Below are 57,671 nucleotides of genomic sequence, written 5' to 3'. Positions count from 1 at the left end.
CCGCGGAACTGAACCAGGGATCACGTGTCTCGGACCGGATCGTGGGCATACCCGATCACGGCACCTACCTGCTGCACCTGCGGTACGCCAACGGGACGGGCGGCGACGGGCTCCATCAGGCACGGACGGTGGACGTCGGCACCGGCAGCGGTGCCTCGCACACCCTCACTCTGCCCGCCACGGACAGCTGGGACAGCTGGCAGTCGGCGTCCGTGCCCGTGGAGTTGACGGCGGGCACCGACGAGATCACCCTGTCCTGTCCGGAGGCCACCAGCTGTCACGTCAACGTCGACACCCTCGCCCTGAGCCGGCAGGGTGAGCCCGCCCCCGCACCCCATCTCGCCCTGGGCGGCTACCGGCGCAGCCTGGACGGACTCAACGGCGACAGCGATCCCACCCCCTGGACCACGCCCGGACTCCTGCACCGCGACGGCTGGTACCTGCTCGACGACACACCCTCCGCGGTCTACGACACCGCCACCGAGAAGGCCTCCGCGCGCCCCGCGCACGGCGGCCGGCCCTACCAGGACGGCTACTTCTTCGGCTTCGGACACGACTACCAGCAGGGCCTGTCCGACCTCGCCACCCTGACCGGACCGTCGCAGCTGCTGCCTCGCTGGGCCTACGGCGTCTGGTACTCCGAGTACATCGACCACACCGCGAGCGACTACGAGAACACCATCCTGCCCGCGTTCCGTGCCGCCGGCGTACCCCTGGACGTGCTGGTCACGGACACGGACTTCAAGTCGCCCAACACGTGGAGCGGCTGGAACTTCGACCCGGCCAAGTTCCCCGATCCCAAGGCGTTCTTCGACTGGTCGGCCGGCCAAGGGCTGTACAACACCTTGAACGTGCATCCGAGCATCCTCGGATCCGACCCGCAGTTCGCGGCGGCCCAGAGCACGGCCAAGGGCAAGCTGCGCAAGGGCGGTTGTGCGGCCGGCCCGGACTGCTACGTCTTCGACTTCGGTGATCCCGACCAGCTGAAGGCCTACCTCGACCTGCACCGGCCGATGGACCGGGCCGGCAACGACTTCTGGTGGCTCGACTGGTGCTGCGACGCCTCGCGCTCCTCGCAGGCGGGCGTCACCCCGGACGCGTGGATCAACCAGAAGTACGCCGACCTCACCGCGGAGACCGGCAGCCGGGGCTTCGTCCTCTCCCGCGCCTACGGATCCCTGCAAGCCGGCGGATACAGCGGAGGAGTCGGCCTGCCCACGGGTCCCTGGGCCGACAAGCGGAGCACCCTGCACTTCTCCGGTGACACGACGTCGAACTGGGGCACGCTGCGCGCCGAGATCGGCTACACGCCCGGGGAGTCCGCCGCCACCGGCCTGGCCGCCGTCAGCCATGACATCGGCGGTCACAACGACCCGTACGGCATCCCCGGTTCGGAGACGTACACCTCCGACGGCCAGACCCACCGCACCACCAGACTGCCCGACGACCTGTACGCCCGGTGGGTGCAGTTCGGCACCTTCCAGCCCATCGACCGCCTGCACAGCAACCACAGCGACCGTCTTCCGTGGCAGTACGGCTCCGAAGCCCGGCAGTCGGCCGAGAAGTTCCTGCGGTTGCGCGAGTCCCTGGTGCCCTACACGTACACCCTGGCCCAGGAGGCCAACGCCACCGGCACCCCGATCGTGCGGCCGCTGTACCTTCAGTACCCGGAGGAGGACGACGCCTACGCCAAGGCGGACAGCGAGTACCTCTACGGTCCGGACATGCTGGTCGCCCCCGTCACCTCCCCCGGCACCAGCACCACCACGTCGGTGTGGTTCCCGCCGGGCCGGTGGACGGACTACTTCACCGGACAGACCTACACCGCGCCCGCGGGCGGCGCGACCCATGACGTCACGACCACACTGGACACCATGCCGGTCTTCGTCCGCGCGGGCGGGATCGTCGCCACCCGGTCCGACGACGTCCCCCACGACGCGCGGAGTCCGCTGGACAAGATCAGCGTCACGGTGGCCTCGGGAGCGTCGGGTGCCTTCTCCCTCTACGAGGACGACGGCATCAGCTCCGTCGCCGGACGCGCGGCGACCACCCGGATCCGCTACACCGAGCACAAGGACGCACATGTGCTGCGGATCGGGCCCGCCAAGGGGACGTTCCAGGGACAGGCCGGCCGCCGCACCTGGACCGTGTCCTTCCTCGGGGTGGAACAACCCCCGCGGCAGGTCGTCGCGGGCAGTGCACAGTTGTCGAAGTCGGCATGGCACTGGGACGCCGACCGTCATGTCCTGCGGATCAGCATGTCCTCGCACAGCATCCGCGGCGCCATGACCATCGGGTACCGGTAGCGGCCCGGCAAAGCCGAAGGGGTCCCGCGCGGCCGCCGTCGCGCGGGACCCTGCGCCGTCACCAGAGCCAGGACCTGACCTTGTCGGGCCGGCCGAACCGGGGCAGCGCCGCCGGCTCCTTCACTCACCGAGTGACGTCCAGCTCTGTGTACATCCCGGCCGCGTAGTGGCCCCGGACATTGCACAGCAGCTCATAGCGGCCCGGCCGCAGCGTCACCGTGGTCCAGGCCGCCGCACCGGGGGCGATGCCGTCTCCAGTACCGCTGCCGCAGGTGCGCGACGCCTCACCGAGGCTGCCTGCTTCCGATACCCGGCCGTCGGAGCCGACGGCACGTCCACCGACGGCCTGGCCCGCCGGCAGCGGCAACACGATCATCTCGTGCGCGAGAGTTCCCGCGTTGACAACCCGTATGGTCACCTTTCCCGCGGGGATCGTCGTGGGGCGGGCCACCATGCGCATCATGCCCATGCCGTACCAGCCGGGCCGGCCGTCGGCCGGCGCGGACCGGTTCGGGCCGCTCATCATGCGTCCCATGTCCCACACGGTCACATCGACGGCGCTGCCGTGCGCGGCCGGCGCACTGCATCGTGCGCTCTGTCCTCGCCAGGAGGCCGGTCCCGTCCGGTGGAAGGCGCCGGACCCGGCCATCAGACCGGTCGTGGCGACACCCAGCACCAGGGCCGCGGCACCAATGGCGATCGCCGACCGCACTCCTCGCCGGCGGTGCGCGTTCACCGGTGCTCCCGAAGCAGCGCGAGCCGTCGTTTGTACTCGTCCTCCTCGATCTCCCCGCGTGCGAACCGCTCGGCAAGCACGTTCTCGGCCCGTCGCTCCTGCCACCCGCCCTCACCGGACGGTGGAGGGGGGCCGGACTGCTGCTGACGCGCACCGGTGAGGTAGCGCACAAGTGCGACGAGCCCGACGATCAGGACGGCCCAGAAGAGCACCATGAAAACCGCCATGACGATCCAGCCGCCCCAGCCCCATCCGTCTCCGTACCACATCATGCCGATCACTTCCCTCGGCTGAATGCTCCAGTGCCACCAGGATGGATCAGTGAGACCTCGGCCGGTCTGGGCCACAGTTCCCGGATGTAGGGCCGGAAGACCCAACGGCCCACCCGGCTCCGCCGCCCACAGCCGTACGGAGGACCTTCGCAGGGCACGATGTTCCGCCCAGGCGTCCACCACCCTGGATCGTCGCCGTCACTTCGCGGCCGCCGTCGCCGGCGGCCGCCTCTCCTGACCGGCGCTGCCGCCGAATACCCCGGGAACGCGGGGCGGTGGTCACTCCTTGCCCCGGACCACCGCGACGGAGCAGTGCGCGTGATGCAGCAGGGCCTGGCTGACCGAGCCGAGCAGCAGCCCGGTGAAGCCACCGCGTCCCCGTGCGCCGGCCACGACGAGCTGCGCGTCATGACTCGCCTCGATCAGCGCCGGGCGGATCCGGGAGCGCGCCAGACGCCGCTCCACCGTGACCTGCGGGTAGCGCGTCAGCCACGGGGCCATGGTCTCGTCCAGCAGCCGTTGCTCCTCCTCGCGGAGCCGGTCGATGTCCACCACCATGTTCAGCGGGTCGGCCGGCCCCTCGTAGGCCCGTTCGCTCCAGGTGTTCCACACATGCAGGGCCAGCAGACCCGCGCCTCGCACCGATGCTTCGGCGAAGGCGAACTCGACAGCTCGTTCGCCCGCCGGGGAGCCGTCCACCGCCAGCAGGACGGGACCGTTCGGGTTCGGTGTGTCCCGCACCACCAGCACCGGGCAGTGGCCGTACGCGGCCAGATGCACGGCGGTGGAACCGAGGAGCAGGCTGCCGAACGCGCCGAGACCGCGGCTGCCCACCACGACGAGCGAAGCGGTGCGCGACTCGATCTCCAGCACCATCAGCGGCTCGCCGACCGTGACCTCGCGCGTGATGTCCACCTGCGGCGCGACCTCGCGTGCCCGCCGCTCGGCCTCGGCCAGCGTGCCGTCCACCAGCTCGCGCACCCCCGCCCTGGCGGGATTCCAGGGCGCTCCGCCAGGTGGTGGATGGATCGAGGGCCACCCAAAGGCGTGCACCAGCCGCAGGCCGACCCCGCTCAGCGCCGCCTCGCGTGCCGCCGTCCCGACCGCGTCCAGGCTGGACGGTGAGCCGTCGACTCCCACCACGACCGGTTTCGTCATGCCGTGCCTCCTCACTGTGACGACTTCGCGCCGGTCTGCCCGGCTCTCGTCCATCCTCCGCCGCCCTGCCGGGCGGCGCAGCGGCTCCCAGATCCGGCCCCCGTCCTCAGACTGGAGACCGCACGCGGCGGCGCACCGGTCAGCCCCTCCCCGAGCAGGACCGAGACGGCGGCCGGTATGTCGTACCCCGTCGGCCGGCCCCGGGAAGACCCATGGGCCGACCGGGCCGGCCCGGCGCCGAGGCGGGACCGGGGCCGCCGTGGCCGCACTCTGCCTGATCGCTCCGGCCGCCGGGACGCCGGGCTGCCGGGCTGCCGGGCTGCCGGGCTGCCGGGCTGCCGGGCTGCCGGGCTGCCGGGCTGCCTGCGGTACGACTGTGGCCGGCCCGGAGCCCGCGGTCATGGCACGAACACGAGCACACCGATCCGCACGACGGCCAACCCCACCGCACCGGTGCCGTACACGCCCCCCGGATGGCGGCACAGCCGCGGCCGCCTCGCCGACAGCCGACAGCCGAAAGGACCACCGACCCGGAGGCGGGCGAACCGGGTCCCTCCTCGGCCGGGACAGACGCGGGTGCTCAGTCCTCCACGCCCTGTCGCACACGCCGTGACGGGGCGAACTCGTACAGGTCCAGGACGGCGGGCGGGTCGGCGAGTCCGGGGCCTCCGGCCGCGACCCAGTCGGCGATGTCGGACGTCGCGTCGGGGTCGTTGACCAGTCCGAGCCAGACGGGTCGTCCGCCTGCGGCCCGGCCGGCGGAGGACGGCTGGACGACGATGACATTCGCCTGCGCACAGGAGTCCAGGCAGTTCACGGCCCGGACCCGGGCGAGTGCGCTCAGTTCGGACTTGAGCGTGGCGAGCTGGGCGGCGTGATCGACACCGGGGATCTTGTCGGTGCCGCAGCAGCAGCCCCGGCACACGGTGACCGTGCACCGGGGCTCGCCCTGCGAAGCGGGTACCCTGCGGCGGCTCATTCGGCGGCCCGCCGCCAGGCCGCTTCACGCAACAGGCGCAGTCCGTTGAGACCGACGATGACCGTGGAACCCTCGTGACCGGCCACGCCGAGGGGCAGCGGCAGGGTGCCGATCAGGTCCCAGGCGACCAGGCCGGCGATGAAGAGGCCCGCGATCACCAGGTTCTGCACGACCAGCCCGCGGGCCCGCCGGGACAGCGCGATCACGGACGGGACCGTACGGAGTTCGTCGCGCACGATCACCGCGTCGGCGGTCTCCAGCGCGAGGTCGGAGCCCGCCCGGCCCATGGCGACGCCGGTGTGCGCGGCGGCCAGGGCGGGCGCGTCGTTGACTCCGTCGCCGACGACCAGCACCTTGCGGCCGCTGTCTTCCAGTTCCCGTACGGCGGCCACCTTGTCCTCGGGCAGCAGTCCGGCCCGCACGTCATCGATACCGACCCCGGCGGCGAGGCGCGCCGCGGCCCGCGGGTTGTCTCCGGTCAGGAGAAGGGGTGGCGATCCCACGAGAGCGGTCAGCGCGGAAACGGTGGCGTCCGCGTCGGCACGCAGCCGGTCGGCGATGCCCAGCAGCCCGGCCGGAACGCCGTCGACGGTGACCACGACGGCGGTCCGGCCGCCGTCCTCCAGTTCGGCGGCGACCACCGCGGCCCTCGCGGATCGCGGGTCCCCGGCCCCGGCCCGCGCCCCGGCGAGCAGCCGTGCCGGTGCCCCGACGGAGATCTTCCGGCCACCGGCGGTCGCGGTGACCCCGACGCCGGGTGTGGAGGTGAAGTCCTCCGCGACCGGCAGGGCGAGGCCCTTGGCCCGGGCCGCCTCGACCACGGCGCGGGCCAGCGGGTGCTCGCTCGGGTGCTCGGCCGCGACGGCGAACGCCAGCAACTCTCTCTCGTCCAGCCCGGATCCGGCGAGCGGGCGGATGTCGGTGACGTGTGGGGTGCCCTCGGTCAGCGTGCCCGTCTTGTCCAGCGCGACCGCGTCGACCTCGCCGAGCCGCTCCATGACCACCGCGGACTTGACCAGCACGCCGTGGCGTCCGGCGTTGGCGATCGCGGACAGCAGCGGAGGCATGGTGGCGAGGACGACCGCGCACGGCGAGGCGACGATCATGAAGGTCATCGCGCGCAGCAGGGAGCCGGTCAGCGCGGCGCCGAAGGCGAGCGGGACGAGGAAGACGGCGAGGGTCGCGGCGACCATGCCGAGCGAGTAGCGCTGTTCGACCTTCTCGATGAACAGCTGGGTGGGCGCCTTGGTCTCGGACGCCTCCTCCACCATGCGCACGATCCGGGCGATCACCGAGTCGGAGGCGTCCCGCTCGACCCGGACGCGCAGCGCCCCGGTGCCGTTGAGGGTGCCCGCGAAGACCTCGTCGCCCATCGTCTTGGTGACCGGCAGCGGTTCGCCGGTGATGGTCGCCTGGTCCACGGCGCTCGCGCCGTCCAGTACGCGGCCGTCCGCGCCGACCCGCTCACCGGGCCGCACGAGGATCGTGTCGCCGACGGTCAGCGCCTCGGCGGTGACCGTTTCCTCGTCCCCGGTCGCCGTCAGCCGCGTCGCCGTGGCCGGTGCCAGATCGAGCAGACCGCGTACCGAGTCGGCGGTGCGGGCGGTGGCCAGCGCCTCCAGGGCGCCGGAGGTCGCGAAGATGACGATCAGCAGCGCGCCGTCCGTGACCTGCCCGATGGCCGCCGCGCCGAGGGCGGCCACCACCATCAGCAGGTCGACGTCGAGGGTCCTGTCCCGCAGCGCCTGGAGCCCGGCCCAGCCCGGTTCCCAGCCGCCGGCCGCATAGGTCAGCGCGTACAGCGGGCCCCAGGCCCAGGCCGGGGCGCCGGTCAGCTGAAGGGGCAACGCCACCAGGAAGAACACCAGAGCGGCGAGAGCCCAACGGGCCTCGGGCAACGCGAGGACGCGGGTCCTGCGGGGCGTGGTGCGCTCTCGCGCGGGCGTGTCCTGGCCGCGGGTCGGCGGGGCGAGGGTGGAGGAGGTCATCGGAGCGGAAGTCCTTCACGACGGGCGGTACGGCGAGGCTGCGGGCACCGTATGCCTCGGCTCCGCACCCCCACCGTACAGGACTACATGAAGACCCATTCATGCGTTCATGTCTACGGGTCCGTAGGATGAAGCCCATGGGCCATGGAGCTGACGCCGAGAACACCACCGCCGCCACCGTGCGCGAGCGACTGGAGACCGTCGGCGCCACCGACGTGGCCACCACACTCCAGGCGCTCGCCACCCCGTCCCGGCTGCGCATCCTGGCCCGCCTCCAGGAAGGCCCGTGCGCGGCGACCGAACTCGCCGACGCCGTCGGCATGGAACAGTCCGCCTGCTCCCACCAGTTGCGCCTGCTGCGCAACCTCGGCCTCGTCACCGGCGAGCGCCGCGGCCGCTCGGTCATCTACGCCCTCTACGACAACCACGTCGCCGAACTGCTGGAGCAGGCCCTCCACCACGTCGAGCACCTGCGCCTCGGCCTGCGGGATGCCCCGGCCACCGCGGAGGTGGCCGGGGCCCGCTGAGCCTCACACGGACACTGCCACCACGGCACAGCGAGAAGGGGGCTGAGGAGCATCCGTGCCAGAGCGTGCGCCGAGCGTTCGTCGGCCCTGGCGGGCAGCTGACGGGGTGTCGGTCACGGGGCCGGTGTGAAGCTGTTTCACGGCGTGGAGCGCTCGGCACCGCTCCGGCGGGCTCGGGTGCGGTGGTGTGCGACGAGCCCCCTGACTCCTGCGGAAAAGAACCCCCCTTGCGCCCGGGAAGCTGTCGCGCAGGAGGGGACTTCCCGATGCCCTCTTCGCCCTGCCTCCCGCGCCGTGGTCGCCACCCATCTCTGCCCGGCGACCCCGCGGTCGTCCCGGACGCGACCTGGCGCCGCCTGCTGCGCGCCGGCGCGGCAGGCGCCGGCTACGGCGGCCGCATGGTCCTCGGCGCCGATCTGATGCGGCTCCCCGTGAAGCGCAGGAAATGAACGGCCGCCCCCGAGAGAACTGCTCACGGGCTGCTCGGAGAAGCCTGTGGCCGTGTGGCCATGGTGGTCAAGATGTCGGGCGATCCCTCACCGGCGGTGGACGCTGACGGCATAGCCGCCGCCGTCGTAAGGGGCCGCGTCCCAGGTGGCGAAGCGGTCCACCAGGGTGAGGCCGGCCGCGGCGCAGCACTCGTCATACTCCGGCAGGGTGATGCCGGGCGGCACCGGCAGGTGGGCCTCGTCCAGGCCGAAGCCCGCGACCATCAGACCGCCCGGGCGCAGGGCCGCGGCCAGGCGCTTGACCACCGTGGCCTCAGTGCCGGCAGCGAGCAGCGGGAAAACGTTGCCCGCAGCGACCACGAGATCGAAGTCCGCCGCGAGGCCGAGCGGGGCCGGCTCGAACTCGGCCAGATCGACCTGGAACCACGGCAGGCCCGGCGCCTGCTCCTGCGCCACTGCGAGCATCGACGCATCAAGATCCACCCCGACACACTCATACCCGAGTTCCGCAAGCCGGATCATGACCCGCCCGGTCCCGCACCCGGCGTCCAGCACCTGCGCTCCGGCAGGCACAAGCGCTGCGCAGAACCGCGCCTCACCGTGCACGTCCTTCCCGCTACGGGCCAGAGCCGCGAACCGCGCGGCGTAGCCCTGCCCGGACATCCCCCCGGTCAACTCCTGCCAACGACTCATGTCGAGAACTATAGGTCGACCGCGTGCCCCCGCATCCGGCCAGGCCAGGCAGGGTGTCCACGCTCGGGCACCAAGACGGAAGGGACTGGGATCGAGCACCGGGGAATCTTGCTGCCGACGAACGGCCTGGACAAGGACGCTGAGATCCTCGCCCTGCGCCACCGGATCACCGTGCTGGACCGCCGACCCGGCGAGGAGCAAGTGCGGTTCATCCCGAGCGACCGGGCGTTCCCGGCAGCACTGCTGCACCGACTGCCGCACATCCGGCGAGTCGCGTCCGTCACGTACTCGATGAACCGCGACAGGACCCGATACATACGTCCGTGGAGCCGGCCGGTCCGTTCACGGCCCGCCGGCTCCACGTCCGGTCACTCCTCGGCGGCGGCGAGGGCGGCCAGTTCGCGGTCGACTGCGAGCTGGTGCGCCTCGGCGTCCTCACGCGCCTTCTTCGGGCTCCAGCGACCTGCCATCACGAAGACGAAGGGCAGGAAGAGCACCTGGCCGCCGACGCAGATCCACCACCAGGTGCGCCACTCGCCGGGCCCGTCCTTCGACGCCTTCTGGACCTTGGCGCCGTACTCCCGCAGCAGCTTCAGCTGCGGCGCCGCCTTCTGCACGACGCCGAGGTTCTCCGCGCCGACCTCCCGGACGGCGCGGGCGCCCAGCGCGGGTGGCACGGTGGCAGGGGTGTACTTGTTCAGCTCGGCGAAGAGCTCCGGGTGCGCGTTGACGATGGCCAGTGCGGGCGCCGCCTGCGCCGAGGCGACCTTGACCTCGGCGCCGTGCTCCACCAGCGGGGTCACGGAGGTGACCAGCACCGGGATGAAGGCCGCGGAGACGGCGACCACGATGCGCACCGTCCAGCCCCACACTGCCAGGCCCGCCGCGGTCGCCGCGGGGTTGTGCCTCTCCACGGTCTCGGTGAAGCTCGCCATCCAGGGCGCGTAGGCGATGCCGCTGAAGACTCCGATGCCGATGAACAGCCAGGCGAAGGTGTAGTAGTCGGTCGTCAGGTGGGTGGCGCGGGTGGCGAAGATCGCGGTCGTCACGACGGAGCCGACCCCGCCGACGATCATGAAGGGCTTGCGCACCTTCAGCCGGTCCGAGAACAGGCCGACCAGGACCAGGGCGATGGCGTTCGCCCCCCAGTACCAGTTGGCCAGCGCGTTGGTGCGCTGCTCGCTGTAGCCGAAAGTGGTCGCGAAGTAGACGACGAAGTTGCCGACGGCCGCGTAGTACAGCAGCAGGAACACGGCGATGGCGAAGGCCGACCCCAGCACGTCCAGGCGCATCATCTGCCGCCACTCGCCGCGGCGCACCGCCTCGGTGTCCAGCCCCTTGGCGCGCGCCTCGACCAGCGCCCGGTCCCGCAGCGACACCATGATCTGGTCGCGCAGCGCCGGGGACAGCTCGCGCAGCGCGAAGATCGCGGCGGCGAAGACGACGAACCCGGCGAGCCCCGAATAGCGCAGTTCGTCCTGCCAGGTGGCGCTGTCGAGGGTGTTGCTGGTGACGGTGGTGACCACCAGAGAACCGATGACCGGGCCCATCGTCCAGTACCCCATCGCGGTGGCCCGGCCCAGCTGCGGGGAGAAGTCCCTGATCAGCGCGGGGGTGGCCACCAGCACGATGCCCTCAATGAAGCTGACGAGCGCGAAGAGCACCAGATAGGTGGTCTTGTTCGCCGCGTTCGGCAGCCCGAAGAAGACCAGCAGGGCGGCGATCAACAGCCCGTAGACCACCAGATTCGCCCGGCCCCAGCGGTCCGCCAGACCGGCCACGAGCGAGGCGAAGGCCCCGATCGCGTTGCCGATCACCGAGACCCAGACGAAGTAGCGGTACGTCATGTCGAAGTGCGTGATGATCGACGTCGCCACCGCGTACTGGATGTACAGCATGTAGTACAGGACGACGGTGGTGACGACCACGATCGCGAGATACGCCATACGGCGACCGGTGGGCGGGTAGTCCGCCAGGTCTCGGCGGTACAGCCGGGCCAGCAGGCCGCGGGCGCCCGCGGCGGGCACATCGGGCGCGGGTCTGTCGGCGTCGAACGTCGTCGGAGTGGCGGACATACGGCTCCTCCTGGGGATACCTGGAAACCGGGGGGTTGCGTCGGTGCGACGGGGGCGCGGTGCGGCCCGGCTCCGAGAGCGTGGCCAGAGGCTAGTACCGACTAGTCGGTACGCCTAGGGGTCTGCACAAAGTCGTCCCCTGGTTCATCACCCGGCGTCGACCGGCCCGGCGGGCCCCGTCGACGGGGAGGAGCTCCGGCGGTGTCAGAAGGCAGCGCAGGTCAGCGCGGGTGCTAGGTTCGAATCCGTAGCGGTCCAGGCCTGCTTCACCGCTGCCGGCCTCGGGTCAGGTGGTCGATCAGCGGCCCGGCATGATCGATCATCGAGACTCGCGCTCAGTACGTCCTCGCGGAATTCCGGCAGCACTGCAACGGGCACCGGCCGTACGATCGCTGGACGCCACCGGGCAACGCTCCGTCGTCCACGAGCCGAACGGCCCAGAACTCCTCCGCACGCGCACCTCGGCGGAGCCGTCAACGAGTACCAGTACGCCGCATGAGCTGCGGCGATGAGCATGCGAGCTTCCCAGAGTCGCTGCCGGGCGTACTCAGTCGCTCAGTGCGGAGGCGAGTTCTGCGGTGGCCCGGACGAGTTCGGTGTCCGGTTCGATGAGCAGTCGCTGGATGGTGCCGCGGTTGGCGCGCACGGCTTGGCGGGCTTCGCGTTCCCACCCCACGTAGTTGTCGCGACGGTGCAGCAGTTTCGGGTAGGCCGCGGCCGTCTTCTCCCACTGCCGGGCGTCGGCGATGTTCTTCAGCAGCTGGACGATCTCCACGCGGCAGGTGACGTGAGGGAGCCGGGCGAGTTCCCACAGGAACGGGACCGTGGCGGCGGTTGCCTGTTCCACGACGAAGCCGTACTGGCAGATGCGCTCGCGCAATTCACCGATCGCGGTCCGTGCCGTAGCCGCGTCACCCCAGGCGATGCTGTTGAGCAGCAACGGGATGGCTGTGGCAGGGCCGCGGGAGTCCTTGATCTCATGCCAGGGCACCTGCCCCACGTTCCTGAGTGGCGTTGCCATTTCCGCTCCTGATACAGGCGTCGGATGCTGGGGGCTTGTCGGTTCCATAGAAGCGTCGCGCATCATGCCGGGACTTCTCACGACAGTCGCGTCAGGGCCGGGGGGAGGCCGGCAGCAGGGCCCAGACGGTCTTGCCCGCCGGGGAGTGCCGCACCCACCCCCACTCCTCGGACACGGCCTCGACGATGCACAGGCCGCGGCCGTTCTCCTCCAAGGAGTCGGTGGCACGGCGGCATACGGGCGGGCGGTCGCTCGGGTCGGTGACGGCGCACATCAGACGGCCGGCTTCGAGACAGAGCGCCAGCCACACATCGGCCTCGCCGTCCGGGGCCTGGGGTACGGCGTGCGTCACCGCGTTGGCGGCCAGTTCGGTGACGACGGCGACGGCGTCGTCGCTCAAGTGGTCGAGCGACCAGTGGCACAGGGTGCGGTGGGTGAAGGTCCGCGCCTGCGCGAAGCCCTGCCTGCTGCCGGTGATGCGCACGGCGGCGGAGCTGGGTGCACCGCGCAGCGGTTCAGGCTCCCGGCGGACCTCGTGACTCAGGGAGCCGGGGAGCGCCGCGTCGGCGAAGGGACCGGTCCCAGCGGTCCAACCTGCCCGTGGCGCAGACCTGCCGGGAATGCGAGGCGCTTGGTGCACAGGTAATGACACGGGGTCTCCCTGATGCGACGTCAGGACAGGGCGTCGACACCGTGGTTGACGCCACGGCTATTATCCACTCCGTCAGCGTCGTTGTGCAATTTCACGGGAAATTGCGCGAAGGATGGCCGAACGCAGGAGTGTGGGGCTGCGGTGCCGCCCGGCCCGAGCGGGCGGTCGCGTACACGCGCGGCAGAACGTCAGCAAGGAGAGTGCGGTGCCATCAGTGCCAAACGGAGTCCAGGCGAGTTCATTGGCGGCCTGCTGGATCAAAAGCCGGCACAGCAATGCCGAGGGCAACTGCGTCGAGGTGGCCCCCCTGGGCGACGGGGGAATCGCCATCCGCAACTCCCGTGACCCCGACGGGCCCGCCCTTGTCTACACACCGGCGGAACTGGCCGCCTTCCTGGCCGGCGCGAAGGAGGGGGAGTTCGACCACCTGGTGTGAAGCGGAGGCGGGCATCTCCACTTCGGCCGACACATCCGGCAGGGGCCGGCGGGATGCGATAATGGCCTGTGTCTTCTGCCGGTCGACAGGGAGTCAGGATGTCCGCCGAGTCACCCCGCGCCTCCCGCCTCGAACCCTATCTGAGCCGGACCGAGCCCGCCCCCACTCTGCTGAAGATGCTGGTGGGCGTGCAACTGACGGGCATCCGCGAGGACGCCGGCTTCGCACAGGAACAGGCGGCGCGCGCCCTGGGGTTCAGCCCGGCGAAACTGTCGCGCATCGAGGCGGGCAAGGGTCGCAAGCCTCCCACGGAAAGCGATGTCCGTGCGCTGCTCGAGCTGTACAAGGCCGACGACTACGAGGCGTCGGTCCTGCTCAAGCTGCTACAGCGGGCCGGTGAGCCGGGATGGTGGCAGCGCTACGACAAGCGGCTGATGCCCGAGTGGTTCGACCGGCTGGTGGGACTGCAGGAGGCGGCCGCCGCCATCCGAACCTTCGAAATCCAGTACGTGCCGGGGCTGCTGCAGACGGCGTCCTACACCCGGGCGGTGGTGGAGCGCGGGCTGCCGACGGCGCCGGCCGGCGAGGTGCAGCGCCGTGTGGAGCTGCGCATGCGCCGACGGGAGCTGCTGCATCGCGCGGACGCCCCTCAACTGTGGGCGATCATAGACGAGTCGGTCCTGCTGCGCGTCCTGGGCAGCCGTGAGGTGATGCGCGAACAGCTGGAGTACCTCGTCGAGATGGCCGGGCTGCCCCATGTGACCGTGCAGATCGTGCCGCTGGACCTGACGAACGCCTCCGCGCCGGCCATCCCCGTCACCTACCTGCGCTTCGGCGGACTCGACCTGCCCGACATCGTCTACCTGGAGCACATCAAGAGCGCGAATTTCCTGGAGGACCGCGACGAGACGGAGGAATACCGGGTGGCCCTGGACCGGCTGGCCGACGAGGCCCTCAACCCTCGCGAGTCCCTGGCCCTGCTGCGCGACACGCTGGAACAGCGCTACCCGGCCCTGTGACTCCGCGTCAGGTCCGACGACAGCGGCCCGGCGATCCTCACGCGGAGTCGCGCCGTTTTTCTACCGGATGCGTCCGACGCCGCCGAACTCGATCCACTCCTGGGTGAGCTGACGGGGCACCACTTCGGAATCCGGTCGCCAGGTGGACACCTCCACCAGCCCCGGTTCGAGGACGTCCATGCCCTCGAACCACTCCGCGACGTCGTTCTCCTGGCGTACCCGGCCCCAGTGCCCCTGGGTCGCCTGGTCCATGAAGTCGGTGACGAAGTCCCGTACCTCGGCGTCCTCGCTGACCAGCTGGCACATCACCATGAAGCTGCCGGGCACGAGCGGCTGGGCCACCCGGCGGACCACGGCGAGCGGCCCGTCGCTCTCACTGTCCGGGATGCAGTGGAACACCGAGTTGAACAGCACGGCCACCGGCTGCGAGAAGTCGATCAGGCGCTTCGTGTCGGGGTGGGAGAAGATCGCGTCGGTGTCCCGCATGTCGGCGTGGATGACCGCGGTGCGCTCGTTCTGCTCCAGCAGGGCGCGGCCGTGCACCAGGACCATCGGGTCGTTGTCGACGTACACCACCCGGGAAGACGGGTCGACCTGCTGCGCCACCTGGTGCACGTTGTCCTGGGTGGGCAGCCCGGATCCGTGGTCGAGGAACTGCCGGATGCCGTACTCGGACGCCAGCGTCCTGACCACCCGCTGCAAGAAGCGCCGGTTGTTCAGCGCCAGAGCGCGGGTGCTGGGCACGACCTTGTCCAGTTCCTCACAGGCTGCCCGGTCGGCCGCGTAGTTGTCCTTGCCGCCCAGGTAGTGGTCGTACATGCGCGCGGCCGTCGGCACCGTGGCATCGATCGACGTGGACAGTCGCTTTCCAGGTTGCATGATTCCCCCAGCTCCCAGCCGCGCCAACCGGACTGGCCCGACAGTCAACTCATCCTAGGCAAAGGGTATTTGGCGATGCCACCCCGATCGAGGGATACGGAGCCGCCCGAGGCGCCACCGAGTACCGCCCACTCGGCCGGACCGCTACGTCGTAGCGGGTGGCGCCACCGGCGACACGGACCAGACGCGGACCGCTCCCCAGGACCCGGGACGCGGCCGTCACCCCGAGCCGGTCACGGACCAGGTGCTCGCACCCGGCCCGCCGGCCCGTCAACCACGTCAGGCAGAAAAGTACCTGGCTGATGACGCCTGCGCCGACGCCGCGCCTGCGCTCGATCCTGCCGACCGCAGGAGCTCGTGTACCGGCTCTGAACTGCGCCGATTCACAGAATGCATGCTCGTGACGTGGGACGAGACCGGTTGTCGACGGTCATGCGACGCTTCACCCCGAACGTCACGTCATGGGCCATGGGGACGCTGACGGTCGCGATCATCGTGGCCATGAGGACGGTGAGAGGGGCGGCGGGTCCCGGTGACTGCACAATGGGGTCCGTGGCCACTGCTCCGCTCGCTCGTCATGTGCTCCGCGCCAGGGACCTCGCGGACGCCCGCTACTCCGAGGCGCTCACGGTGTCCGACATGGCCGCGGCCGCCGCGTTGTCCCCGGCCCACTTCAGCCGCTGCTTCAAGGCCGCGTTCGGGGAGTCACCGCACCAGTACCTGCTGACCCGACGACTGGAGCGGGCCGCCGCGCTGCTGCTTGCCACTGACTGGACGGTGGCCGCGATCGGCGTCGCCGTCGGTGTGCGGAGCATCGGTTCGTTCACGACGAGTTTCCGCAGGATGTACGGGATGACCCCGCAGGTGTACCGGGACGCGCACCCTCCCGCCGCACGGCATGTGCGCATTCCCCGCTGTGTGGCGATGGCCTATGGACGGCCGCGGAACCGCACGTTTCGAGAAGACACAGGGTCGCCGGATTGCTTAGCGTCGGATGCAGGCAACGGACCAGGGAGCGGCCATGACAACGATCAAGATCGCCAATGCGCAGTTCTGGGTGCACGACCAGGACCAAGCGCTTGACTTCTACACGCGGAAGCTCGGCTGGGAGGTCCGGGCGGACGTGACGATGGAGGCATGGAGCTTCCGGTGGCTGTGCGTCGCCCCGCCCGGCGGGGACGGTCCGGCGCTGGTGCTGATGCCGGTACCGGGGCAGCCGATGCTGGACGCGGCGAGCAGTGCCCAGCTGTCGGATCTGGTGGCCAAGGGCGCGGGCGGCACGCTGTTCCTGGAGACCGACGACTGCAAGGCCGCGTACGACGAGCTGTCCGCCCGTGGTGTCGCGTTCAACGACCCGCCCACGTTGCAGCCGTACGGGATCGACACATCGTTCCGGGACCCGTCGGGCAACAACATCCGGCTCACGCAGGTGCTGGAGTTCGATCCGGAACGGCACTGACTCACATCCGCAGGGCGTGCTGCCTGACCGGACGCGCGACGTACTGCCACGACCTCGACCGTGAAGGTGCGCGGGACGTCCGCGCGGCGGGCGAGGGCGACAACGCCGACCTGGGCTTCCTCGCGTCGGCACCGGGCGACGGCCTGGTGGATGCGATCAAGGGCGGCTCCGGTCTTGCGGCGGCGGGCGGCCGGCGTATGCCGGGCCCGGTGGGTGACGTAGTGACCGCCGAGGTCGAGCTCGGCGGTCCAGCTGCGGGAGCCGGCGTGGAACCGGGTGAAGGGCAAAGCGCGGCGGCCGTCGGGGACGTGGGTGGGGAACAGCGCCGGGCGAGCGCGTTCGGCAGCGGCCCGGCCATTGGTGGCCACGCTGGTGCGGACCGCCTTCGAACAACCCGCCGCCGACGGCGTCCGGGCCCGGATGAGGCACGTGCTCGACGCCCTGGAGGCGAAGCTCCCCGACGTCGCCGAGCATCACGATGCCGCGCAGGCTGACGTGCCGGCGTTCACCGTCCTTCCGCGCGAGATCTGGCGACAGGAGCTGCGGATCGAGGTCACGCGTGCCGGGCGACGCAGGCGACACCATGTCGCCGACGTCCGACTGGACCACGGGACTTCGTCGAATGCCGCATCCGCAACAGCGCGCTGATGAAGCGTCACACAAAGGCAACTGCGAGCTGTAACCTGTCGTCACACCAGGTGCCAACCATCAGTGAACGCTACTCGGGGGACAGCAGGATGGCCTTGCAGGTGCAGCTCACCGGCGGCCGGCCGAAGGAGCACCTACTATCCGACGAACCGCGTCGGCTCTCCCTGTTCCAGCTCTTCGGACTTGCCGCCGGGGGGACGATCGGCTCCGGCTGGCTGCTGGGCGCGGTCGACGCCGACCACAAGGCCGGTAACTACGCCCCGTGGGCCTGGCTGATCGGCGGACTGGTGATGCTGGTCGTGGCCGGTGTCATGGTGGAGTTGGGCACGGCTGCACCGAAAACCGGAGGGCTCATCTTCCTTCCGCTGCAAAGCAGTGGGCCGCTCGTGGCGATCGTGGCCGCGGCGGGGCTGTGGATCTTCTACGCGATAAACGCGGCCAGCGAGTCCGTGGCGATGACCAAGGGGCTCTCGTCCACACTGCCCACGCCCCTGATAGGGGCCGGGACCACCCTGACCCCCTGGGGCTGGGTCTGCTCGCTGACGTTGATGGCGGTGATCTCGGCGACCAATCTGCTCGTCCCGCGGCTGGTGCGCATCGGCAACTCCTGGCTGACCGTGCTGAAGGTTGCCGTCCCGCTGCTCACCATCGCCCTGTTCATCGCATCCGGATTCGATCACCACCACGGGGGCGGGGCGCGGGACGGGACCAGTGGCGCCGGAGGGTACGGTGCGGTCCTGGCCGCCGTGGTGGACAGCGGGGTGATCTACGCCTACGTCGGGTTCCAGGGCCCCCTGGACTTCGCCGGAAACGTCAAGACCCAGGGCCGGCTGACCGAGTCCGCCCGGTTGCGTTGGGCGGTCTACGGCACCATCGTCGGGACAACCGTGCTCTACACCCTCCTCCAGATCGTCTTCAGCTCTCGCCAGGGGCAGTGGGATCCGGGCCACCCGGACTCCCCCTACACCCAGTTCGCCTTCGCCTCCTCGGTGGCCTGGCTCGGGTGGTGTCTGCGGATCAACTCGGTACTCTCCCCCATGGGCGCCGGGCTGGTCTTCACCCATGCCCTGACCCGCGAGGTCGCCGCGCTCGGCCGCGCCCATCTCACCCACCGCGGCCTTCAGACCATGCGCACGACCACCCTGCGCGGCAGGGACGTCTACTGGCTGGTGCTGGCGGTGGACTTCGCCGTCGGAGTGGTCGCGCTGCTCGCGATGGGCGGGCGATGGCACACCCTGGTCGCCGCCGACGGGGTGCTGACCCTCGTCGTGTACGCCGTTCCCGGCGTAGCCCTGGTCTCCTTGCGCGACAAACTGCCGCCGGTCTCCCGGAGCCGCAACCAGGCCCGCCGGCACGCTGCCTGGGTCAGCTTCGTCCTCATTACGTTGATCCTGTACGGAGCCGGGTGGACAGTCCTGTGGCACGGGATGGCAGTGCTCGCCGTCGGCTGCGTGCTGCTGCTCGGATTCCCGGTCCTGGCCAGGCAGTTCCCCACGCTGGGACGGTTCTACGACGCCCGGGAGCATGTGACGCGCTTCCGCCGGCTGGGCTCCGACCCGGCCGCCCAAGCTGCGGCCTGCCTTCTCGGCATGTTGGCGCTGCTGCTGGTCTGCACCCTGTTCGGCAACCCCGAGCCCGCAACCCCACACCGTCTCGCGTTCTATCTGTGGGGCGGGGGTGTGGCGGCCATGGCTCTGGCGGCGTTCTGCGGCATGGTGTGGGCCTCGAAGCGCCATATCGGGGAGGTGGAGCCGCTGCTGCCGCCACCGACCTCCCAGCTCCGCGAACGGGAGCAGGGGCGTTCCCGGGAGCCGCAGCCGTAGCTGCGCACAAAGGGCTACCGCACGGACTCCACGACCTGCTCGGCCTCTTCCTCGAAGCCCTTGCTCTCCAACAGTCCCACTGCTTCCTGGCAGCGCACCGCGTCCGCCCACCGGCCGACCGTTCCGCGGTAGAGCAGAAGCCGGCGCCGCCCGTCCATCCCGCTGGCACGCAACTGCTCGGTGATCGCCACCACGTCCGCGGGGGTGATCCGCTGCTCGTTCTCCAGACAGCGTTCCAGCAGGTCCCAGGCCTTCTCCTCGCCCCAGGCCCGATCCGTCCCGTTGCCGTAGAGGCGGACGGCCGTGTCGGCGATGACACCCCCCATCGGCACCCCGGCCAGCTCGGGGTCGGAGGGATCCGACAACTCCTTGCAGGCCAGGTCCGCAGCGATCCTGCCGCGATTGCCCTGCCCCTGCTGCGCCGTGACGTAGTCGGCGAACACCCCGGGGTCGACACTCCTGCTCAGCAGTCCGGCGGTGAGCCGGCGGGCGACGGTCCGCGCGACCCGGTACACGTCCCGGGCACGCTCGATCCTTGCCTGTAGTCGCACCAGCTCGCCACCGCCTCGGCCGCCGATGTGCTCCGCCGCGGCTATCCGCAGCAGACGCCAGCACTCCGGGTCGGCGTCGATGAGTTTCAACTCTTTCACGAGAGTGTCGATTTCGGCTGGGGAGCGCGGTCCGGCGGCGCATGCCACGCCACGGGCCACGACTTTGGCATACAGGTCGCCCCTGGTCCTCGCCACGGTCTCGAACTTCTGCCAGCGGCTGATGATCTCGGCGAGATCATGCAGCTCCTCGCGTGCCGCAGCCTGATTCAGGACCGCCTCGCAACGCTCCGGGTCGCTCTCGGCCAACTCCCGGCAGACCGCGGCCACGTTGTGGTACCGCAACCGCTTGCCGACATGCTCGATGAGGGAGTCCGGGCTGTGTTCCGAGCCCGAGATCAGCTTGGCGACGGCATCCCTGGTGGGCCCCACCAGATCCGTGTCGCCCAGCCGCCTGTCGATCCAGTTCTCCAGTACCGGCTCGACCGGGCTGAGCATGCGCAGGGCCGCGACCAGGTCGTTGAGCCCGGCGGGCGTCGTCGTGTCGGACTGCCGCGCACCGGAGGTGTTGATCCTCTGCACCGCCCGTCCCAGCAGGCCCTCCGCCGCCTCTGCGCACCCTGCGTCCCTCAGCCCGAGATACAGCAGTGCCGTGTCGAGCAGGGGCCGCTTCTCGCTGAACGTGTTCAGCGTGGCGTGGACAAGATCCTGCTTGCCCCGGTCGCGCAGTTCCCGGACGAACCGGGCCACATCCAGCGCCGTACGCTGACGAGCCACGTCGTGCACGATGCCCTTGCTCAGCGCGGAGGGCCGGTACTCGGCAATCTCGGGTTCCGGCTGCTGCCGCTCCCGCTCCCCGGTCGCGCCCGGAGAGGCGACGCCGTCGATCTCCGACTGACGGCACGCCAGGTCCGCCGCATCGCCGATGCTTCGCCACAGTGCCGCCGTCGCCAGTACGTTCACCGCGTCGTAGAAGTGGAACTTGGCTGCTGCTTCAATGAGTTGTTCGGTCGACCGCTGGATTGCGAAGGCGTGCAGTACCCGGATCGCGACGGCGGGCCGAGGCGGCTCGCCGTTGCTCTCGTTGCCCTTCCGAAGGGCCTGCACGCGCGCCGCGACTTCTTCGGTGCTACTCCGGGTCACCCAGGAGTATCGGACGCTCCACGTCGGATCGTCGTCCGGCCAGCCCTCGGCTCCGGTTCGAGCCCTACTCATGCGTGACGCTCAAGCTGCCCGACGCTCCATCCGGCTGAAGTACCTGGCGAAGGTATCCGGAGAACGGTAGGCCTCGTTCGCCCGTATATCGATGTGCTCCGCCAGCTTCAGGCTGTCGTCATCCCCTCTGCCGCACAGGGCGAAGACGATGTCGGCGGTGGTGCACTCGTCCTTCAGCAGGTACGGGATCCGCGCGTCCGGGTCCCCCCTCAACCAGTCGATCCAGCCGTGCTGATCAGTGGGGAGCGACGGATCCACACGCCGGTCGGCGGCCATCCGGTTGGTGAAGATCTGAGTTCCGTCGGGAGCGTCCCTGAGCACCATCCGCGGCTGCGGATGCCCTGCGGTGCACTCCTGCATCTCGGCCTTGATGGCCTCCCGGAGCAAGCCGAAGGTGAGCTGGTCCTTACGGTCCCGAGTGCCTCGCGAAAGGACGTTGAGCAAGTGTCCGCTGAACGGGGTGCACTGGTCGAAAGGTGCCGGGAGACCGGGACACCCCTCGGCGGAGACGAGCGGACCGGCGAGCGCGGCATCCTGGCCGAGAGCACTGAGGACGCAGGTGCCCTCGAACTGGCCGCCCATCACACCCGGCAGCTTCGGCTCCTCGTCGGCCGGGCCCAGGTCGCGCAGCCCGTGTGAGTGGCAGCAGTCGGCGATGAGTACCTTCAGCCCAGCCGCGGCCTTGCGCATGGCGCGGTACACGTACCAGCTGTTCAACCACGTCCACGGAGCCCGGTCCTGGGACGTGCCCACCGAGAAGTGCACCTGGTCTCCGGCGGGGATGTCGCCCCAGCGGGCTCCGTGGCCGACGTAGACGACGAGCAGGGTGTCCGAAGGGCGGGTCTCGGCGGCGGTCTCCTCCAGTGCGCGCATCACCCCGTCGATCGTCCCTGCCTCGTCCGGGCCGAGCACCCGGCAGCTGTCCGCGCCCCAGAGCTTGTCGCCTGCGAGAACCTCTCTGTACATACGTCCGCTCGCGGCGATTGTGGGCCAGCCGGGGACGTTCGATCCCGGCTGGTACTCCCCAGGTGCGATCACCAGTGCGCGTGAAGCCATCTCAGCCGTTCATCCCTTCGGATCCCCCAGGCAGGCCCTCGTCCTGAGCGTCTGCCGAAGCGTCAGTGGATGATGGCGGCAGGGGCCTTACCTCGACCTCGGCCTGCGGCGGATCCAACCGGCCGGCCCGCCACCGCTCGACGGCCCGCTTGGTCGCCTCCAGGGCCGCGCCGAGGGACTCTTCGGTGAGCTTGGAGACAGCAGCCACCAGCAGGATCTCGACGATGCCGCCGGTCAGTACCCACCCCTGGTCGACCTCCTCGCGGCGCCATTCCAGACCGGTCGCCGCCTCGAGTTCGCCCCGTATCTGCTCCGGATCGTCCAATCCGAGTAACGCGCCCCTCACGGACACCGACATCACCGCTGCCACTTGCCGCCCCCAGGTCACCGACTTGCGTTGCCCGCCCCCATCCTGCCCAGGATATCGGGCCTCACGGACCAAGCACAGAGGCTCAGGACGCCGACGGCGCAGCCGCCGCCGGCGCAAGGAGCAGCGTCCCAGGTGGCGAAGCGGTCGACGAGGGTGAGGCCGGCCGCGACGCAGCAGTCGTCGTACTCCGGCAGGGTGATGCCGGGCGGCACGGGCAGACGGGCTTCGCCGAGGCCGAAGCCGGCGACCATCAGGCCTGGCCTAGGTGCCGGGCGCGAGCAGGGGGAAGACATCGCCTGCGTCCGGTGGGCAGGCGGAGACCGGTTCACGCTCGACTGCGTCACCCGGCTTGCGGGGTGCTCCTCAGGGGGCGCAGGGCGGCTGCGCCGGCCCGCACCATCGCGGACACCGGTGCCCCCGCCCATTGCACGAGGTCACGCGGGAAGCCGGTGTCGAGCTCGATGGTCACCCGCACGTACCGGGTGTGCACCTGAGTGACTTTGACGGGACGCGGTACGACAGCGTCCGGTCCGCGCCGCAGTGCGGCCCGGTAGGTGTCCTTCCGCTGGCTCATGTCTCGTCCTGCCGCTTGATGAGTTCGTCTGCGAGGTCCATGTACGCGGAGCCTTTGACCTCCACCGGACTTCCGAACGACTGGGCGTACAGGTCGAGCCGCGGAATATGGGTGTACAGCACGTCGAATCCCCGCTCGCTGAGAGCTTCGCGGGCGTCCGCGTCGGGACCGGTACGGGTGGCCTCGGCACGATTCGTCCGGTTCAGCAGGACGGTGGCGCGGGCCGGCTGGACGCGCAAGGACTGTACGTCGCCCATCTCGCCACCGATGGGCGCCATGCGATCCAGCTCGATGGGAGCCGGAGTCACCGGCACGATCCACTCGTCTGCATACCTCATGATGCTGCGGGCGATGTGCGCGTGGTCCTCCATCTGCGGAGCGTCGAACACGACGGCCTGCCGATCACCCAGGAAGTCGTCCACGCGCCGGTGCACATCGCCCACCGGAAGAGCGACCACAGGAAACGGGAAGCCACCTGCCAATTCGCTCCAGCGCAGGGCGGAGGAGGCAGGGTCACCGTCGACCAGCAGCGGCGAGACACCCGACTCGTCTCCGGTCGGCGGTGGATGACAGGGTGAACGCCAGTTCGCCGGTCGCGGGCTGACGTGACACGGCGCCGGCCCCGGTGACCAACGAGGCGGGCAGCCGGGCAGGTCGATCTGCGCCCTGGAGAATATCGGAGCGCTCAGCGCGAACACCGGCGTACCCGGGGTCTCGGGGGCCGGCGTTGAGCTGCCGACAGGCGCGTTGTCACAACGGGTTGACTCGGGCCGGTTCCCCGGCCCGAGTATGAACGCGACAGCCCGGTCGGCCGGGCTCAGTGCGCGTCCGTGGCCCGACGCCCCAGGGGCGTCGGGCAGTGAGCGATCAGGTCAGGACGAGCTCCAGTACGGTGACGGAGAGCGGCGGCAGAGTGCTGGTGAAGGACGCCGCCGCGCCGGTGAGGGTGCTCCTCCTCGGCACCAGCGCATCGGGATCCGTCAGCGTGTTGGTGGTGGTGCGCGAGGGGCCGGTCAGGACCGTCGCGGTGGCCCGCCTCCTGACGCCCTTGACCAGCCCCTTCAGTTCGACCGGCACGTTCGCCTTCTCCGTCCCGCAGTTGACCACCGCGAGGTAGAGGCGGTTGCCGGAGCGGGTGGCCACGGTGGCGAGACCGGGCAGCGCACGAGCGGTGGCCGGCAGCACCGTGTTGCCGAGCCTGCTCGTCAGCATGTGCTGTGCCCAGTAGCTGGGCGACGCGTAGCTGGTGAGGTTGTCGTAGGCGATCAGGTTGGTCGCCCAGACGTTGTTCTTGACGTGCGAGAAGAGCGGTGCGTAGCACTCCATGAGGACCTGGTCCGAGTTGCGGATCAGCCCGGCCAGCCAAGCGGCGTCGCCGAGCGCCGCGTTGAGGTCGGGTGTGGGGCGGCCCTCCTGCGCGGCCCACTCCCCGACGAACACCTTCGTCGAATCGCGGTCTCGGGTGTCGTACTTGTGGGTGGAGGCCTGGGCGGCGGATGGCGCCAGGTAGTAGTGCTCGTCGATCAGGTCCGGCGTGCGGCTCGTCACGGACGTCGTGGCGATCAGCTTCAGATGCGGGTACTTCGCCTTGATCGCGTCGTAGAAGGCCGCGAACCGCTCGTCGTACGACCCCGAGGAATCGAACCAGTCCTCGTTGCCTATCTCCACGTACTCCAGCGGGAACGGCTCCGGATGTCCGTCGGCGGCACGTCGTGCGCCCCAGGTGCTGGTGACGGAACCGGTGACGTACTCGATCTCGTCGAGTGCCTCCTGGACGAACGGCTTCAGCGCGTCATCGGTGACGTGTTCGCCCCTGAGCGAGTAGCCGGCGTAGACGGCGAGGACCGGCTGGGCCTTCATGTCCTCTGCCCACTCCAGGTATTCGAGGAGTCCGAGGCCGTCCGTCGACCAGTAGCCCCAGGCGTCGTCCATGTGGCCGGGGCGCTCCCAGACCGGGCCGATGGTGTTCTTCCAGTCGAAGCGTGTCGCGACGGTGTTGCCCTCGAGGAAGTTCCCGCCGGGGAAGCGCAGGAACTTCGGCTTCAGAGCGACCAGTTTGTCCATCAGGTCGATGCGCAGGCCGTTGGGCCGATTGTTGTGGGTGGGCGGGAAGAGGGACACATGCTGGAGCCACAGGGTCTCACCCGCCGCGGAGGGGTCGGCCGTGGTGACGGTCAGCCTTGCGTCCCCGACCACGGGGGTGCGCGAACCGGTGCGCAAGGTCAGCTCGAACGGTCGGCCGTGGAAGGCGGTGCCGATGTGGGGCACATGGGCGGACGCGTACACCGTCGCGCCGTCCGCCGACTCCATGGTCACCGTGAGCGGGCCGATGCGTCGCGACGCCTTGGCGAACAGCCGGGCGGTGTAGGAGGTTCCGGGCCGCACCGGTATGCCCCAGAAGCCGTCGTTGGCGACACCGGCCCGGCTTCCGGCGCCCGTGCCGCTCGGCAGTGCGACCTTGAGGGAACGGTTGAGCGCGTCGTTGAGCGGGTTGGCGGTGTCGAGTGCGAGGGTCGTTCCGCCGACGGCGGACCAGTGGACGGGCGTGGTGTCGCTCGCCGCCATCGAGCGGTTCTGCACCAGTTCCGCATAGATGCCGCCCTCGCCGGAGTGGTTGATGTCCTCGAACATCAGGCCGGGAAGGATGGGGGACACGGCGTGCGCGGGGTTGGCGACATCTACGCTCAGCAACGGCGTCGTGGTCTCCACCGGGACCCCGGCCAGCGCCGCGACCTGCTCGGAGGTGAGGACGGACGGGAACATCCATACGTCGTCGATCAGACCGTGCCACTGGTCGACATGCCCACCGCCGTAGAGCGCACGGCCGATGGCGGTGTCACCGCTGCCGGCCCAGCCCGCGGTGTAGGCGGTCTCCCCCTCCAGCACGCCGTTGACGTAGAGGCGAATGACGCCGGCGGTCGGATCGCTGACGCCGGCCAGATGGGTCCAGGTGTCGATGGTGGGCGCTGAAGCGGCGGCCGCCACCGCGGCACTCTGAGTGGCGTCCGAGTCCAGCCGGGCGAAGGCGAAGGTGCCGGTGTCGTCGCGCAGCCCCAGGTAGAAGGAGCTGACGACCCTGCCGTCGATACTGACGGCGGTCTGGTAGCCGCCGAGTTGAGCGAGGTTGACCCAGACGCCCACCGAGAACGCCTTGGAGGTGTCGAGGACCGGCCCGGACGCCGCGGCGTTGCCGCCTGCCGCGAGGCTCAGACTGCGGGCGCCGACCTTGCCGGTGTCCCAGCCGGCCGCGCCCTGGAGCGTCGCGATGCGACCGTTGCCGGAAGAGTCGGCGGCGGAGGTGCCGAAGCCTTCGTCGAAGGTCCAGTGGGCCGCTGCGGCGGGGAGGTCCGCGGCAGCAGCGTTCGCAGTGGTGCCGGCGGGTTCGGCGGCCCCGGCGGGAGTGGCGGCGGCGAAGGTCCCGGCGAGGGAGGCCGCGCCCAGGGCGGTGAGGACGGTTCTGCGGGGCACTCCGGCTTCTGAAGGCATGCGGCTCATTCCTTGTCGACAGACCGTTGCGTTGCGTACCGGCCGGAGTAGGGCAGCCTGCCGAAGCCGTGACCTCGTTCGAAATGCCGTACGTCGATCGGTACTTCGAGCAGCAGGGATCTTAGGGTGTCGGCGAGGCCCGTCAACACCCCTTGTACGGCAGTGCTTCCCGGACCTGGTCCGCGCCGTGGCGCCAAGGGGGCCTCGCCGCCGCCCGTGAACCACCGCCGACCCGAGCCGCTCCATCACCTCGGCCACTCACACCCACGCTCGGCCGAGCAGGTCACCACCTGGACGTTCTGTTGCCCCACTCGACCAGGGCATGCGGCAGGTCGAGTGCCGCGGCTCCGTTGCCGGGCTCGTCCCTCGTCGAGTTCGGCAACGGGGCCGCGCGAGGGCCGGTGCCGGGCTGAGGGAACGCCGCTCGTCGGCGGCGGCGGTCCAGGTCGCGAGGTCGGTGGCGTGGCTGCCGGTGTAGGCCGCCCCCTGGTCGCTGGGGTCCATGTTCCGCTCCGAGATGAGGTAATCCGGCAAGTGGCCGAGCGCCGACGTGACCTTGTCCTCGACGTTCGTCACGTGCGCCTGCCAGTTGGCCAGGTGGGTCGTGCAGGTGTCGTCGGCGGAGCCGGGGTTGCTCCAGCCGCCGCTGCCGTCTGCCCCGACGGTGGTGTCGCGGACGTACTCGTGCCAGGACAGCGCGTCGGGCTCGGGGGCCGCGTCCGCCGCGAAGGCGGCGATGTGGTCGGCGGAGGTTCCGTCGGCGCGGGAGAGGACCGGGCCGACGAACCTGTGGTCGAGGTCAGGGTACTGGGACCATGCACGGCCGACTCGCGGCCGGGCTCCATCAGCTCCTGTGGAGACCGGTGCCCGCGTTCAGCAGCACGGACAGCGTCCGCCGGGCCGCGGTTTCCCTGGTCACGCCCACGCCCAGGACGCTCGTCTCGATCACAATCACGCGACGCCGGGCGTCAGCCGCGCCTCGCCGTCAGGCCGGCGGGACCGCGTGGCCCGCAGCCGTGAGCCAGCGCCGCCCGGCGTCCAGGTGCGCGGCCGCCCGCGGAAGGCCGCCGAGAAGCTCGGACAGTGTCGCCAGGGCCGCGCCCAGAGCGGCGGTGGGGACGCCGCGGGCGTGGAGGAACTCCGCGCCGAAGGAGAGATAGTCGGTGAGGACCTGCGGATCGTCGACGTAGTTTGCGGCGGCTACGACGTCCGGGAGACGGCCGAGATCCTCCAGAACGGCCTCGGCGTGCTCCGCGCCCGGGTCGCGCAGCCGCGGGTACCGCTCCAGCAGGTGGGCCAGCAGCCGCCGCAGCAGTTCGGGCCGCTGCCGGACGATCCGGACGTACTCGTCGTCGGCGAGGTGCTCCAGGGGCGCCGCTTCCCGTGGGGTCTGCGGCCACCGCACGGCGAGCATCTCGGCGGCGGCGGCCGGGTCGGGCGCGTACAGGTCGGCTCCGAGCGTGCGGGCCCAGACGCCTCCGGGTCCAAAGCCCGTGCCGCCCACGAGCACCGGCGTCCCGGCGCGCCGGCAGCACTCGACGAGGTGGTGTGCGGCAGGCAGGCGGACCGGGATCATGCACGACAGGCCCACCAGCTCGGGCCCCTGCCGGTGGATGTGGGACACCAGGGGCGGGGCGAGGACGTTGGCGCCCAGGAACGTCACGTCGAAGCCGCGCAGCCGCAGCACCTCGGCGGCGATCCGTGCGGGCAGGGTATGGCGCTCCCCCTCGATGCATGCGAACAGGACACGGCGGGCCGGGGCGGAGTCCCGGGGCCGCAGCTCGGCGGCCGCGGCGGCCACGGCGCTCACCACGCGCTCGCTCACATGGGTGGCGGCGTGCTCCTGCGCCACGCTCCACTCCGTGGACACCCACCGAGCGCCGACAGCGGCCTGTGCCGGGGCGATCAGACGGAGCAGAACGTCCTCCGCCGCGACCCCGTCCCGCAGCAGGCCCAGGGCGAGCGCGGTGGCCCCGGTCTCGTCGGCGTGGGCAAGGTGGTCGTCGAAGGCGGCACGGACCCCCGGCGCGACGGCGGACGCGCCGGTCACCGCGTGCCTCCGGCGGCGCCGGACGAACCGGGCGAGGGGGGCGACGACTGGAGCGCCAGCACCGCGATGTCGTCGTGGGCACGTCCGGCCAGCCACTCGGCGACGCGCAGGTCGATCCGCTCGGCGACCGCACCCGCGGGCATCCCCGCGCAGCCCACCAGGTCGTGCGCGAGCCGCTCCTCCCCGTACTCCTCGGCCCCGGTGGGGCCGCCCCGTGCCTCGGTGACCCCGTCGCTGTACAGCAGGATGAGCTCGTCGCGCGCCAGGCGGACCCCGGCCTGGCCGAATTCCGCGTCGGGCAGAGCCCCGACCAGCATCCCGCCCACGTCCACAGCCTCCACGGTGCCGTCACGGCGCAGTACCAGCGGCGGCAGATGCCCGCCACCGGCGAGTACGACGTCCAGGGTGCCCTGGACGCCCGGGCGGACCGTGCCCATGACCAGGCTGGCGAACCGGTCCGAGTCCGCCTCGAGCAGCGACTGGTTGAGCACGTCGAGCACCCGGAGTGGCCGGGACTCGACGAGGGCCAGGGTCCGCAGGCTCTGACGGACGTGACCGGTGAGCACGGCCGCCTCGACGCCCTTGCCGCAGACGTCCCCCAGGGCGAACTCCACGCCCCCGCCACCGTCCCGCGCGGGCTCCACCTGGTAGAAGTCGCCGCCGAAGCCCAGTGCGTCCGGGGCGGGACGGTAGGCGGCGCCCAGCCGCACCCCCGGCGCCTCGGGCAGCGGCGCCGGGTCGAGGCCCGACTGGAGCACGGCCGCGGTATGGGCCTGCTGGGCGTAGAGGACGGCGGTCGACAGGGCCGTACCGGCCCGGAAGGCGAAGTCGCGCACCAGGGCGGCGTCCGCGCCGGGCCGGCCCCCGGCCCGGGCCGGACGGACGAGAACCAGGGCCCCCGCCGGGGCCCCGCTGCCCGGCAGTGCCGTGACGAGCGACTCCCCTCCCTTGCCCGGATCCGGGGGCGCCGCCCGGCCGAGCGCGCCGAGCCCGCCCGGCCGGCAGGGGGCGGGCCGCGGCGACAGCCCCGTCAGGGCCCTTCCCAGTTGCGGCACACGCTCGAGGGATGACGCCGGCAACGTGCCCGACTCCACGGCCGCGCCCGGCGCGGCGCAACGGTGCCAGTCCGCGTGGCCCCCGCGCGGCGGCAGTACGAGCAGCGCGGCGTCCGCCAAGGCCGGCACGGCGAGTTCCACCACGCTCCGGGCGGTGCGGCCGTGGTGCAGGGAGGCCCCCAGCCGTCGGCCCGCCTCGCTCAGGAACGCCGCCCGGAACCGCTCGGCTCGTAGCTCGGCCCCGCACCGGCGGACCCCGGTCTCGTCACTGACGACCCACACCGAGCAGTCCTGCACCGTGCTCCTGCGGCCGGTCAGCCGCCGACCGAGGAATTCGGCATCGAAGCGCGCCGCGGAGGCGACGATCGCCTGCCCCAGGGGTCCGGCTGCTGCGGGGTCCGGCGTCGTCCCCGGCCGCAGGCCGGGAAAGTAGACGCCGGCCGGGCTGTTGCACCAGCGGACCACGCCGGACGCGTCGCAGACCACGACCGCCTGGTCAACGAGGTCGAGCAGGGTATCCAACACCTTCCGCCCGGGACGGCCCCGCGCTTGGCCGCCGCCGTGCGACGCCGCATTCCGGGCCCGCGTGCCCGTCATCGGTCCCGTGCTTCGCGACGACGGGCCCCGGCACAAAGCGGAACACCACCGACTGCCTCGCCAGCCGGTGCAGGAGACATGCGCACCGCCCCTTCGCACCCCGATACGCGAGAAATCCCTTAAATCCGTTTTCCACCTTACAGCCTGGACTTACTGCTGACTGCCCGCATCCGAATGCTGAGCGAGCCCGGGACCTGCGGGGATGCCAGCACCACCCTCAGCTACGAACACGCAGAAAGGGCCGCGACCGTAAGATCGAGGCCCTCATCACCGTATCGTCGGTGATTGTGTCCAAGGGGCGAGTTGACCACTGACGATACGGTCGTGGTCGCGCACGGGAAGTTCTGCCTCTGAGACCGTTGTCGGCGTACGCCGAGGATCGCCTGCCGAGGCCGTCTGGTCGGTTGTGGCGGGCCGTTCCTCGTCCCTGTCGCTCATCTGCCCGATCCAAGCTCGGCCCCCATGGTGCCGCAGCGGTTGCTGTGGTCGCTGCGTCTGCATCCGACCCCGATGCAGTACAGCGGCATTGCGCCCTCCTCCCTCGCGGCATGGAGTCCGGACCTCCGTTCGCGCCCTCACAGACCTTCGAAATCCAAGATCGGTGTGCCGACGCCGAGGTATCAAACTCGTGCGGCGTCTCCTTCATGGGAAAGGAAGCGGGAAACAGCATCGTTTGCCTTGTCCGGCCGGCCGGGGTTGCCGCACTCTTTCGTGCGGCAGCCCCGTTCAGCTGGACGGGTGGTTATGGAGGTTTTCCGTGCCGCAGCCGTCCACCGAGTTCGGGCCCAGCCGCGATCTCGCTCGACTGTGCGACGCCGCCCTGCGAGCCGGCGGAGCGCTGGTCGCCCTGGTCGCCGCGCCCGCCGCCGATGTGCCGGACACAACGGTGACCAGGGGGATCGACGAGGAGGAGTGGATGATGCAGCTGTCACCGGACGGTGCGAGCTGGTTCCAGCCGGTGAGCCGCAGACAGGTCGTGAGCGCCGGCGCCCGCACCCACCGGCCGCTGCTGGAACGGCTCCCGGTATGCGGAATAACCGTGTTCATTCCTGATGTGCGCGACGGAGGTGGCTCGACTGCTGGGTGTAGAAGAAGTCGCCATGAAGCCGGACGGCCGGCATGCCCGCCACCTCGCCGCGGCGGTGCGTAAGCCGCTGCTCGAACGTGCGAGTCTGCCCGAGGAGTTGTTCGCCCGTTGATGGCGGCAGCTGTTCACGACCCGGATCCCAGTTTCTGCCGCTGGTTCGTCGAGCGGGCGGTCTGCGCATTCGGACGCCGCCGTGTGATGGCCGCACTGGTCGACTGTCTACGGATCGGCACGGATGCCGAGCGAGCGGGAGCCGTGCGGGCCTGGTACTGCGCCCATGTGCCTTTGCGCGCAGATCGGTCCCCAACGTACGGACCTGCTGGGGTACGTGATCCCGCTCTGGACGAGTCGCAAGACGTCAAGGACGCCTGGCTGGAGGCCTCGATGCGGGTGTTCGCCGAGGCCACCGATCTGCGGATGCGCCACCGTGTCCTGCTGGGCCTGCCTACTTCGCGCGCGGCATACCCGTCGCGCCTGCGCGAACTGCTTGAAACCACACTCGCATCCGCCCAGGCCCGTCCCGACCAGCACATCCGTCGCTGGGCAGCCGCAGCAGGCCACGACGCGGTCTGAGACACCCCCGCCCCCGGCGGGCCCGCGCGGGGCCGGTCGGCTCCCGCGCGGGCCCGTGGCTCACGCGTCGTTGGTCGGACCGGTGCCGAGGCGGACGTTGTCGATCGCCCAGAACCAGTTGTTCCCCGCGTTGAACAGCCGGAAGTTCACCCTGACCGACGTCGCTCCGGACGGGACCGCGAAGGAGAGGTCGACCAGCTGGTTCTGCTGGTCCTGGCCGTTGTTGGTGTTCCCCGAGGCCGCGCTGGAGTAGTGCAGCACACGGGTTGCCTCTCCGGAGTCGAACTCGACGGTGACCTCGGCCTCCTGCGGGCTCTCCTGACTGTAGTGGGAGTCGAAGCCCAGGTGGAGGGTCGAGGTGCCCGGCGGGATGGCGACCGCGGGAGTGGTCAGTGTCGAGTCGAACCGGCCGCGGCTCGCCGGGCTGCCGGTGTCGTCCCAGTCATCCGCGTCGGCGACCGCCACGATCCCCAGGCTCCGGCTGAAGCCCGGCCGGTCCTGCCCTGCCGGGAACCAGAACTGCTTGGAGAGGAAGGTCCAGCCCTGCAGTTCCCTGGTGCCCTGCGGCATCGTCGGCGCGTTGGTGACCGTCCACCCGCCGGGCGTGGTCCGCGTCCAGCCCACCAGGCCGGGACGGCTGAGGTCGACGGCCGATGCCAGGGCCGGGGCGACGGACTCGAAGTCCTCGGCGAGCAGGTAACCGGTCATCACGGGGCCGACCTCGGCGGTCAGCGACGCCGTCTGCTCCTTGGCGCGCCCGCCCAGGCTCGCGGTGACGGTGGCCTTGACCGCGGCGGACGTACGGGCGGCCGACACAGGCGCGACGACGTCCCACGCGAGGGCGACGGAGGAGCGGGCCGGAACCGTGGCCGGCACGGAGGCCGACGGGGTGGCGGTCCAGCCGTCGGGCAGGGTGAGCGTGCCCGCCAGGCCGGTGAGCGGGGCGCTGCCGGCGTTGGTGACGGTCGCGGTCACGGTGCGCGGTTCGCCGGGCGCCAGCACGGTGCCATCGGTCTTCGGTGAGGCCGAAGGACCGGTCAGGGTCACGCTCATCGCGGCGGCGACCTTGGTCCGCACGCGCGCGTCGGCGGTCTTCAGCAGACCGTCGCCGTCGGCGTGCGCGGCCACGATCAGGCTGCCGACGGTGGCATCGGCGGCCGGTGTGACCGTGAAGCGGACGTCGGCGGATTTCCCGGCGGCCAGTGACCGCGGCGCGGACCCGGACCGCTCGACCGTCCAGCCGGAGGGGATGAGCAGGGTGGCCGCGAGGCGATCCAGGTGGGCCGCGCTCCGGTTCGTCAGGGTGACGACGACCTCGGCCGCGCTGCCCTGGGCGAGCGGGGTGTCCAGGCCCGGCAGCGGCTCGGGCAGGGTGATCGAGGCGGCCAGTGCCGGGAGTATGCCGGTGGCCGGGTCGGTGACACCCTGCTTCGGATCGGCCAGGCGGCCGGTCATACGGCGCAGGAAGCCCGGGTCGCGCTCGTCGACCACGACGATGTCGTACCAGCCGTGGCGGGAGAGATGGATCGGCACGACGCGCTTCTGCCCGGGCGCAAGGGTGACGGTCCGTACGTGGTCGTCGGCGTGGCGCGGGTAGACCGACTCGCCGACGAGGAGCGTCCGGGTCGTCGAGGAGGGGTTGGCGCAGTGGACCATGACCGGGCCCGGCCCGGCCTGCTCGACCAGGTACGCCTCGGCGCCGGCGCCGGCGCCGCGCAGTTCCCACGTCGACCAGCCGGGGCCGCGCACCTGGAGGTCGTAACCGTCGGGCCCGTAGGCGACCGTGTCCGCGGTGCTTCCGCCCGCGGTGACAGTCCAGGTCCGCGGCTCGCCACCGTCGCCGGGGTACGCGGTGACCGCGGCCGCCGCGGTGCCGGTGTTGCCGAGCCGCAGCCGGACCTGGCCGTCGGTGACGTCGGCACGCAGGGACAGGCGGTACGGCAGGGGACGGGTGGGACGGGTGCCCGCCTCCTGCTCCGGGAGCGCCTGCTTCGTCGGCGGAACGGGGTTCCAGCGGCCGATCGGCGCCGGTACCGGGCCGGGCTGCTCCACCTCGGGCTGCCGATGGGTGCGGTGGAAGTCGAAGACGGAGGTGAGGTCGCCGAAGACACTGCGGCGCCAGGCGCTGATGTTGGGCTCGCGGACCCCGGTCCACTGTTCCATGAAACGGATCACGGAGGTGTGGTCGAACGCCTCGGAGGAGACGAAGCCGCCCACGGTCCACGGCGACACGATCGTCATCGGCACGCGCGGGCCGGGGCCGACCGGGCGGCCGTTGAACCAGTCGTCGCTGTTGCCGGAGTCGGGCTTGGGCGCGACGGGGGCGGGCACGTGGTCGAAGTAGCCGTCGTTCTCGTCGAAGTTGATGAACAGCACCGTCTTCGACCAGGTCTCGGGGTCGCTGGCGAGGGCGTCGAGCAGGTCGTAGACGAGGTTGGCGCTGCCGACCGGGGTGGAGGAGCCGGGGTGCTCGGAGAGCGCCGCGGTGGGTACCACCCAACTCACCGCGGGCAGCGTGCCGTTCTTGATGTCCGCCGTGAGCCGGGGGATCAGGGTGTCCGGCTCGGAGCGGTAGGCGCCGCGCAGGAAGAGCCGGCGCTCGGCCTCGGTCAGGGAGTCCACACCCTGCTGGAACTGGGCGAGGGCCACCTGCCGCTGCGCGGAGGACTTGTCCCAGAGGCTGTCGTAGAACTGCTCGGTGGTGGAGTACTCTCCGCTGACCTTGGAAAGGATCTTCCGGCCGATCTGCTTCCACGGCCGGAAGTATTCGACCGCGTTGTCGGTGAAGTTGTCCCACTCCTGGTAGATCTGCCACGAGATCCCGGCCGCCTCCAGGCGCTCGGGGTAGGTGGTCCAGTCGTATCCGGCGTGGGTGTAGGAGTAGGCGGCGTTGGTGACGGCTCTGTTCACGCCGTCCGGCTCGAAGCCCGTGGTGCCGGTCCACAGGTAGTTGCGGTTGGGGTTGGTGGAGCCGTATATGGAGCAGAAGTAGGAATCACAGATGGTGAACCGGTCGGCCAGTTCGTACTGCAGGGGTATGTCCCGCCGGTCGTAGAAGGCCATGGTGCTCTGGCCCTTGGCGGCGATCCAGTCGTTCCACCAGCCGTTCGCCCGTGCCTGGGTGGCGTCCGTGAATCCGTGCGGAAGCGAGCCCAGGTACTGGATGTCGCTCTCCGGGCGGCCGGCGTCGACCGCCGCCTGGCGGGCCGAGAAGGGCAGGACCTCGCCACCGGCCCGCGGCTGCCTGAAGACGTCGGCGCCCTCGGGCAGGCGCAGGGGGGTGCGGTCGCCGAAGCCGCGCACCCCCTTGAGGGTGCCGAAGTAGTTGTCGAAGGAGCGATTCTCTTGCATCAGCACGATGACGTGCTCGATCGCTTTCATGCCGCCGCGCGGCATCGGCGCGGCCATGGCCTTGAGAAGCGAGGGGGGCAGGACGGAGAGCGCGGCGCCACCGGCGAGAGCGCCGAGGATCCTGCGGCGGGAGGTGTCGGACATGACGCGGAGGCTATGCCTCCGACACGGTGATCAAGAACCCTCTGCGACAGGGTTTCGCCCACTGTTCACGCCGAGGAATCCGACGTTCGTACTGGTCACGCGGTCGGGCAGCATGTGCTCCAGCACCCGGCAGGCATCAGGGCGGGGCAGAGTCAGTAACTCCCCGTCGTACCAGCGGTCGAACTGGCGCGGCGAGACCTGGAGGGACGCCAGGCGGAGATCGCGGTCAGGCTCAACCGGGCGGCAGCCCGCTCGTACTGTGCGGCGAAAACCACATGCGTCGTCAGGTGGCGTTGCTGGAGCAGTTGCCTGAGCAGCATTGTCCGTGGCCCCCACGGCATGGGACAAGGTCTTCCAGCGTCGGACCCACTGTGAGGTCCTCGTCAGTGGGTCCGAGGGGCGAGTTGATCGCTGACGATACGCTCGTGCCGGCGCAGAGGCGGCTCAAACTCCGAGATCCGCCGGGTGCCCTCACTGCTCCCCATGAGAACCGGCATCCAGCGGGCGCAGATTTCGGGCCTCCGCCATCCGGCGAGATCACCCGGCGCAGTCAAGCCATCGGGCGAGCGGTGGCCGGTTCACACACGACCACCGCGTCACCCAGGCTTACGGGGCGCTTCTCAAGGGTCGTAGGGCAGCGGCGCCGGCCCGCACCATCGCGGACACCGTTGACCCTGCCCATTGCACGAGGTCACGCGGCAGGCCGGCGTCGAGCTCGATGGTCACCCGCATGTATCGGGTGTGCAGCTGAGTGACTTTGACGGGACGCGGTACGACAGCGTCCGGTCCGCGCCGCAGTGCGGCCCGGTAGGTGTCCTTCCGCTGGCTCATGCCTTGTCCTGTCGCTTGATGAGTTCGTCTGCGAGGTCCATGTACGCGGAGGCTTTGACTGCCACCGGACTTCCGAATGACTGGGCGTACAGGTCGAGCCGCGGAATGTGCGTGGACAACACGTCGAATCCCCGCTCGCTGAGAGCTTCGCGGGCGTCGGCATCGGGACCGGTACGCGTGGCCTCGGCACGATTCGTCCGGTTCAGCAGGACGGTGGCGCGGGCCGGCTGGATCCGCAAGGACTGTACGTCGCCCATCTCGCCACCGATGGGCGCCATGCGATCCAGCTCGATGGGAGCCGGAGTCACCGGCACGATCCACTCGTCTGCATACCTCATGATGCTGCGGGCGATGTGCGCGTGGTCCTCCATCTGCGGAGCGTCGAACACGACGGCCTGCCGATCACCCAGGAAGTCGTCCACGCGCCGGTGCACATCGCCCACCGGAAGAGCGACCACAGGAAACGGGAAGCCGCCCGCCAATTCGCTCCAGCGCAGCGCGGAGGAGGCGGGGTCGCTGTCGACCAGTAGCGGTGGGACACCCGACTCGTGGAGTGCGTGGGCCAACCAGACTGCGCTGGTCGTCTTTCCCACCCCGGGCTTCAGGTTCACAAAGGCGTAGCTCAGCGGCACACGGGGCAGCGTATGGTCGCGAGCGGCCGCCCGGCCGTCGACTCGGGACACAAGGTGCCATTGTTCACCTTGCGGCGCCGGTGAATCATTCGTATGGGCCAGTACGGAAGTCGCAGGGCCCAAGGGGGATCGACAGTGAGCCGGCAGCTCTCGCCGGGACGATGGTCAGCTCGTCAGACGGCTTCGCGGAGGATGCGGGGCCGGAGTCGTGTCGCTGGTCTTCTTGGCGTTGGCGACGGTCACGATGACCGGGTCGCCGGGCTTTGCGATGAATTTTCTTCCCGCCCGGTGCGGCTGGATGCGTCCTTCGCCGAAGCGTCGCCCGCTGCTGACTTTGCTGCTCAATTCCGTGCGGCGCTCGGGGCCGAGCACGGACACGGGCTTCGACGCGCTCGACGACGCGGCGGCGCCGTCGTACGCCGCTGCCTCGCAGGTGTCGCAGTACGCCCGGCGAGTTCGGCCCGTGGCCGACGGGCTACGACCGCTTCCGGGTGTGGAGGGACCCCGGCGTCTTCACCGCACTGCTCCAGGACCTGATCGCCGAGGCCGCCCGCCAGGGACAGACGGGCTTGTCCCTGGTCAGTGTGGACTCCACCACGGCCCGCGCCGCCCCGACGCAGCCGGGATGCGCATCGGCAAGGAGGTCATGGACTCCCTTGAACAGGCCGCCATCGAGCAGGAGCGGGCCCGACAGAAGGGGGCGGCCTCCGCCAGAACAGAACGGACGGCACGGCGCTGACACCCGCCACTGACAACGCCTCACCGCACGGCACAGCGAATGAACCGGCGACGTCCCCGCGCCGTTACATGGAAGAAGTGCCTCCGCAACCTTGACGGGATTGGTCTGATCCAATACCGTCCCCGCGCAGAACCTCACACGTTTTCAACAACTCAACCCCCCACCGCCGTCACATAGTTGACGGACGATCACCCCCTCCGGGAGGGCCCCTGTGGTTTCCCGACGTTCCTTCCTGACCGCAGTCGGCGCGCTCACCGGTGCGGCCGCGCTGAGCCCTCTCTCGCCGGTCTCGCCGCTGGCCTCCTCCGCGGCGGCGGCGGGAGTCTCGCTCCCCGTCAAGCTGGCGAACAACTCCGGCTCCAACACCGTCTACGCCTACATATCAGGCACGGACAGCAGCGGCTGGCCGGTCTTCGTCTCGGCGAACGGCACCCTGAACCGGCTGCCCAACCCGTCGTCCGCGGTCACGCCCATCGCCGACTACTCCATCGCGCTGGGCGCCTCCGGCTCGGCCGCCACCACCGTCAACCTGACCGACTACGTCATCGGCGGACGCGTCTGGTTCTCGGTCGGCCAAAAACTCCAGTTCTTCGTCAACCCGGGCACCGTGCCCGGCGTCGTGCAGCCCGCGCTCGTCAGCTCGGACCCCAACTGGTCCACGAACTGGACGTTCTGCGAGTTCACGTTCAACAGCACGAACCTCTACGCCAACATCTCGTACGTCGACATGGTCGCACTCCCCATCTCGATGAGCAGCACCGGTAGCGGCGGCACCCAGACGGTCAGCCCTCTGCCCTCCGGCGCCCTCGCCTCGATCGCCTCCGGCCTCCAGAGCCAGCACGCCTCCGACGGAGCCCCCTGGGACAAGCTGGTGGTCACCGACACATCGGGCGGGGTACTGCGCGTCATGGCGCCCTCGCACTCGCCGGTGGACTTCGGCACCTACTGGGACGACTACCTGAACCGGGTCTGGAGCCACTACGCCTCCACGCCGCTGACCATCAACGGCCAGGGCAGCATCGGTTCCTACACCGGCACCGTCTCCGGTGACGCCATCGTCTTCTCCGGGCTCAACACCAACGGCGTGCCGTTCACCAAGCCGAACGCCGTCGACATCTTCGGCTGCGCGTCCGGTCCTCTCTACAACTCCGGCGGGGACGCCCGCGGCGCGATCGCCGCCCGGCTCGCCGCCGCGCTCAACCGCAGCTCGCTCCTGGTCTCGGGCGGGAACAACCAGCCCGACGGCGTGACACCGTCGCAGTACTACACGGACTCGATCACCAACCACTACGCGCGGCTGGTCCACGAGTACGCCAGCATCGGCTACGCCTTCCCCTACGACGACGTCGGCCCGACCGGCGCGGCCCCCGTCGACGGGCACATCCAGGACGGGGCACCCACCTCCTGGAGCATCACCTTGGGCGCCGGAGGCTCCAGCGGGGGTTCGGGGGGCGGCTCGACCACCGTGAGTGCCTACAGCACCATCCAGGCCGAGTCGTACTCCGCCCAGAGCGGGACCACCACCGAGAGCTGCTCCGACACGGGCGGCGGCAGCGACGTAGGCTACATCTCGAACGGCGACTGGCTGAAGTTCTCCTCCGTTGACTTCGGTTCGACCTCCCCAGCGCAGTTCAAGGCCCGGCTGGCGTCAGGCGCGGCCTCCGGTGTCAGCGGCGCCGTCCAAGTGCGGCTCGACAGCACCACGGGCACGAAAATCGCGGAGATCGACTTCGCCAACAACGGCGGCTGGCAGGCCTGGCAGACCGTCCCCGCGAACATCGTCGCCTCCGCCACGGGAGTCCACGACGTCTACCTGGTCTTCTCAGGAAGCACGTCGGACTTCACCAACATCAACTGGTTCACCTTCTCCAGCTGACCGCCGCCTGAGGGACAAGCGCCTGGCGGGTGACAACCCCGGTCGGGCGCCTCTCCTGCGCACCGCGTGAACACACTCGGACCGGGTGCGCCTGCCGAGAATGTCATCCGTGCAGTTCACGGGCCTGCTCGGTGCTGCGGCAGGATGAGCACTCGTGTGGCTTCGTCTCGCCTGCCTGACCGTCACCCACGCGTTCGCTGTACTCCGGCTGCTGCCCATGGGCGACCGCGACAAGAACGCGGGGATCCTGGCCCCGCGCCACCAGATCATGATCCTTGAGCGGCAACTCGGTGCGGACCGGGTGAAGCTCCGCCTCGGAAGACCGGGCTTCCTCGCCGCTCTCCTGGTGCCGCTGCCGCGCCAGGTTCTGCGCCGGCTCCGATTGCCGGTCCATCCCGACACCGTGCTGCGATGGCACCGCGACCTGATGAAACAACGGCACGCGAACGCCGGCGAACCCAGACGGCCCGGACGACCGCCCACCGTTTTCGCCGCATCCGCATCCTTGGCACCATCGCCCATCCGATCGTCAAGGAGTGCGAGCGGCGTCTCGCCCGCTACCAGGCCGCCCTCGAAGCCGGCGCCGACCCCGCCGTCGTCACTCAATGGATCAACGAGGCGCAGGCGGACACGGAGGCAGCACGCAAGAACCTCGACACGCCACCTGCCGCCACGCGAAAGAAGGAAACTCCCCTCAGCGCCGACCAGATCCGGGAGATCACTGAGAGACTCGGAGACATCGCGCAGCGTATGCAGGCCGTCGACGCAGAGAAGAAGAGCCCGCTCTACGAAGCCCTCGGGATCACAATCAGTTACGGACACGCAGATAGGGCCGTGACCGTTAGGTCGAGACCCTCATCCACGTATCGCTACAGCGAGTGGGTCGTTCACGAGATCCTCTGACCAGCCGCAACAGGGCTCATTGATGTTGAGGTTCCCGCGAGTCGCAAGATCATTCCCCGAGAATATGCACACGCAATTGTTTTGATGGGATGCGCTGTGCCCCTGAGGTGGCTCCTCCACGCAGCTTACATACAGGCACTCTCTGCGTCTCACAGCTCGCCCAGGCAGCTTGAGCTGGAGAGTCCCATGCCGGATTGCACCTTGGACCAAGCTAGGCCGGTCACAAAAGGCCAGCATCACCCTCAGTTATGTCGATCGCGGGGCCGTAGGGCCACCCTCGCGTTCGAGGTTTCGGGCAACCCCGCACCACGTGAGTGCGAGCGCACCTACGCCTACGCGGGCAGCGCAGGGAACACGACCACCGAGCCGTCCTTGTTGCGGGCAATCTCAATCGCCACGTCTGTCGTGCGGCTGTTGACCATGACGCCGTCGCCCAGCTTGCGAATCCGGTTTGCCGCGCGCATCAGGCGATCGACTTCACCGGTCGTGAAGACGGGCCGCAGACCTTGCGGACCTGCCAGCTCAAGCGCCGACAAGCGTTCCAGGACACCGGCAATGCTCGACTCCAGTTCGTCGAGGCGCTGCTGGTCGCGCTTGAGCTCGCGGGTGAAGTTCTCGAACAAGTTGTCAGGGTGGCCCTGGGCATGCTCGACAGCTTGCAGGACGACGACCCGCCGCTTCAGCGCAATGGCCAGGGCAGCGAGTTCGAGGTGGGCGCGGAACGTGCCGCCATGCTCGTCGACGCCGGGGAATGCTTTGACGAGCGTGCTGATCTCGACGGACTTGCCCTCGGGCAGCTTGTCGAGTGCGCTCTGCCACCGGGCAAGGCGGCGGTCAGCGGCGCCCAGCGCCGTGTTGATGGCGTGCACTGCCGAGTCAAGTCCCAGGGAGACACCGAGCTTGCCCTGGTCGAGCAGAATGGCGGTGGCTTTGTCGATGGCATCGCGGCAGCCGTCGAGTTCGCTGTGCTCCTCTTCGAGCTTCTGTTCGTGCAGCTGCTCCAGCAGTTCTGTGATGTGTTCGATGGCCTGTTGGCGCTTGTAGTCGGCATGCGCGCTCACGCCTACCGCTACGGCCATGAGCACGAGCGGCGCGGCCACGGTGAGCGCCGCGCTGCCGGCGGCCGCGACGCCGGCTGTCGCACCGGCTCCGCCGACCGCGCCTGCTGCCGCCGCTTTACCGACTGGCACGAACGTCGCATTGGCGGCGATGCCCGTCGAGTTCATGAGTGCACTGTGGATGCCACCGGCCGCCGCCTTCGACGCCATCGGGCGAACGATGCCCTGGCTGAACTGGGCGGCAACCTTCGCCGGAACCACCATGCGGTAGAGGTTTTCGCCGGCAGCGGTCGCCCTGGCCGCCGTAAGGGAACTTCGCGTCGATTGCGTGATGAACTGTGACAGGTGCTGCGCCAGGGGACTCGCGGCATCGAGCGGGATACCTCGGCCGCGGTCGAGCCTGTCGGGCAGCGGATGCACCTCAAGTGTGGCGATCGGCGCGTCGGCCAGGGCGGCCAGCACACCGCGCAGTTCAGCCAGGCGCTCAGCCGTCATCGGCTCGCCTCCGGCCAATGCCGGCACCCGGACGTCACCGGTCGCCAGCGTCCACACCGGAACGACTGCCTTGCGAGCGTCGGTCATCGTCTCCCCCTTGTTTTCCAACAACAGCCTAAGGCTGACGTCCGACAAGAACGGCATGAACCTCGTGTATGCGGCTACGGGCTCTGTCTCCCGGTGAACTGACGATCTCACAACGGAGGGACGGCACCCCCACCTGCAATGCTGGTCGGGACCGGCGGCTCGTGGTGCGGGCCGACGAGACCCATTGGGCACGCGGGAATCGCATGCTGCGAAAGATCGTGGCCCGCCGGCGGCCGCGTAGCAGCCTCAGAGTCGCCCTGGCCACAGCGCTCCCGCAGGGCATCTGGGATCCGGGAACTTGCAACCGCCCTGGATGTAGACGGCATGGCGGAGCCCGTTAATGCGCTGTCTGTCGTCGCTGCCCATGGGGTTCGTGAATCGATCGAGATATTCGGGCAGAACGTGTGCAGCGGCCTGCTGCAAGGCGGCTGGGCTGAAGACGCGCAGGCCGAGCGGAGCGCGCAGCAGCAGGACCAGCAGACGGTGCATGCCAGCGCCCAGGCCAGTGCGCGGGCGGCGGACCAGAGCACCGCCAAGGAGGCGCTCGCCACCCTCCAGGACTCCAACAGCGCCTTCACCAACGCCAAGTCGGTGCGCGACGACCTCGCGACGGCCGACAATGACCTCGCCCCGTTGCGCAAAGACGCCAAGGGCGGCAACGGCGAGGACTGCTACAACGTGGAGAATGTCGTCGGCTACGACGTCACGAGCACGGCCGGCTACGACGTCGACCAGGAGCAGCAGGGCATCACCGATCAGCGCTCCGAGATCACCGCCCTGAAGGACGCGCAGGCGGCCCTCACCGCTGACGGGCTGCCCACACTTGCTGGAGCCAGCACAGCCATCGCCACGGCCGAGGCCCACATCACCAAGGCGATCACCACGACGAACAGGGCCATCGACGATCTCAACGCCGACATGGAGACCGCCTACAGAATCGCCAACGCCCTCGGCACCGGCGACTGCGCCGACACCGGGCCGGGCGAGGCCCCCGAGGGGTTGTCGCACATCTCGTGAGCGGAGGCGGCCCGCACGGGTCTCCGCCTGCCTGCAGCCAGTTTGGAGGCAGCGTGCGATCACGGACCCGAAGCGGCGGCCTTGCGCTTGTCGTCCTCGATGTCGAGGCGTCGCATCAGGAAGCTCGCGATCACCAGCATCTCCTCGGCCTCGTCGCGGGCGTCCTTCTCGTCCGGCCCGTGCATCCGGGGGCTGCGCAGCGCGCCCATCGCGCCCTTGAAGAGGAACTGCATGCCGTTCTGCTCGCTCTCCAGGGAGCCGCCCGTGGACCGGGTCACCGTGAGTTTCGGGGGGGGCCTGGCTTGGCGCCGAAGGCAATGCCCATGAGCCTCTCACCGATCTCGTTGACGCCGGCCAGCGTCTGCACGCGGTGCTCCACCGCACAAGTTGTCGCCGGCACCGCGATCGGGTTCCTCGGCCACCGGGCCGTCCGGGACCTGGAGTTCGACCTGTGCATCTTCGACGAGGCGTCGAAGGCGACCGCGACCGAGGCTTTGGTCCCACTGGCCCGGGCCAAGCGGTGGATCCTGGTCGGCGACACCAACCAGCTGCCGCCCATCGGCGAGGACCTGCTGCGCAACGAGCAGATCATGGCCGACCACCAGCTCGGGGATGACCTGGTGAAGACCACCCTGTTCCAGTACCTCGCCGACTGCACCGACGCCCCGGTCAAGCACCTGCTGCGCGAGCAGTATCGGATGACGCCGGCGATCGGCAACATGATCAGCAGCTGCTTCTACGACCGGAAGCTGATCTCCCCCAACGATCATGTGCTGGCCGGGTACGCGGGCATCAGCAAGCCCGTGCTGTGGCTGGACACCAGCCCGCTGAGCGGCCGGCGCGAATCCGAACGCACCGGCGCCGAGAAGAGCATCTCCAACCCGCTTGAGGCCAAGCTGGCGATCAACCGCGTCAAGCTCATCGACCAGGCCATCGACAAGGGCGTCATCCGGGTCCCGGACGGCGAGCGGCTGGACGTGCTGGTGATCGCCCCCTACGGCCGGCAGGTCGACGAGCTCAAACGGGGCCTGGCCGACCCGCAGCTGAAGCTGACGCACATCAGCCCCGAAGTGCTCTCCGTCGACGCGGTCCAGGGCCGCGGGTGCGACCTCGCCATCTTCAGCGTCACCCGCAGCAACCCCAGCGGCCAGCTCGGATTCCTCGCAGAGCCGTACTGGAGGCGGATCAACGTCGCACTCAGCCGCGCCCGGTTCGGCCTGACCATCATCGGCGACGCCGGGTTCTGCCGCAGCAAGCCCGGCGCCCTGCACGACGTCCTCGACTACATGAGCGGCCACCCGGAAGGCTGCGAGATCCTCAATGCCTACCTTTTAGCCCCAACAGCCTCCTGGCCGTCCGCTTCCATCACGCACGTCCCGGCCTCGAACTGATCACCATCGTCGACGCCGCGCTTCCCGTCGCCCAGATCACCGCCGAGGTCCTCGCCCAGGACAGCAAGGGCCTCCCCCTGATGGACGAGTTCGTCCTGCGCCTGGTGGACCACAAAGTAGGACAAGGTCACCGCATCGCCGGACTCCTCGGCCTACCCGAGCGCATGGTCGACCAGACCGTCGCCGGACTCTTCAGCTCCGACGACCTGCGCTGGTCCCGGCCCGCCCCCGGCACCACCACCGAACCCAGCCTGGCCCTGACCGGCAAAGGACGCGTCACCGCCCGCGAAGCCGCCCAGAACGTCCCCGTGGTCAAAAGCATCCTGCAGTCGAAGTCCCACCGGGTCCTGCCAGTCAAACTGCTCGTCTACGCCGACACCGACCGCACCGACATCCAGCTCGGCGTCGTCGTCGGCGGAGAGCTCAGCCACCCCCACGACCTCGCCCTGATCGGCCTCGGCGGCGCCAAGGCCCTCGGGATCACCGTCGAAGCGCCGGCGGAGCGGCCCGTGCTGGAGCCCGAGCTGGAAAAGGCCGCCCGAGACCGCATCGCACACTCCCGCCTCACCGGACGATGGCACCGCGGATGCCGCCGCCCCGGCAACCGAGGCTCCGCAGGACGCCGAGCACAGCAACACCGACCACGGCCACGAGACCGGCCCGCACAACACGGACAGCGGCGAGGGCTCGGGGGATACCAACACCCCAGCCCTGCGCGCAGACGCAGACGCAGACGCAGGGCAGCGGACCACCCCACCGGAAGCGGTCATCCAGGCGGGTGAGAAAAAACGGCTCGCGCCCGGAGCCCTGCGGCACATGGTCATCCACCACCTCCAGGCGCACCCCGGTGCGGCGTTCACCGCCACCAAGATGAGCCGGGTGATCGAGAAGTCCTCGGGGGCCATCGCCAACGCACTGGTCACCCTCGCCCGGCAGGGCATCGCCGAGCAGGTGAGCGAGCGCCCTCGCACCTACCGTCCGGCGACGCCGGAGGGCAACGCATAACCGACCGGCCATAGCGAACCGGGCTGGTTCCCACGGGGGTTGGGAACCAGCCCGGCTGCTGCGCGAGTCTTCCACACCGAGCGAGCAGCGACGGAGAGGTGAGGGTTACGGTTGCGGCGCTTCGAGCGCATCCTGATTGGGCGAAGCCTCGTCGATTGCGCCACATCCGGGTAGTTCACTCGAACCAGCCATGTATGAAGGAATGGGACTAACGAATCTCCGTCCCACCGACCAACGCATGCCGTATCAGCTCGCCGTCCTTCCTGGGCACCGCCAGGTCATACGTCCCCGCACCCGTGACGAGTTCGTATCGCTCGAACTTCCGGGCCAGGCGTACCTTCCCGGCCGCCGGCTTCAGCTGGAACGGCGCCTGGAGAGTCGCGCTCCGACCTCCTCGCGCGTCGTTCCAGACCGGCGCCTCACCGGCGGCGAGCCGAAGGTAGCCCTGCCTCAGCCTCGCGATCTGCTTGCCCTTGCCGACCGAGACCTTGACCGTCCCGCCGATGCTCTTTGTGAACCCGACGACCCGCAGCGGCTGGCCACCGTCGAAGTCCGCGATGTCCCGCGCGGGCGTGCGGCGCCGGATCCACGCCCAACGCAGCAGCACGTCCACCATGGTCTCGGTACCGGCGGAACGGCGTTCCGCACGTGCGTTTGTCACTTCGCTGTCCCAATCCGTCGTGCCTCTTCTTGCCTCCCGACGCGTCCCGCCACGGCACGGCCGTCATTCGTCCCGCGTGAAGTCCGGGACACCGGCGACCGAAGCCGGATCTTCGATCGGCCACATCCGGAAGCCCTCAGGAGCACGTACCCGGGACACGCTGATGCCGTGCATACACGCATCGCACCAGAACAGCGCATAACCGACCCTGCTGCTGGTGTCGACGATGTAACGCACCTGCAGCCGGTAGCGACCACAGACGGGGCACGGGCCGCTGCCCGCCTTGTCATCGTCAGGGTCATAGCCCTCGGCAACGCGTGCCAACGCCTTCAGCCACGCCTCTCGATCAGCCATTACCCAGCCTCCCGTTGAAATGATTCCAGAACTGGTCCTCCGAGGCGTATGCGGCTCTCTCCCAGGCGGATTCCTGTTCCAGTGACGAGGCTGAACCGTACAGACCGATCTGCATGACGTGCATCCGCTCGTGCCCGATGGTCCGGACGAGATCCTCCGTGGAGGAGAATGCGTCAGGATACAGCGTGATAGTCCCGTCCGGCGACGTGTGCCCGTACAGGCCACGCCCGATCAGGTCGGCATCACGATTGATCTTGACAGTCACACCAGCCAGTCCGACGCCGGCGTCGGAAGCCGCCTGGCTGACGACGCGCTTCTGCATCGGTACCTGCAGTTCGGAGAACGCTCCCGTGTTCGAGGTACGGCGGGCGAGCCCCCGAGAAGCGCTCCCCGAACTCGCGCCGCTCTTGGGCGCGGACTCCTGGTCCCGTTTGCCGCTCGTGGCCGAGCCGGAACCAGCGGTCTCCTCCGCCGCTGAGCCCGCCTCCTTCGCCCCCGAGCGGGCAGCAGCCTTGGACGCCGCAGCGGTTTCGGCTCCTTCCGAGACAGCTGCCGCCCCCGCGCCGGCGATCCCCGCCGCCCCTGCGATCACGGCCCCGCCTTCACCGATCACCCCGGCTGCCGCTCCCGTCACCGCAGCCCCCAGGCCGCCGATCTCGGCCCCGGCCGTGAAGCCCTCGGCGCCCGCTATCAGGACGGCGCCGCACGCGCCGGCCGTCGCCGCCACGCAAGCGACCGCGCCGACCACCACCGCGGTGGCGACCACGGCCGCGAGCACCGGGTGCCGCTCGACTGCGTGGTAGGCCTTCTTGGCGTAGCAGGAGAAGGACCAGCCGCAGGTGTGGTGGGAGCTGCCTCCTCCTCCGCTGCCGCTGCCGCCGTGGTGGGTTCCGCCTCCGTCGCCGTCACTCGTGGTGGAGGGGGTTGTGCAGCCGGTGGACGGGCAGCTGCCGCCGCTGTTGTCCATCACGTTCATGAGGCCCGTCGGGTCGCTGCCGGTGACGGGGTTGTCGGCGGCGTACGTGTAGCCGTCGATCTGCTGGGCGTCGGTGAGCTCCAGGACCGGGTCGTCCGAGACGAACCGGCCGATCGTCGGGTCGTACTCCCTTGCCCCCAGGTGTGTCAGCCCCGTGACCGCGTCCTGCACCCCGCTCACGAAGCCCTTGTCACCCAGCCATGTACCCGAACCGGGCTGGGCACCGCGGGCGTTGCCGAACGGGTCGAGCCTTCGCCGCGTGATCGTCTGCGTCGTCGCGTCCACGGCGGTCTCGGCGGTGTCGTGGGCGTCCGTGACCTGCCACTGCAGGGCGCCCGTGCTGGTGCGCACCGCGATGGTCTGGCCCGCCCACTGGTAGTAGCGGGTGCCCGTGGTCGTCGTCGCGCCCTTGGCCAGGTGCACCTCGGTGTCGCCCAGGTACAAGGTCGTACCGGAGTCGTCGCGCGAGAGCAGCCGGTTGCCGTCGGCGTCGTACAGGTACGAGGACGAAGTGCCGTCCGCGTTGGTCACCTTGGCGAGGTGGCCCTCGCTGTCCCAGTCCAGCGTCTGCGTCTTGCCGTTCAGCGTGCGGGTGTGGGTGTTGCCCGCAGCGTCGTAGGAGTAGCTGTTCGTGGTGGTCGTGGGGCCCTTGGTCGTCGTCGACGACGACAGAGTGTGCGGCTGAGTGTCGCCCGCCGGCGGGTACCCGTATGACGTCGACGTGTCCGCACCGCCCACCGTGGTCGCGTGGTCGACATCGGTCTTGCGGTTGCCCAGATCGTCGTAGTCGTAGCTGTGCCAGTACGGCGCCGGGCCGCCGAGGACCGCCGCGGACGCTGCGGCGGCACAGCCGTCCGTCGCGGTCCACGCCTCAGTCAGCCGGTCGTGGCCGTCGTAGCGGTAGCACTGCACGTCGTCGGTGCCGTCGGCGTGCGTGGCGACCTTGGTCGGGTTGCCCGCGTCGTCGTACGCGTAGTTGGTGTCCTGGACGGGAGCGGTCTGCGCGTCGTCGGTGACCAGCTCACGCTTGAGGCGGCGGGTGCCGTCCTCGTACGTGTTCGTGATCTGGAGCCACTTGGCGGTGTCCGAGGAGGAAACCCCCAGCGTGAGCTGGCTGACATCGCTCAGCTTGGTGTAGGTGGTGTTCTGGACGTAGCCGGTGGCGCCGCTCAGCGTCGTCGGCATGCTCAGGTCGTTGTAGCCGTACTCCAGAGACTCGGCTGGCAGTCCGCCGGCCGCCGGATCGGAGGTGACCTGGATGGTGCCGTCGAGGTTGTAGCCGGTCGTCGACGTGTACGTGCCGGCCAGCGCCTCCTCACCCGCGACCGAGGGGATCGTGACCCGGGTGAGGGTCGGCCGGTACAGGGAGTCGTAAGCGCCGATCTGGCTGATGTACGCACTTCCGGACCCAGACGAGCCGCCGACGTACCGGATCGCCGACGTCGGCTGTCCCTTGGCCACCGAGTCGTAGGTCCACTTGGCCAGCTCGTGCGCCGCGTCCTTCGTCGTGCCGTCGTACATGTCGGTCTTGCGGCCGAGGATGTCGTACGTGTAGCTGAGCGTCTTCTCGTCGGCCGTGCCGAGCGCCGTAGTGGTCGTGGCGACCTGGTCCAGGTCGTTGTACATCGTCTGCGTCGTGCCCGTGTCGGGGTCGGTCGACGTCGTCTTGCGGCCCATCAGGTCGTAGCCGTACGACCAGGTGTTGCCGTCGTCGTCGACGACCTCCTTCAGCCGGCTCTTCGCGTCGTAGTGGTACTTGATGGACGTGTAGGTGCCGGTCGGGGTGCCGTTGTCGTACTGCCGGGTCTCGGTGGTGCGGCCGAGGGTGTCGGTCAGGGTCGTCGTCGCGATGCCGCCTTGGGGCGGGGTGACGGTGGTGCGGTCACCGCCGTAAGCGGTGGAGGTCGTCCAGCGTTTGGTGCCGAGCGCGTAGAAGTCCTGAGCCGTGGCGCGGCCCGCGCCATCGTAGGCGGTCAGGGTCTGGGACGGGACCGCGGAGGTGATGTTCTCCAGGGTTCCGGACGGGGAGGTGTTGTCCGTGTAGTCGGCGTCGGACTCGACGGCCAGGCCGCGGCTGTCGTACTTGGTCTCCGCGATGACCCGGCCGCCGCCCGGCGCAGGGGTCTGGGTCTGGCGCGGGCGCAGCAGCGCGTCGTACAGGGCGTAGGTCGTGTCGTACGTCGTGCCGTCGTTGTTGAGCTTGCCCGTAGAGACCGCGGAGGCGACGGTGTTGGAGATCGCGTAGGTGTAGACGAGGCTCGCGGACTGGCCCGAGGACTTGGAGCGGTTGGCCAACCAAAGGCTGGTCAGCCGGCCGAGGCCGTCGTACGCGTAGTCCGTGCGCTTGCTGTTGGGGTCGACGACCGAGGTGGCGATGCCGCGCGCCGGGTCGAAGGTGGTGGTGGTCGAGTAGTTCTTGGCGTCCGTGGTGACCGTGCTGGTCAACGGGCCGCCTGTCGTGGGCGTGTACTTGGTGGTGCTGACCGTGTTCTGGTCCGCGTCCTTGACCGAGTCGACCCGGCCCTGCGTGTCGTAGTGGGACGTGGACACCGTCTGGTAGACGGGACTGCCACTGCTGTACGACGAGAGGCGCTGTGTCGACGTCTCGTCGCCGAGGGTCGGGGCCGTGCCGTAGGACTGGCTGTCGTACAGGGTGCGGACGTCGGAGACCACGTCGTCGGGGCGGGTGGTGGTGGCGTCGCAGGCCACGTCGACCGTCTCGACCCTGGTGGGGAAGGCCATCAGCCAGTCGGTGGTGTTGTTGGCGATCGTCGTGCGGGTGCACTGCTCGTCGCCCTTGACGGCCGTGTCGCCTTCGTCGTCGACCGTCAGCGCCGCACCGGTCGTCGGGTCGTACGTCGTGGACACCGACGTGTCGCGGGTGCCGCCGGAGGACAGGTCCGTACGGGTACGGACCGCCGCCGGGCGGGTGAAGTAGGCGCTGCGCGTACCGTCGGTGGCCGTCTGGTGGATCCACTCGTCGGTGATCGTGCCGGACACCTCGGCGGAGCCGTTGTAGGTGACCGACTCGCGGGTTTGGCCCGCCAGTGGTTCGGAGTCCGTGACCGAGGCCCCGGTGGAGTCGGTGACCTTGGCGCTGCGGGTGGTCCCGTCGGACTGTTTGTCGCCGTCCATGCCGCGGAAGTACGTCGACACCGTCTTGGTACGTGTGGACTGCGCGTCACCCGTGGTCGTCGTCACGCTGCCGTAGCCGCGCCACTGCGACCAGGTCTTGCGCTTGGCGGGGGCGGTGACGTTGTCGCTGTCGTAGTGCCAGGCCGGGGAGCCGTTGTAGGTGTAGTCGGTCTCCTTCAGCGGGGCGCCGCCGGTCGGGTCGGACTCGGTGACCTGGGTGACGACGTACTTGTGGAACCAGTCCAGTTGGGGATCGGCCGTGTACGGCGGCTGCCAGTACGTCGGGAAACAGCGCAGGGTGTCGGAGTCCGGCGCGCTCGGCATGGTCGTGCCGGCCACGCACTGCGTGTCGGAGTAGTTGACGGTGAGGACCGAGCCGGTCTCAGAAGTGATCGTCCGTACGCGCCACTTGACCAGAGCGGCGATGTTGTCGTGCGTGGTGTCGACCCGGTTGAACAACTGGACGCCGGCGAAGGTGACCGGCGGCATGGCCTTGGTGGAGCCGTCCTTGCCGGTGCGGGTGATGGACTTCAGCCACAGGCCTGCGGAGGTGCCGTCGCCGGGGTCGGGGAAGGACTGGTCAAGAGCCCAGGTGTCGACGTCCCGGTAGGCCGGGGTGGACAGACTCGCGTCCCAGACGCTGGTGGTCACGCCGGTCAGCCGCTTGCGGGAGAAGAACGTCGGCCCCGTCGCGGTGCACACCTTGCCGGAGGCACAGACCTGGTCGTACGGCACGTCCGGCCAGTGCGAGGCGGTGCTGGAGGTGAGCGAGGAGCAATCCTCGCTGCTCGTCACCAGGCAACGCTCGGCGGTGGTGAAGGAGACCTTCTCCGGCGCCGTGCCGAACACCGTCGAGGACGTGATCCCGTAGTCGATCCGGCTCAGGTAGCCGCCGCGGTCGTACACCGTGCCGTTGTCGGTGGTGGTGCCGTTCTTGGCGTAGTAGTTGGTCTCCTTGGTGTACCAGTACGACATCGCGTTGCCGTGCGGGTCCACCACGTAGTCCAGGTTCCAGCGCCAGGCCTGGGTGAGTGCGCGACCGGAGAAGGACGTCCCCTGGTCGTAGCCGGGTTCACCGGAGTCGTCGCCGAACACCGGTACGGTCCAGGTGGAGTTGGTGACCGCGTTCCCCGTGGCCCAGCCCTGCAGACGGTTCTTGCCGAAGACGTACTGGGTGCCGTCCGGAGTGGTGACCGTCCAGAACTCGCCGTCGTTGTCGCCGTTGGTCGCGCCCGTGGAGTGTGTGACACGCTCACCGTCATCGGCCTTGGCATGCCACTCGCCCAACTTCGAGTCCTTGATCAGCGGGGTGGACTTGCCGCCCAGGACCAGGGTCGCATTGTCGTTCGCCCAGCACTCGTCGTTCTTGCCGGACTGGCCGTCGTCGTCGCAGGAGTCGTACGAGCGCTCGATGTATCCAGTGGTGAGGTCGAAGCCGTCGCCGATCCAGGACGGCTGGTTGTTGGTGGACGGCAGCCGTCCGTCGACGCTCTGTGCGTCGTAGGTGATCGCAAGGTTGGGGGACGGACCGCCGTTGGACGGGGGCACCGAAAGCGGGTAGGACCAGGTGAAGTCACCGCTGGAGCCGCCAGCGCTCCAGGAAGCGGACGGGTTGAGGGAGGTCGCCTGGTAGGAGCCGGCTCCGGACTTGGCGGCGGCGGTCGCGGCGAGGACCGTCACGGCGGAGGCACTGACGGCGGTGGTGGCCGTGAGGGTGTGGTGGGTGACGTCGTTCTGAGTAGCAATCGGGGTCGTGGCCTGGCACTTCTTCACGCTGGGGGTGGTGAGCGCGCAGGCGGGCAGACGCATCAGGGTCAGCCGGGAGGCATAGTCGCCGCCGTAGGCGTGGGCGAAGCCGGAGTAGTCCAGGGTCAGCCGGGTCTTGCCCGTTCCCTGTCGCCCGTCGGCGCGGGCGACAGACAGCACGGCGCCGTTGATGCCAAGGGCGACTGCGGTGCGGTGGGCAGCCACCTTGACTGCCACCTTGGCCGGAGCCGCGCCGGTGGCCGGCGCGGTCACCTTGACCGGCAGGCCGCCCACCGAAGTGGCTTTGGCAGGGGTCTTCTTGGCGGCCACGGGCACGGTGACGGCGGACGCGGTCGGCCAGTGGGCGGGCTGCGCGACCTGCCTGGCGGTACGGGCGGCGGCTGCCTTGGCCGGGTCCTTCTTCGTGGCCTTCTTGGCCTTGTAGGGCACGGCGGTGCCGTTCTTGACAGCCGGTGCGTGCACCGTGTGGTGCCCGTGTGGCTGGGCTGCCCAGACCGCAGGGGCGGTGCCCAGTCCCGTGGCCACCAGTGCGCTCGTGGTGACAGCGACGACCCACAGCCGTGTCCGCCGTAGCCCATCCATGACTGCTCTCCCGTTTCGTGTGAAAGTCCGCTGAGGATCGGTCGCGTCCGCCGTGTTGACGGGGGTGGCGCTACAGCGGGATGGGCGCTTCGTTGTTGTACATCTGGTTGATGTCGTTGTCGGGCATGACGCCGGTCCACACCCGTACGTCGTCCACAAGGCTGTGGGCGTAGTCGCTGTACGCGCCGGTACTGATCCGCCCGCGTCCGATGTTGAAGGTGCCGGTCGCTTGCCAGGGCGTGTCGAAGACAACGCCGTCCCCGGTGCTGTCTTCGGTGTCGGTGTCGCCCTGAGCCCCTTGCCGGACTCCGTTGACGTAGAGGAACAGCTGGTGGTGGGCACCGTCGTAGACGCCGGTCAAGAGCGTCCAGGTACCCGGGTCGACGAGCTGGGCGGATGCGATGTCGGCCGGGACCTTGACGACCGAGGCGCTGGTGGTGTCGGCGCTGGTGCGCCCGAACACCCACATGCCTTGTGTGGATCCCGCCGCCTGGTCGTACCACAGGCCCCAGGAGTCGCGTACGCCGCCGGACTGGGTCGCGATCCTCATGTGATGGGCCACGCTCGTGTCGGACAGCGCATCCGTGTCGAGGTTGGCCCAGGCCGCCACGGTGAAGTCGCCCTGGGAGTCCACGATCGGACCGGAAGCTGTGGCATTCGCTGTCGAAGTGCCGTTCAGGGAAAGGACGTTGCCCTTGCCACCGTCAGTGTCGGTGGTCCAGGTTCCGCCGGAGGCGACGGTGGCGGTGTGGCCGTATCCCGAGGAGTCCGAGGCCGCCGTGCCCGAGGTCTCCTCCATGCCCCAGTCCGCGGCGAGAGTCGGCTGCGCGTGGCCCGTGCTCGCGTTCGTCATCGCCTGGAGGTCGGCGATCTCCTCTTCCGACAGGATCCGGTTCCAGGCGGTCACCTCGTCGACCTGTCCCGGGAAGTAGTCGGTGAAGGTGCCGCCCGCCTGGCCGCGGGCGATCTGCAGCCCACCGGTGGCCTGCCAGGGAGTGGTGAAGGCGACGGGATCGCCTTGTGGCACGCCGTTGACGAACAGCTGGATGGTCTGTTCCTGCGCGTCGTACACACCCATCAGATGCGTCCAGACGCCGACTGCCGGGGTCATGGTCGAGATGGAGCGGACGATGGTCGGTGAGGCGACGTCCGAGGTGTACCGATTGAAGATCCACGCCTGATAGGCGGTCGAGTAATACAGCGCGAACGCCGACCCGTTGACTCCCGACTGCGCGACGGCCACGGCATTGTGGGCATTTCCGGTCAGCCGGACCCAGGCAGCCACCGTGAAGCTCTTCGTCGTGTCCAGCGCAGAGGAGTCCGTCGTTGCGTATGCGGCCGTGCCGTCGCCTTGCAGCGCCTTGCCGAGCCGGGCCTTGTCACTCCAGGCTGCTGGGCCCTTGAGCGTCGCGTTCTTGCCGTTCACGGAGTCAGCCGCGGTGGAGCCGGTGCCCTCGTCCATGGACCACTGGTCGACGGGGCCGGCGCCTGGCGCGACCTTGAAGGAGTAGGTGTAGCTGGCCGATCCGTTGCCCGCCGAGTCCCAGGTCTGGACGGTCAGGGTGTTCAGCCCGCGTACGTCGGGCGCCAGGGAGAGCGTGTAACTGGTGGTGGCGCTCGTGAACGTTTTGGTCTGTACGGGGTTGTCGTTCAGCTGGTACGTGAACTTCACGACGTCCGAGGCCCCGTTGGCCTTGAGCGTGAACGAACCCGGCGCGCCCACGCCGCCGTAGGCCGTGCAGTCGTCCGGAGAGTCGGGGCTCGCGCACTGCGGATAGTTCGTCGAGTCGACATCCGGCTGCACCGGACGCGATGTGTCGATCGTGAACCAGCATCCCCCAGGCCAGCCCGAGTACATGGATCCGGTCTTGCCGTCGAACGAGTACTGGTACTGCGTACGCGCCCGGAACCAGTACGTCTGCCCGTTGGTGAGCGTGGGGGTCGTCCACGTTCCGGCCGTGCCCGACGTCGTCCACGCCGAAGGGCTGCCCGAACCGACCTTGGGGTCGGTCGCGGCGGCGTCGTACTTGTACACCTCGAAGTTCGGCCGCAGCGTCGACTGCGAACCATCGGCAGACTTCGGCGCCGCCGTCAGCGTGGGCGTCGCGTCCCGGATCACGACGGCGTTCGCGCGGGTCGTGGCGCACGCCAGGCTGGGATTCGACATCTTCACCCCGGTCGGCGTGCTCGGCTTGGACACGAACGTCACCGACAGGCTTGGCTTGTGGTCTGAGGGCGAGGCGAACTGCTTCCAGGCGATCGGGTCGCTCTCGTCGGCCGCTTGCAGGCCAAGGGTGGTGGTCGAGGACGACTGGCCCGCGGTATAGCTCACCGCGTCCGTGGCGTCGAAGTCGACGTTGTCACCCGGGCAGGAGGACGAGTAACCCTTGGCGGTAGTGCGCGAGTCCACCTGGGCCTGCCACTTCGGCTGCTTCGACCAGGTGGTGGACGACGCGATCGAGCCGGTGCGCCACAACTGGACTGCCTTGGCAGTGCAGTTGGCCGACCACACTTCCAGCGCCTGGAAGGTCGCCGAGAGGATCTTCTTGCCGCCCAGGGTGTGGGTGTCGAACTGATAGAAGGAGCGTGCCTTCTTGTTGTCCACCCATGCGTCGTAGCCGACGCCCAGTGCATGCGAGGTCTTCCAGAACGACGTCGAGGGCGAACTCGTCCACACCGTCGTCCAGCCCGAGAGGGAGGCGCTGGTCGTCTGAGGGTCCAGCACCACGGGGTAGGTGGTGCCGGGGTCGTCGAGGAAGGACCGCGAGGGCTTCAGAGTCAGGGCGTCGTCCGTCACCGTCACGTCCATGGCGGTCGATCGGGCGCCGGGTGCCGGCTCGTTCAGTGTGCTTTCGTCTGCGGCAGCGGTCATGCGCGCAGGACTGGTCACGGCGTACGACGCCTGCGAGGCAGTGGCGTACGCCGCCGCCGACGCGGTGGTCGAGCCGGTGACCGATGCGGGGGCCGGGGCGGCCGAGGAGTCGTACATCAGCGCCGTACCCGTAGTGAACACCGGCCGCCCCTGGCCGTCGACGAAGGCGGCACCGCCGGAGTGCGTGTCGTACGCGGAGACACCGTCGACCGAGACGGGGAACCGGATGCTCGACAGGTCCGTGTTCTGCGCTGCGTCTCGCGACTTGACCACCAGGTTCTCACTGAAACCGTCCGGCGTGGCCTGAACAACCAGATCTGTTCCGGGCATGACATTCCGATACGTCGCTGTAGCACCCGCCAGCGTCGGCGTCGGCAACGTCCATGGCGAGCCGACGCTGTACGTCTTCCCGTTCTGGGTGATGCTTGCCAGAGGGTCACCCGCGCCACCCCCCGAGAACGCGATGTCCGCTGCGGCGGCCTTCGGTACGACCTTGCCGGACGACGTCATCTGCAAGTCCGTGTCGACCGGCACCCAGCCCGACCCCTCCTTCGCGCGCACCGGCACCGGATCGAACTCGACAGTGAACGTGCCGTCCGGCTGCGCCGTGACGAGTTGAGTGGGTGTCGTCTCCGCGCTCACCTCGACGGGCGAGCCGGACGCCGCAGCTTTCTGCGATGCGGCCGCCTCGGGCGACAGATCACTGGCACTGCCGTCAGCCGCCGCCGGTGAAGATTCCGCTGCGGCCGCGCCGACCGCTTGGACACCCGCAGCGCCCAGCAACTGCACAAGGAGCGCCGATGCCACGACAGCACGACGTAATCCCCCACCCCGACCCATGTCCCCCACCTTGCGTTCACAAGTTTCTTACAGTCCGGGTGATCAAAACCCAGGGAATTACGACTGTCAATCACTTACCCAGGGCGCCGATTCGACTAAATCACCCATAAGTTACGCAAAATAAGTAAAGAAATAGTAAGGGATTCTCATGGAGATGCACCACGAACCAGCAAGGAAGAGCAACCAAACAACCTTCCGGATCTGCAGGTAAACGGAAAGGTGAGCAAAGGAACCAAAAATAATATCCCCGCATTGAGTCACATCGACGACGCTTGCAGCATGGCTGGCGGCGGCCCAACAACAAGTAGAGGGCAGCGACCGACCTGCAACCGACCCAAAACACACCGCATGCACACTTTGCGGGAAGGTGAGAGGTCAGCCCCTTCAGACGAACTGCATCCATCCTGATCGGCCGCCACAGCCTCACCAAGCAGCAGGCATGGAACAACACCGACCCCGCGGTGAGCTTCCTCGACGACCTGCTTGCCCGGCATCAGCGACGCCGGACAGAGCGCCGGCCCTCCGTGTGCGCGGCCCTCAAGCACCCCGCCCGGGTAGCATGCCTACGCGATCACGACTCTCCGGGCAGCTTCTGCGACCTCGTCGAAGAAGTCACCGACCCCAACGAGCACGGCGTCCGCCCAGAGGGACCACCGGGCACCAGACCCCTTCACCGCCCCGTAGCGGTCAGCGCCTCCTTGCCCCAGGCGACGAGCGAGGAGTGTACGTACCCGGTGACCCCGGTCCGTTTCATCGTCACCTTGCCCCATGCACCTTCGCCCTCGGCCCAGCCGCGTGCGGTGCAGGTGTCTCCCTTGTACGCAGTGCCGAGCGCCGCCGCATTCCTGCGGGGCTTGGCGCGCACCGTCGCCGAAGACCCGGTGATGCGGCAGAAGTCCTGCTTGGCGGACACACTCGCGGCGGGAACCTGCGCCGGCGCGATGGCGAAGGCAGGGCTCGGCGTAGCAAACAGCGGGGCGACAAGCATGCTGACGGTGAGCAGCGAGACGTGGTGACGGGGCTACGAGGCCCTCCTTCTCTGCGGGTTCAACGGGTCCGGGCCGAGAATGCCGCGCGAATCTTGCGCTACTGAGGACGACGGTTTGATGTCATCTCGTGACTGGCGCGCCAGCCGCAGAGAGACCTGCCATCTCAAGGTCGCACCAGGATTCGTGTGACTCCCGCGAACAGCGTCGTGGCCAGTGTCCAGCCACTGATGATCAG

Annotated in this window: 45 protein-coding genes and 2 pseudogenes (1 of these 47 running past the window's edge); 17 read left to right on the top strand and 30 right to left on the bottom strand. The window is 69.6% G+C overall.

Annotated elements, in window-relative coordinates; genetic code table 11:
• Positions 1 to 2,306: the 3' portion of a TIM-barrel domain-containing protein gene (locus AB0P24_RS04640; RefSeq protein WP_365790732.1), read on the top strand. 997 nt of this gene lie to the left of the window's left edge; 2,306 of the gene's 3,303 nt are visible here — the last part of the coding sequence; its start codon lies off the left edge, out of view; its stop codon occupies positions 2,304 to 2,306.
• Between the two features lie 124 nt (positions 2,307 to 2,430).
• On the opposite strand, the gene AB0P24_RS04635 is transcribed toward AB0P24_RS04640, so the two are convergent.
• The 5 genes from AB0P24_RS04635 to AB0P24_RS04615 all read right to left on the bottom strand — a co-directional run bounded on the left by AB0P24_RS04635 (position 2,431) and on the right by AB0P24_RS04615 (position 7,439).
• Positions 2,431 to 3,042, bottom strand: a complete 612-nt coding sequence (locus AB0P24_RS04635) for a sulfocyanin-like copper-binding protein (RefSeq protein WP_365790731.1) — start codon at positions 3,040 to 3,042, stop codon at positions 2,431 to 2,433.
• On the bottom strand, positions 3,039 to 3,314 hold the full coding sequence (locus AB0P24_RS04630) for a hypothetical protein (RefSeq protein WP_365790730.1): 276 nt from the start codon (positions 3,312 to 3,314) through the stop codon (positions 3,039 to 3,041). The genes AB0P24_RS04635 and AB0P24_RS04630 overlap by 4 nt, the downstream gene beginning before the upstream one ends.
• Before the next feature lie 279 nt (positions 3,315 to 3,593).
• Positions 3,594 to 4,472 carry a universal stress protein gene (locus tag AB0P24_RS04625; protein ID WP_365790729.1) on the bottom strand — a complete coding sequence of 293 codons (879 nt, stop codon included), beginning with the start codon at positions 4,470 to 4,472 and terminating at the stop codon, positions 3,594 to 3,596.
• 580 nt (positions 4,473 to 5,052) lie between these two features.
• Positions 5,053 to 5,451 (bottom strand): (2Fe-2S) ferredoxin domain-containing protein, encoded by a 399-nt coding sequence (locus AB0P24_RS04620; protein ID WP_365790728.1) that lies wholly within the window; start codon positions 5,449 to 5,451, stop codon positions 5,053 to 5,055.
• Positions 5,448 to 7,439 carry a heavy metal translocating P-type ATPase gene (locus AB0P24_RS04615; RefSeq protein ID WP_365790727.1) on the bottom strand — a complete coding sequence of 664 codons (1,992 nt, stop codon included), beginning with the start codon at positions 7,437 to 7,439 and terminating at the stop codon, positions 5,448 to 5,450. The genes AB0P24_RS04620 and AB0P24_RS04615 overlap by 4 nt, the downstream gene beginning before the upstream one ends.
• Positions 7,440 to 7,576: 137 nt before the next feature.
• Here AB0P24_RS04615 and AB0P24_RS04610 point away from each other — a divergent pair, with 137 nt between their 5' ends.
• Positions 7,577 to 7,966: a metalloregulator ArsR/SmtB family transcription factor gene (locus tag AB0P24_RS04610; protein WP_365790726.1), complete on the top strand. Its 390-nt coding sequence runs from the start codon at positions 7,577 to 7,579 to the stop codon at positions 7,964 to 7,966.
• Between the two features lie 266 nt (positions 7,967 to 8,232).
• A complete protein-coding gene (locus AB0P24_RS04605; RefSeq protein ID WP_365790725.1) occupies positions 8,233 to 8,415 on the top strand; it encodes a hypothetical protein in 183 nt (60 codons plus the stop codon).
• Positions 8,416 to 8,502: 87 nt separating this feature from the next.
• On the opposite strand, the gene AB0P24_RS04600 is transcribed toward AB0P24_RS04605, so the two are convergent.
• The 4 genes from AB0P24_RS04600 to AB0P24_RS04585 form a co-directional block, all read right to left on the bottom strand.
• Entirely contained in the window at positions 8,503 to 9,108 is a 606-nt protein-coding gene (locus AB0P24_RS04600; protein WP_365790724.1) for a class I SAM-dependent methyltransferase, read from the bottom strand.
• Positions 9,109 to 9,476: 368 nt separating this feature from the next.
• Positions 9,477 to 11,183: an MFS transporter gene (locus AB0P24_RS04595; protein ID WP_365790723.1), complete on the bottom strand. Its 1,707-nt coding sequence runs from the start codon at positions 11,181 to 11,183 to the stop codon at positions 9,477 to 9,479.
• A gap of 547 nt (positions 11,184 to 11,730) precedes the next feature.
• Complete coding sequence (locus AB0P24_RS04590; protein ID WP_365790940.1) at positions 11,731 to 12,267, bottom strand: hypothetical protein; 537 nt, start codon at positions 12,265 to 12,267, stop codon at positions 11,731 to 11,733.
• Positions 12,268 to 12,295: 28 nt separating this feature from the next.
• On the bottom strand, positions 12,296 to 12,688 hold the full coding sequence (locus AB0P24_RS04585) for an ATP-binding protein (protein ID WP_365790722.1): 393 nt from the start codon (positions 12,686 to 12,688) through the stop codon (positions 12,296 to 12,298).
• A 373-nt stretch (positions 12,689 to 13,061) separates the two neighbouring features.
• Here AB0P24_RS04585 and AB0P24_RS04580 point away from each other — a divergent pair, with 373 nt between their 5' ends.
• The gene (locus AB0P24_RS04580) at positions 13,062 to 13,292 is read left to right on the top strand and encodes a DUF397 domain-containing protein (protein ID WP_365790721.1); all 231 of its coding nucleotides are present in this window, start codon (positions 13,062 to 13,064) and stop codon (positions 13,290 to 13,292) included.
• A 98-nt stretch (positions 13,293 to 13,390) separates the two neighbouring features.
• On the top strand, positions 13,391 to 14,311 hold the full coding sequence (locus AB0P24_RS04575; RefSeq protein ID WP_365790720.1) for a helix-turn-helix transcriptional regulator: 921 nt from the start codon (positions 13,391 to 13,393) through the stop codon (positions 14,309 to 14,311).
• 60 nt (positions 14,312 to 14,371) lie between these two features.
• Here the strand turns inward: AB0P24_RS04575 and AB0P24_RS04570 are convergent, their stop codons facing one another.
• Entirely contained in the window at positions 14,372 to 15,190 is an 819-nt protein-coding gene (locus AB0P24_RS04570; protein ID WP_365790719.1) for an SAM-dependent methyltransferase, read from the bottom strand.
• 390 nt (positions 15,191 to 15,580) lie between these two features.
• On the opposite strand from AB0P24_RS04570, the gene AB0P24_RS04565 reads away from it, so the two are divergent.
• The 4 genes from AB0P24_RS04565 to AB0P24_RS04550 all read left to right on the top strand — a co-directional run bounded on the left by AB0P24_RS04565 (position 15,581) and on the right by AB0P24_RS04550 (position 19,120).
• A complete protein-coding gene (locus AB0P24_RS04565) occupies positions 15,581 to 16,273 on the top strand; it encodes an AraC family transcriptional regulator (protein WP_365790718.1) in 693 nt (230 codons plus the stop codon).
• A complete protein-coding gene (locus AB0P24_RS04560; RefSeq protein WP_365790717.1) occupies positions 16,212 to 16,649 on the top strand; it encodes a VOC family protein in 438 nt (145 codons plus the stop codon). Before AB0P24_RS04565 ends, AB0P24_RS04560 begins: the two co-directional genes overlap by 62 nt.
• A 276-nt stretch (positions 16,650 to 16,925) precedes the next feature.
• The gene (locus tag AB0P24_RS04555; protein WP_365790716.1) at positions 16,926 to 17,297 is read left to right on the top strand and encodes a transposase; all 372 of its coding nucleotides are present in this window, start codon (positions 16,926 to 16,928) and stop codon (positions 17,295 to 17,297) included.
• 50 nt (positions 17,298 to 17,347) lie between these two features.
• Positions 17,348 to 19,120, top strand: coding sequence for an APC family permease (locus AB0P24_RS04550; RefSeq protein ID WP_365790715.1), 1,773 nt, complete (start codon positions 17,348 to 17,350; stop codon positions 19,118 to 19,120).
• A 14-nt stretch (positions 19,121 to 19,134) separates the two neighbouring features.
• Here AB0P24_RS04550 and AB0P24_RS04545 read toward each other — a convergent pair whose 3' ends face one another.
• The 9 genes and pseudogenes from AB0P24_RS04545 to AB0P24_RS04505 form a co-directional block, all read right to left on the bottom strand.
• A complete protein-coding gene (locus AB0P24_RS04545) occupies positions 19,135 to 20,775 on the bottom strand; it encodes a hypothetical protein (RefSeq protein ID WP_365790714.1) in 1,641 nt (546 codons plus the stop codon).
• A gap of 117 nt (positions 20,776 to 20,892) precedes the next feature.
• Positions 20,893 to 21,849, bottom strand: a complete 957-nt coding sequence (locus AB0P24_RS04540) for a hypothetical protein (protein WP_365790713.1) — start codon at positions 21,847 to 21,849, stop codon at positions 20,893 to 20,895.
• Positions 21,850 to 21,940: 91 nt separating this feature from the next.
• Positions 21,941 to 22,264 (bottom strand): hypothetical protein, encoded by a 324-nt coding sequence (locus AB0P24_RS04535; RefSeq protein ID WP_365790712.1) that lies wholly within the window; start codon positions 22,262 to 22,264, stop codon positions 21,941 to 21,943.
• A gap of 59 nt (positions 22,265 to 22,323) precedes the next feature.
• Positions 22,324 to 22,572 (bottom strand): annotated as a pseudogene (locus AB0P24_RS04530) (hypothetical protein); the annotation flags it as partial.
• Between the two features lie 77 nt (positions 22,573 to 22,649).
• A complete protein-coding gene (locus AB0P24_RS04525) occupies positions 22,650 to 22,883 on the bottom strand; it encodes a hypothetical protein (protein ID WP_365790711.1) in 234 nt (77 codons plus the stop codon).
• Entirely contained in the window at positions 22,880 to 23,581 is a 702-nt protein-coding gene (locus AB0P24_RS04520) for a hypothetical protein (protein ID WP_365790710.1), read from the bottom strand. The genes AB0P24_RS04525 and AB0P24_RS04520 overlap by 4 nt, the downstream gene beginning before the upstream one ends.
• Positions 23,582 to 23,750: 169 nt before the next feature.
• The gene (locus tag AB0P24_RS04515; protein WP_365790709.1) at positions 23,751 to 26,369 is read right to left on the bottom strand and encodes a LamG-like jellyroll fold domain-containing protein; all 2,619 of its coding nucleotides are present in this window, start codon (positions 26,367 to 26,369) and stop codon (positions 23,751 to 23,753) included.
• 985 nt (positions 26,370 to 27,354) lie between these two features.
• A complete protein-coding gene (locus AB0P24_RS04510) occupies positions 27,355 to 28,419 on the bottom strand; it encodes a cobalamin-dependent protein (RefSeq protein ID WP_365790708.1) in 1,065 nt (354 codons plus the stop codon).
• Positions 28,416 to 29,996 (bottom strand): PP2C family protein-serine/threonine phosphatase, encoded by a 1,581-nt coding sequence (locus tag AB0P24_RS04505; RefSeq protein WP_365790707.1) that lies wholly within the window; start codon positions 29,994 to 29,996, stop codon positions 28,416 to 28,418. Before AB0P24_RS04505 ends, AB0P24_RS04510 begins: the two co-directional genes overlap by 4 nt.
• A gap of 1,273 nt (positions 29,997 to 31,269) precedes the next feature.
• Here AB0P24_RS04505 and AB0P24_RS04500 point away from each other — a divergent pair.
• On the top strand, positions 31,270 to 31,731 hold the full coding sequence (locus AB0P24_RS04500) for a hypothetical protein (protein WP_365790706.1): 462 nt from the start codon (positions 31,270 to 31,272) through the stop codon (positions 31,729 to 31,731).
• Between the two features lie 60 nt (positions 31,732 to 31,791).
• Here AB0P24_RS04500 and AB0P24_RS04495 read toward each other — a convergent pair whose 3' ends face one another.
• From AB0P24_RS04495 to AB0P24_RS04485, 3 genes are all read right to left on the bottom strand, one after another.
• Positions 31,792 to 35,226 carry a phosphocholine-specific phospholipase C gene (locus AB0P24_RS04495; RefSeq protein WP_365790705.1) on the bottom strand — a complete coding sequence of 1,145 codons (3,435 nt, stop codon included), beginning with the start codon at positions 35,224 to 35,226 and terminating at the stop codon, positions 31,792 to 31,794.
• An 827-nt stretch (positions 35,227 to 36,053) separates the two neighbouring features.
• Positions 36,054 to 36,689: a ParA family protein gene (locus AB0P24_RS04490; protein WP_365790704.1), complete on the bottom strand. Its 636-nt coding sequence runs from the start codon at positions 36,687 to 36,689 to the stop codon at positions 36,054 to 36,056.
• Positions 36,690 to 36,854: 165 nt separating this feature from the next.
• Positions 36,855 to 37,061 carry a hypothetical protein gene (locus AB0P24_RS04485; protein WP_365790703.1) on the bottom strand — a complete coding sequence of 69 codons (207 nt, stop codon included), beginning with the start codon at positions 37,059 to 37,061 and terminating at the stop codon, positions 36,855 to 36,857.
• A 74-nt stretch (positions 37,062 to 37,135) separates the two neighbouring features.
• Between AB0P24_RS04485 and AB0P24_RS04480 the strand changes: the two are divergent.
• Positions 37,136 to 37,386: pseudogene (locus AB0P24_RS04480) on the top strand (hypothetical protein); the annotation flags it as partial.
• A gap of 253 nt (positions 37,387 to 37,639) precedes the next feature.
• Positions 37,640 to 39,304: a beta-1,3-glucanase family protein gene (locus AB0P24_RS04475; protein ID WP_365790702.1), complete on the top strand. Its 1,665-nt coding sequence runs from the start codon at positions 37,640 to 37,642 to the stop codon at positions 39,302 to 39,304.
• Between the two features lie 103 nt (positions 39,305 to 39,407).
• Here AB0P24_RS04475 and AB0P24_RS04470 read toward each other — a convergent pair whose 3' ends face one another.
• Complete coding sequence (locus AB0P24_RS04470) at positions 39,408 to 39,698, bottom strand: hypothetical protein (RefSeq protein WP_365790701.1); 291 nt, start codon at positions 39,696 to 39,698, stop codon at positions 39,408 to 39,410.
• A gap of 17 nt (positions 39,699 to 39,715) precedes the next feature.
• On the opposite strand from AB0P24_RS04470, the gene AB0P24_RS04465 reads away from it, so the two are divergent.
• Positions 39,716 to 40,207 (top strand): hypothetical protein, encoded by a 492-nt coding sequence (locus tag AB0P24_RS04465; protein ID WP_365790700.1) that lies wholly within the window; start codon positions 39,716 to 39,718, stop codon positions 40,205 to 40,207.
• Between the two features lie 332 nt (positions 40,208 to 40,539).
• Here the strand turns inward: AB0P24_RS04465 and AB0P24_RS04460 are convergent, their stop codons facing one another.
• Entirely contained in the window at positions 40,540 to 41,847 is a 1,308-nt protein-coding gene (locus AB0P24_RS04460; RefSeq protein WP_365790699.1) for a hypothetical protein, read from the bottom strand.
• Positions 41,848 to 42,171: 324 nt separating this feature from the next.
• Here AB0P24_RS04460 and AB0P24_RS04455 point away from each other — a divergent pair, with 324 nt between their 5' ends.
• Positions 42,172 to 42,864, top strand: a complete 693-nt coding sequence (locus AB0P24_RS04455; RefSeq protein ID WP_365790698.1) for a hypothetical protein — start codon at positions 42,172 to 42,174, stop codon at positions 42,862 to 42,864.
• A 59-nt stretch (positions 42,865 to 42,923) separates the two neighbouring features.
• Here the strand turns inward: AB0P24_RS04455 and AB0P24_RS04450 are convergent, their stop codons facing one another.
• Positions 42,924 to 43,142, bottom strand: coding sequence for a TIGR02391 family protein (locus tag AB0P24_RS04450; RefSeq protein ID WP_365790697.1), 219 nt, complete (start codon positions 43,140 to 43,142; stop codon positions 42,924 to 42,926).
• Positions 43,143 to 43,187: 45 nt separating this feature from the next.
• Here AB0P24_RS04450 and AB0P24_RS04445 point away from each other — a divergent pair, with 45 nt between their 5' ends.
• The 3 genes from AB0P24_RS04445 to AB0P24_RS04435 all read left to right on the top strand — a co-directional run bounded on the left by AB0P24_RS04445 (position 43,188) and on the right by AB0P24_RS04435 (position 45,260).
• Positions 43,188 to 44,255: an AAA domain-containing protein gene (locus tag AB0P24_RS04445; protein WP_365790696.1), complete on the top strand. Its 1,068-nt coding sequence runs from the start codon at positions 43,188 to 43,190 to the stop codon at positions 44,253 to 44,255.
• 80 nt (positions 44,256 to 44,335) lie between these two features.
• Positions 44,336 to 45,037, top strand: a complete 702-nt coding sequence (locus tag AB0P24_RS04440) for a hypothetical protein (RefSeq protein WP_365790695.1) — start codon at positions 44,336 to 44,338, stop codon at positions 45,035 to 45,037.
• A gap of 34 nt (positions 45,038 to 45,071) precedes the next feature.
• Positions 45,072 to 45,260: a hypothetical protein gene (locus AB0P24_RS04435; RefSeq protein WP_365790694.1), complete on the top strand. Its 189-nt coding sequence runs from the start codon at positions 45,072 to 45,074 to the stop codon at positions 45,258 to 45,260.
• Between the two features lie 208 nt (positions 45,261 to 45,468).
• Here AB0P24_RS04435 and AB0P24_RS04430 read toward each other — a convergent pair whose 3' ends face one another.
• The 5 genes from AB0P24_RS04430 to AB0P24_RS04410 form a co-directional block, all read right to left on the bottom strand.
• Positions 45,469 to 45,921: a hypothetical protein gene (locus AB0P24_RS04430; RefSeq protein ID WP_365790693.1), complete on the bottom strand. Its 453-nt coding sequence runs from the start codon at positions 45,919 to 45,921 to the stop codon at positions 45,469 to 45,471.
• Positions 45,922 to 45,984: 63 nt separating this feature from the next.
• Positions 45,985 to 46,275, bottom strand: a complete 291-nt coding sequence (locus tag AB0P24_RS04425) for a hypothetical protein (protein WP_365790692.1) — start codon at positions 46,273 to 46,275, stop codon at positions 45,985 to 45,987.
• Positions 46,268 to 52,735 (bottom strand): RHS repeat-associated core domain-containing protein, encoded by a 6,468-nt coding sequence (locus AB0P24_RS04420; protein ID WP_365790691.1) that lies wholly within the window; start codon positions 52,733 to 52,735, stop codon positions 46,268 to 46,270. The genes AB0P24_RS04425 and AB0P24_RS04420 overlap by 8 nt, the downstream gene beginning before the upstream one ends.
• Before the next feature lie 70 nt (positions 52,736 to 52,805).
• Complete coding sequence (locus AB0P24_RS04415; RefSeq protein ID WP_365790690.1) at positions 52,806 to 56,414, bottom strand: LamG-like jellyroll fold domain-containing protein; 3,609 nt, start codon at positions 56,412 to 56,414, stop codon at positions 52,806 to 52,808.
• A gap of 703 nt (positions 56,415 to 57,117) precedes the next feature.
• Positions 57,118 to 57,435 carry an SH3 domain-containing protein gene (locus AB0P24_RS04410; protein WP_365790689.1) on the bottom strand — a complete coding sequence of 106 codons (318 nt, stop codon included), beginning with the start codon at positions 57,433 to 57,435 and terminating at the stop codon, positions 57,118 to 57,120.
• Positions 57,436 to 57,671: the final 236 nt, after the last annotated feature.

The sequence above is a fragment of the Streptomyces sp. NPDC086519 genome (assembly GCF_040686075.1).
In the GTDB taxonomy this organism is placed as follows: domain Bacteria; phylum Actinomycetota; class Actinomycetes; order Streptomycetales; family Streptomycetaceae; genus Streptomyces; species Streptomyces shenzhenensis.
Note: the sequence above shows the minus strand (reverse complement) of the source record. Positions and strands in the feature narration are given on the sequence as shown.

What these genes read in the sequence shown, in the direction of transcription:
- AB0P24_RS04630 (WP_365790730.1), bottom strand. Translation starts at nt 3,314, where the DNA reads ATGATGTGGTACGGAGACGGATGGGGCTGGGGCGGCTGGATCGTCATG.
- AB0P24_RS04625 (WP_365790729.1), bottom strand. Translation starts at nt 4,472, where the DNA reads ATGACGAAACCGGTCGTGGTGGGAGTCGACGGCTCACCGTCCAGCCTG.
- AB0P24_RS04620 (WP_365790728.1), bottom strand. Translation starts at nt 5,451, where the DNA reads ATGAGCCGCCGCAGGGTACCCGCTTCGCAGGGCGAGCCCCGGTGCACG.
- AB0P24_RS04615 (WP_365790727.1), bottom strand. Translation starts at nt 7,439, where the DNA reads ATGACCTCCTCCACCCTCGCCCCGCCGACCCGCGGCCAGGACACGCCC.
- AB0P24_RS04610 (WP_365790726.1), top strand. Translation starts at nt 7,577, where the DNA reads ATGGGCCATGGAGCTGACGCCGAGAACACCACCGCCGCCACCGTGCGC.
- AB0P24_RS04605 (WP_365790725.1), top strand. Translation starts at nt 8,233, where the DNA reads ATGCCCTCTTCGCCCTGCCTCCCGCGCCGTGGTCGCCACCCATCTCTG.
- AB0P24_RS04600 (WP_365790724.1), bottom strand. Translation starts at nt 9,108, where the DNA reads ATGAGTCGTTGGCAGGAGTTGACCGGGGGGATGTCCGGGCAGGGCTAC.
- AB0P24_RS04595 (WP_365790723.1), bottom strand. Translation starts at nt 11,183, where the DNA reads ATGTCCGCCACTCCGACGACGTTCGACGCCGACAGACCCGCGCCCGAT.
- AB0P24_RS04590 (WP_365790940.1), bottom strand. Translation starts at nt 12,267, where the DNA reads ATGCGCGACGCTTCTATGGAACCGACAAGCCCCCAGCATCCGACGCCT.
- AB0P24_RS04575 (WP_365790720.1), top strand. Translation starts at nt 13,391, where the DNA reads ATGTCCGCCGAGTCACCCCGCGCCTCCCGCCTCGAACCCTATCTGAGC.
- AB0P24_RS04570 (WP_365790719.1), bottom strand. Translation starts at nt 15,190, where the DNA reads ATGCAACCTGGAAAGCGACTGTCCACGTCGATCGATGCCACGGTGCCG.
- AB0P24_RS04565 (WP_365790718.1), top strand. Translation starts at nt 15,581, where the DNA reads ATGCATGCTCGTGACGTGGGACGAGACCGGTTGTCGACGGTCATGCGA.
- AB0P24_RS04560 (WP_365790717.1), top strand. Translation starts at nt 16,212, where the DNA reads ATGACAACGATCAAGATCGCCAATGCGCAGTTCTGGGTGCACGACCAG.
- AB0P24_RS04540 (WP_365790713.1), bottom strand. Translation starts at nt 21,849, where the DNA reads ATGTACAGAGAGGTTCTCGCAGGCGACAAGCTCTGGGGCGCGGACAGC.
- AB0P24_RS04525 (WP_365790711.1), bottom strand. Translation starts at nt 22,883, where the DNA reads ATGAGCCAGCGGAAGGACACCTACCGGGCCGCACTGCGGCGCGGACCG.
- AB0P24_RS04515 (WP_365790709.1), bottom strand. Translation starts at nt 26,369, where the DNA reads ATGCCTTCAGAAGCCGGAGTGCCCCGCAGAACCGTCCTCACCGCCCTG.
- AB0P24_RS04500 (WP_365790706.1), top strand. Translation starts at nt 31,270, where the DNA reads ATGGCGGCAGCTGTTCACGACCCGGATCCCAGTTTCTGCCGCTGGTTC.
- AB0P24_RS04495 (WP_365790705.1), bottom strand. Translation starts at nt 35,226, where the DNA reads ATGTCCGACACCTCCCGCCGCAGGATCCTCGGCGCTCTCGCCGGTGGC.
- AB0P24_RS04470 (WP_365790701.1), bottom strand. Translation starts at nt 39,698, where the DNA reads ATGGACCGGCAATCGGAGCCGGCGCAGAACCTGGCGCGGCAGCGGCAC.
- AB0P24_RS04465 (WP_365790700.1), top strand. Translation starts at nt 39,716, where the DNA reads ATGGCACCGCGACCTGATGAAACAACGGCACGCGAACGCCGGCGAACC.
- AB0P24_RS04460 (WP_365790699.1), bottom strand. Translation starts at nt 41,847, where the DNA reads ATGACCGACGCTCGCAAGGCAGTCGTTCCGGTGTGGACGCTGGCGACC.
- AB0P24_RS04455 (WP_365790698.1), top strand. Translation starts at nt 42,172, where the DNA reads ATGGCGGAGCCCGTTAATGCGCTGTCTGTCGTCGCTGCCCATGGGGTT.
- AB0P24_RS04445 (WP_365790696.1), top strand. Translation starts at nt 43,188, where the DNA reads ATGAGCCTCTCACCGATCTCGTTGACGCCGGCCAGCGTCTGCACGCGG.
- AB0P24_RS04440 (WP_365790695.1), top strand. Translation starts at nt 44,336, where the DNA reads ATGGACGAGTTCGTCCTGCGCCTGGTGGACCACAAAGTAGGACAAGGT.
- AB0P24_RS04435 (WP_365790694.1), top strand. Translation starts at nt 45,072, where the DNA reads ATGGTCATCCACCACCTCCAGGCGCACCCCGGTGCGGCGTTCACCGCC.
- AB0P24_RS04425 (WP_365790692.1), bottom strand. Translation starts at nt 46,275, where the DNA reads ATGGCTGATCGAGAGGCGTGGCTGAAGGCGTTGGCACGCGTTGCCGAG.
- AB0P24_RS04420 (WP_365790691.1), bottom strand. Translation starts at nt 52,735, where the DNA reads ATGGATGGGCTACGGCGGACACGGCTGTGGGTCGTCGCTGTCACCACG.
- AB0P24_RS04410 (WP_365790689.1), bottom strand. Translation starts at nt 57,435, where the DNA reads ATGCTTGTCGCCCCGCTGTTTGCTACGCCGAGCCCTGCCTTCGCCATC.